Source organism: Pseudomonas sp. ABa2 (genome assembly GCF_056676075.1).
In genome coordinates this window covers 1942962-1998422 of the sequence record NZ_CM155239.1, presented here as the reverse complement: position 1 = coordinate 1998422, position 55461 = coordinate 1942962, and the positions used below count along the sequence as shown (strand labels likewise).

The following is a 55461-nucleotide window of genomic DNA, read 5'->3' as shown; positions in this document are numbered from 1 at the left end:
TCGGCTGCCACTCGCAGATGATCCGTCCGTTCCGCGCCGAGACCGAGCGCTACGGCCACTACTCCGTCGCTGGCGAAAGCGTTTGGGATCACCCCTTCCTGTGGGGCTCCAAGCGTACCGGCCCGGACCTGGCCCGCGTCGGCGGCCGCTACTCAGACGAGTGGCACCGCGCCCACCTGTACAACCCGCGCAACGTCGTGCCCGAGTCGAAGATGCCCGCCTACCCCTGGCTGGTGGAGAACAAGCTCGACGGCCGCGACACCGCGAAGAAGATGGAAGTCATGCGTGGCTTCGGCATCCCCTACAGCGACGAGGACATCGCCGGCGCCAAGGATGCGGTGAAAGGCAAGACCGAAATGGACGCGCTGGTCGCGTACCTGCAGGTTCTCGGCACTTCCATCAAGAACAAACGGTAAAACGCTATGGACATCGGGATGATTCGCGGCATCGGCACGGCGGTGGTGTTCATCGCCTTCATCGGCGTGGTGCTCTGGGCCTACAGCAGCAAGCGCAAGTCCAGCTTCGACGAGGCTGCCAACCTGCCCTTCGCCGACGAGCCCGAGTCCAAGCGCGACCAAGACTCTTCCAGGAGCAATAACCAATGACCACGTTCTGGAGTTGGTACGTAACCATTCTGTCTCTGGGCACCATCTTCGCCCTGACCTGGCTGATCTTCGGCACCCGCAAGGGCCAGCGCCAGGAGACCACCGAGGAAACCGTAGGCCATGCCTTCGACGGCATCGAGGAGTATGACAACCCGCTGCCCAAGTGGTGGTTCATGCTGTTCGTCGCCACCATCGTCTTCGCCCTGGGCTACCTGGCCCTGTATCCGGGCCTGGGCAACTGGAAAGGCGTGCTGCCGGGCTACGACTACGTCGACAGCGACAAGCAGACCCCCTTCGCCGCTGGCGTACAGATCGCCGACGGCTCCATGCGTCACACTGGCTGGACCGGCGTGCACCAGTGGGAAAAGGAAATGGCGCGTGCCGACGAGCAATACGGCCCGCTGTTCGCCAAATACGCCGCCATGCCGATCGAGGAAGTGGCCAAGGACGAACAAGCCCTGAAAATGGGCGGTCGCCTGTTCGCCTCCAACTGCTCGGTCTGCCACGGCTCCGACGCCAAGGGCAGCTACGGCTTCCCCAACCTGACTGACAGCGAATGGCGCTGGGGCGGCGAGCCGGAAACCATCAAGACCACCATCCTCGCTGGCCGCCAGGGCGCCATGCCGGCCCAGGGCCCGGCCATCGGCGAAGACGGCGTGCGCAACGTCGCCGCCTACGTGTTGACCGAACTGGCTGGTCGTGAACTGCCGGAAGGCGTGGAAGCCGATATCGCAGCGGGCCAGAAGGTCTTCGCCGGTACCTGCTTCGCCTGCCACGGCGCCGACGGCAAGGGCACCCCGGCCATGGGCGCGCCCAACCTGACCAACCCGGCAGCCTTCATCTACGGTAGCAGCTACGCGCAACTGCAGCAGAGCATCCGCTACGGTCGTCACGGCAACATGCCGGCCCAGGAAGAATTCCTCGGCAACGACAAGGTGCACCTGCTGGCCGCTTACGTGTACAGCCTGTCGCACAAGGCCGAAGAGCAGTAATCGCAGAACGACTCTGTTGACAAGGGTCAATGAACGCCCGGGACGCGACCGCTGGTCGCACCCGGGCGTTGTCTTTCGGGCGTACCATGTAGCTACCGTGAATTGACCCTGACCGGCACGTATCGGCCCGGGCTGCCAACCAACCGCTTTGGTATGCATTGATGAGCGAACAGATCCCCGTCCAGGACGTCACCCCTCCTTCTGCCAAGAATGCCAGCGTCGACCTCTACGCCAGTCGCGAGAAGATCTACACCCGCGCATTCACCGGTCTGTTTCGCAACCTTCGACTCGCTGGTGGCGCCCTCCTCTTCCTGCTGTTCTTCGGTACCGTGTGGCTGAACTGGGATGGTCGCCAGGCCGTCTGGTGGAACCTGCCGGAACGCAAATTCCACATCTTCGGCGCCAGCTACTGGCCGCAGGATTTCATGCTGCTGTCCTGGCTGCTGATCATCTGCGCCTTCGGCTTGTTCTTCATCACCGTGTTCGCCGGCCGCGTCTGGTGCGGCTACACCTGCCCGCAGAGCGTGTGGACCTGGGTGTTCATGTGGGCGGAGAAGGTCACCGAGGGCGACCGCAACCAGCGCATGAAGCTGGACAAACAACCCATGAGCGGCGCCAAGCTGGCGCGCAAGGCCGCCAAGCACGGCATCTGGCTCGGCGTCTCGCTGGTCACCGCGCTGACCTTCGTCGGCTACTTCGCGCCGATCCGCGAACTGATCCCCGAACTGCTGACCTTCCAGGCCAACGGCTGGGCGGTGTTCTGGGTCGGCTTCTTTACCCTGGCCACCTACGGCAACGCCGGCTGGCTGCGCGAGCAGGTGTGCATCTACATGTGCCCCTACGCACGCTTCCAGAGCGTGATGTTCGACCAGGACACCCTGATCGTTTCCTACGACCCGCGCCGCGGCGAGAGCCGCGGCCCGCGCAAGAAGGACGCCGACTACAAGGCCCAGGGCCTGGGCGACTGCATCGACTGCAAGATGTGCGTGCAGGTCTGCCCCACCGGCATCGACATCCGCGACGGCCTGCAGATCGAGTGCATCGGCTGCGCCGCCTGCATCGACGCCTGCGACAGCATCATGGAGAAGATGAACTACCCCAAGGGGCTGATCAGCTACACAACCGAACACAATCTTTCCGGGCACAAGACCCACCTGCTGCGCCCGCGCCTGATAGGCTACGCCGTCGCGCTGCTGGCGATGATCGGCCTGTTCGCCTGGGCCGTGGCCACCCGCCCGCTGGTGGAGCTGGACGTGATCAAGGACCGCGTGCTGTTCCGCGAGAACGAGCGCGGCCACATCGAGAACGTCTACACCCTGAAGATCATGAACAAGGCGCAGCGCGACATGACCTACCTGGTCGAGGCCGAAGGCCTCGACGGCCTGGTCTACGAGGGCAAGCGCGAGGTGCGGGCGCTGGCCGGCGAGGTGTATGCCTTCCCGGTAGAGCTGTCCATCGCCCCGGAGAAACTGCCCTCCAGCGCCAACGAAATCGTCTTCCGCGTGCGCGCGCTGGACGACCCCAGTATCGAGAACGACGCCGACAGCCGCTTTATCGGCCCGAGCGTCCGCTGACAACGGAAAGAGCATGTCCGAGCAAACCCCTTCGCCCGTCAAACCCTGGTACAAGCAGTTCTGGCCCTGGTTCATCCTGTTCTTGCTGGGCTATTCGGTGGTGCAGGGTCTGACCCTGCTCACCATCGCCACCAAGAATCCGCCGGGGCTGATCTCCGACGACTACTACGACGTCGGCAAGGGCATCAACCAGTCGCTGGAGCGCGAGAAGCTGGCCGAGCGCCTGCAGCTGCACGGCGAGCTGGTGCTCGACGACAGCACCGGCACCGCGACCCTGAGCCTGCAAGGCAACAGCCGGCCGCAGCAGATCGTCCTCAACCTGATCTCGCCGACCCAGCCGGAGCGCGATCGCCGCGTCATCCTGCAACCCGGCGCCGATGGCCAGTACCGTGGACAGATGGTCGACCAGGTCAGTGGCCGCCGCTTCGTCGAACTGCTCGGCCAGGAAGGCAGCCAGAGCTGGCGCCTGTTCGAGGAAGAGAACATCGCCGATGGCCAGACCATCATGATCGGTGACAACCCTTCCTACTGACCCTGCCGATGCCCGCCCCTACTCCCTGCTACCACTGCGGCCTGCCGGTTCCCGCCGGCAGCCGTTATCGTGCCGAGGTGCTCGGCCAAAGCCGTGAAATGTGCTGCCCCGGCTGCCAGGCGGTGGCCGAGGCCATAGTCGCCGGCGGCCTGGAGCACTACTACAAGCACCGCAGCGAGAACGCCGCCAACCCGCAGGCGCTGCCCCAGGCCCTGCCGGACGAGCTGGCGCTGTACGACCGCAGCGAGGTGCAGCAGCCCTTCGTTCAGCAGGATGGCGAGCTGAGCGAGACCCAGCTGCTGATCGAAGGCATCAGCTGCGCCGCCTGCGGCTGGCTGATCGAGAAACACCTGCGCGGCGTGCCCGGGGTCGCCGAGGCGCACCTGAACCTGTCCAACCACCGCCTGCAGGTGCGCTGGAGCGACAGCCAGCTGCCGCTCAGCCAGCTGCTCGCCGAGCTGCGCCGCATCGGCTATGCCGGCCACCCCTGGCAGGCCGACCAGGCCGCCGCGCGCCTGGCCGCGGAGAACCGCCGCAGCATGCGCGAGCTGGGCGTGGCCGGGCTGCTGTGGATGCAGGTGATGATGGCGACCATGGCCACCTGGCCGGAATTCAACATCGACCTGTCGCCAGAGCTGGACAAGATCCTGCGCTGGACCAGCCTGTTCCTCACCACCCCCATCGTCTTCTATTGCTGCGGCCAGTTCTTCCGCGGCGCCCTGCGCGACCTGCGCACCCGCCACCTGACCATGGACGTCTCGGTGTCGCTGGCCATCGGCGGCGCCTACGTCGCCGGCATCTGGTCCACCGTCACCGGCCAGGGCGAGCTGTACTTCGATGCGGTGGGCATGTTCGCCCTGTTCCTGCTGGCCGGCCGTTATCTGGAGCGGCGCGCCCGCGAACGCACGGCGGCGGCCACCGCGCAACTGGTCAAGCTGCTGCCGGCCTCCTGCCTGCGTCTGGACCAAGGCGGCCAGAGCCAGCGCGTGCTGCTCAGCGAACTGCAGACCGGTGAACGCGTGCTGGTCCAGCCCGGCGCGCTGATTCCCGCCGACGGCCGCGTGCTGGCCGGCCAGTCCAGCGTCGACGAGTCGCTGCTCACCGGCGAATACCTGCCACAGCCGCGCAACGTCGGCGACAGCGTCACCGCCGGCACGCTCAACGTCGAAGGGCCGCTGACCGTCGAGGTGCAAGCCCTGGGCGACGCCACCCGTCTGTCGGCAATCGTCCGCCTGCTGGAGCGGGCGCAGAGCGAGAAGCCGCGCCTGGCGGAGATCGCCGACCGGGTGGCGCAGTGGTTCCTGCTGTTTATCCTGATCGCCGCGGCGCTGGTCGGCCTGGCCTGGTGGCAGATCGATGCCGAGCGCGCCTTCTGGGTGGTGCTCTCGCTGCTGGTGGCCACCTGCCCCTGCGCGCTGGCACTGGCCACCCCCACCGCCTTGACCACCGCCACCGGCAGCCTGCACAAACTGGGCATGCTGCTGACCCGCGGCCATGTGCTCGAAGGGCTCAATCAGATCGACACCCTGGTGCTGGACAAGACCGGCACCCTGACCGAGGGCCGTCTGACGCTCAGGGCCATCCAGCCGCTGCGCGAGCTGGACCAGGACACCTGCCTGGCGCTGGCCGCGGCCCTGGAGAACCGCTCCGAGCACCCCATCGCCCGCGCCTTCGGCCAGGCGCCGCGCGCCGCCGAGTCGGTCGACAGCCATCCCGGCCAGGGCCTGCAGGGCCGCGTCGACGGCCGTCTGCTGCGCATCGGCGAGGCTAGCTTCGTCTGCGCCCTGAGCGGCCAGGCCGTGCCGTCGATTGCCGGCGAGCACGGCCAATGGCTGCTGCTGGGCGATGAACGAGGGCCGCTGGCCTGGTTCGTGCTCGACGACCGCCTGCGCGAGGATGCGCCCGAGCTGATCGCCGCCGCTCGCGCCCGTGGCTGGCAGATCCATCTGCTGTCCGGCGACAGCTCGCCGATGGTTGGCGAAGTCGCCCGCCAGCTGGGCATCGAGGATGCCCGCGGCGGCCTGACCCCGGATGCCAAGCTGGCGGTGCTCAAGCAGCTGCACGGCGCCGGCCGCCGCGTGCTGATGCTCGGCGACGGGGTCAACGACGTGCCGGTGCTGGCCGCCGCCGACATCAGCGTGGCCATGGGCTCGGCCTCCGACCTGGCCAAGACCAGCGCCGACGCGGTGCTGCTGTCCAACCACCTGGGCAGCCTGGTGCAGGGCCTGACCCTGGCCAAGCGCACGCGGCGCATCATCGTCGAGAACCTGACCTGGGCCACCCTGTACAATGGCCTGGTGCTGCCCTTCGCCGCCCTCGGCTGGATCACCCCGATCTGGGCCGCGGTGGGCATGTCGCTCAGCTCGCTGCTGGTGGTGCTCAATGCGCTGCGCCTGAGCCGCACCCCGAACACCTAGGCGCGAGCGCTGCTCGCGAAGAAGCGGTTCGCGAGCAGAGCCCGCCCCTACTCAGATGCCACCATGGAGACCGCATGTCCGCCCTCTATATCCTGATCCCCGTGGCCATCGCCCTGGTCGGTTTCGCCATCTGGCTGTTCTTCTGGGCGGTGGACAGCGGCCAGTACGACGACCTCGACGGCCCGGCGCACAGCATTCTGTTCGACGACGAAGACCCGCTGCACAAGGCGGGGGTCGAACAGGCCGAAGAGCAGAGCAAGCAGGACAAACCCGATGCTTGAGCTGGCGCCGCTGCTGGTGTCGGCGCTGATTCTCGGCCTGCTCGGCGGCGGTCACTGCCTGGGCATGTGCGGCGGCCTGATGGGCGCGCTGACCCTGGCAATCCCGGCCGAGCAGCGCGGCCGCCGCCTGCGCCTGCTGCTGACCTACAACCTCGGTCGCATCCTCAGTTATGCCGCCGCCGGCCTGCTCCTCGGTCTGGCCGGCTGGGCCATTGCCGGCAGCGCCGGCGAAGTGGTGATGCGCACCCTGGCGGCCCTGCTGCTGATCGCCATGGGCCTGTACCTGGCCGGCTGGTGGAGCGGCCTGACCCGTATCGAGGCGCTCGGCCGCGGCCTGTGGCGCCACATTCAACCGCTGACCCGGCGCTTTATGCCGGTCACCAGCCTGCCGCGCGCCCTGGTGCTGGGCGGGCTGTGGGGCTGGCTGCCCTGCGGGCTGGTCTACAGCACCCTGCTGTGGGCCTCCAGCCAGGGCAACGCGGTCGACAGTGCCGTGCTGATGCTGGCTTTCGGCCTGGGCACCTGGCCGGTGCTGCTGGCCACTGGCCTCGCCGCCGAACGCGTCACCGCCCTGCTGCGCCAGCGCGGCATTCGCATGGCCGGCGGCCTGCTGGTCATCCTGTTCGGCCTCTGGACCCTGCCCGGCCCGCACCAGCACTGGCTGATGGGGCACTGAGACGCCATATCCAACGCCGCCGCCCGCTGCCCCCCGTTGGGCTTCGCTGCGCTCAGCGCCAACCTACAGCTGCGCCGGCACATGTAACGCGCGCGCCAGGCAAACGCACGGCGACCTGACTCAGATCAACAGCCGCCGCCGCCGCACTCCCTAGACTGGCCCCACTGCCTTTCCAGGATTTTTTCCATGCTCGACGCCATCCAGTGGGACGCCGACCTGATCCGCCGCTACGATCTGGCCGGCCCGCGCTACACCTCCTATCCGACCGCCGTGCAGTTCCACGACGACATCGGCCCCTTCGACCTGCTGCACGCCCTGCGCGACAGCCGCAAGGGCAAGCGCCCGCTGTCGCTGTACCTGCACATCCCGTTCTGCGCGCACATCTGCTACTACTGCGCCTGCAACAAGGTGATCACCAAGGACCGCGGCCGCGCCCTGCCCTATCTGGAGAAGCTCGAACGCGAGATCGAGATCATCAGCCGCTACCTGGACCGGGGCCAGGTGATCGAGCAGCTGCACTTCGGCGGCGGTACGCCTACCTTCCTCAGCCACGACGAACTGCGCCGGCTGATGCAGCACCTGCGCCAGCACTTCCACCTGCTGGACGACGACTCCGGCGACTACAGCATCGAGATCGACCCGCGCGAGGCCGACTGGTCGACCATGGGTCTGCTGCGCGAGCTGGGCTTCAACCGCGTCAGCCTCGGCGTGCAGGACCTCGACCCCGAGGTGCAGCGCGCGGTCAACCGCCTGCAGACCCTGGAGGAGACCCGCGCCATAGTCGAGGCGGCGCGCACCCTGCAGTTCCGTTCGCTGAACATCGACCTGATCTACGGCCTGCCCAAGCAGACCCCCGAGCGCTTCGCCCGTACCGTCGCCGAGGTGATCGCCCTGCAGCCGGATCGCCTGTCGCTGTTCAACTACGCCCATCTACCCGAGCGCTTCATGCCGCAGCGGCGCATCAGCGCCGACGACCTGCCCAGCCCGGCGCAGAAACTGGAGATGCTGCAGGCCAGCATCGAGCAGCTGACCCGCGCCGGCTACCGCTACATCGGCATGGACCACTTCGCCCTGCCCGACGACGAGCTGGCCGTGGCCCAGGAGGAAGGCACCCTGCAGCGCAACTTCCAGGGCTACACCACCCACGGTCATTGCGACCTGATCGGTCTGGGGGTGTCGGCCATCAGCCAGATCGGCGACCTCTACAGCCAGAACGACAGCGACATCGCCAGCTACCAGCAAAGCCTCGGCAACGGCCAACTGGCCACCCGCCGCGGCCTGCACTGCAACGCCGACGACCGCGTGCGCCGCGCGGTGATCCAGCAGCTGATCTGTCATTTCCAGCTGGATTTCGCCGCCATCGAGCAGGCCCACGGCCTGGTCTTTCGCGACTACTTCGCCGCGCTCTGGCCCGAGCTGCAGCAACTGGCCCGCGACGGCCTGATCAGACTCGACGCCGAACGCCTCGAAGTGTTGCCCGCCGGCCGCCTGCTGGTACGTTCGCTGTGCATGCTGTTCGACCGCTACCTCAACGACCAGGTGCGCCAGCGCTTCTCGCGGGTGATCTGACGGCCGCCGCGCCGGTAGCAGCCGGCTTGCCGGCGATCAGGGCTAGGCCATCGCCAGGCTGGCGGCGGTCATCATCTGCTCGTCGCTGAGGCCGTTGTCGCGCATCAGCTTGATCAGGTTGGCATTGGCCGCCGTCAAGGCGCTGTTGAGCGACGCCAGCTCGGTCTGCAGCCCTTCAAGCTGCTGGCGCTTGGTTTCCGCATCGAGGCTCTGATCGCTCATGATCGCCTCGATCTGCGCCTGCTTCTCGGCGATCTGCGCCTTCAGCTCGCGGATCATCTTCAGCAGCTGCTTAATGCTGTCGGGTAGCCCGCTGTCGTCGATGTCCTGGTTCTTGCCGGCCTTGGCCGACAGGCTCCTGCCCAGCTCGGAGAGACTGATGCGCAGGCCCTCGCGCACCTCCTCGGGACTGCGCTCGCCTGCGCTATTTTGTCGCTGCACGCCGCGGACCAGATTGGCCAGCGGAGCGCCGGATTCGATGCGCATCGCGCTGCTCCCTGCGTTGAACTAAGGTTCCACTGTCTGGGTCGGCCGCCTGGCGACGAACTTGAGCGGATGGTCAGACCTTGCTACGACTGGCCGGCATCCGCCCCCTGCTGTACCCTTACGAACATTGCGTGTTTACCCGGGAAGCCCAACGATGTCCGAGAGCATCAAGCTGCGTGCGCAGCATCAAGCCCATTGCAAGGATTGCAGCCTGGCCAGCCTGTGCCTGCCGATCTCGCTGAACCTGGAAGACATGGACGCGCTGGACGAGATCGTCAAGCGCGGCCGCCCGTTGAAGAAGGGCGAATTCCTGTTCCGCCAGGGCGACGCCTTCGGCTCGGTGTTCGCCGTGCGCTCCGGCGCACTGAAGACCTTCAGCCTGAGCGACGCCGGCGAGGAGCAGATCACCGGTTTCCACCTGCCCAGCGAGCTGGTCGGCCTATCCGGCGTCGACGGCGAGCGCTACCCGGTCTCGGCCCAGGCGCTGGAGACCACCTCGGTGTGCGAGATCCCCTTCGAGCGCCTCGACGACCTGGCCCTGCAGCTGCCGCAGCTGCGCCGCCAGCTGATGCGCGTCATGAGCCGGGAGATCCGCGACGATCAGCAGATGATGCTGTTGCTGTCGAAGAAGACCGCCGACGAACGCATCGCCACCTTCCTGGTCAACCTCTCCGCGCGTTTCCGTGCCCGCGGCTTCTCCGCCAACCAGTTCCGCCTGGCCATGTCGCGCAACGAAATTGGTAACTATTTGGGCCTTGCGGTGGAGACGGTGTCTCGCGTATTTACCCGCTTCCAACAGAACAAGCTGCTCGAAGCCGAAGGCAAGGAAGTGCACATTCTCGACCCCATCGAGCTGTGCGCCCTGGCCGGCGGCAACCTCGACGTCTGAGCTCGCCCGCGAGTCGTGGGCGCAGCGCCTTTCAGGAACCCGCGATGATTTTCGACGAATTCAGCATCAAGACCCTGATCCGCCCGGTGCCGGACTTTCCCAAGCCGGGGGTGATCTTCCGCGACATCACCCCGCTGTTCCAGTCGCCGCGCGCCCTGCGCATGGTCGCCGACAGTTTCATCCAGCGTTACGTGGAGGCCGAGTTCAGCCATATCGGCGCCATGGACGCGCGCGGCTTCCTGATCGGCTCGATCATCGCCTACGAACTGAACAAGCCGCTGGTGCTGTTCCGCAAGCAGGGCAAGCTGCCGGCCGACGTGCTCAGCGAGGGCTACCAGACCGAATACGGCGAAGCCTTCCTCGAGGTGCATGCCGACAGCCTCTGCGAGGGCGACTCGGTGCTGATCTTCGATGACCTGATCGCCACCGGCGGCACCCTGCTGGCCGCCGCCAAGCTGGTGCGACGCATGGGCGCCAGCATCCATGAAGCCGCGGCGATCATCGATCTGCCGGAACTGGGCGGCTCGCAGAAGCTGCAGGACATCGGCATCCCCACCTTCTGCCTGACCGCCTTCGCCCTCGACGATCGTTGAGCAGCTGCCGCGTAGCCCGGATGCCATCCGGGACAGGCGTGCGCCCCATCCCGGACGGCATCGGGGCCACCGATATCCACTGAAGTAATCATGAACGAACTCGAACTGAAGCAATCCCCCGCCGACTGGCGCCAGCGCCTGGGCCAGCTGATGGACGGCCTGGCCGTGCAGCGCCTGGTCACCCTGCTGATCGTGATCAACGCCGCCATTCTCGGCCTGCAGACCTCGCCGGCGATCATGGCCGACTGGGGCCGGCCGCTGCTGACCCTGGACGCCATCATCCTCGCCTGCTTCGTCATCGAGCTGGCGCTGCGCTTCGCCGCCCGCGGCCCCGGCCTGCTGCGCGACCCCTGGGCGGTGTTCGACTGCCTGGTGGTGGGCATCGCCCTGGTACCGGCCAGCGGCCCCTTCGCCGTGCTGCGCGCCCTGCGCGTGTTGCGTGTGCTGCGCCTGATCTCGATCAACCCGAGCATGCGCAAGGTGGTGCAGGCGCTGCTCGCCTCGCTGCCGGGCATGGGCAGCATCGTCATGCTGATGGGACTGATCTTCTACGTCGCCGCGGTAATGGCCACCCAGCTGTTCGGCCAGAGCTTCCCCGAGTGGTTCGGTAACATCGGCGCCAGCCTCTACACCCTGTTCCAGGTGATGACCCTGGAGAGCTGGTCGATGGGCATCGTGCGTCCGGTGATGGAGGCCTATCCGCTGGCCTGGCTGTTCTTCGTGCCCTACATCCTCGTCGCCACTTTCATGATGCTCAACCTGTTCATCGCGGTGATCGTCAACGCCATGCAGAGCACCCACGAGCCCAGCGCCGAGGAACAGGCCGCGGAGGCCCGCGAGCAGGCCATTCTCGACGAGCTCAGGGCGCTACGCGGCGAAATCGCCGAGCTGCGCCGCCAGAGCCGCTAACCCGCGCTCGCCTCGACCAGGGCGGGTTGCCCCGCCCTGGCCCCTTCAGTCCCTCGCGCCTGTCCGACACGACCCGCCTTAAGTTGGCGGCGTCCGGCGCGCCTGCGCCCGATAGTTACATCGTTCAATGACACGATTGCTCGTGTCGCCCAGAGCCGCACAACAACCGGGAGCACCGGCTCCCCAGAAGAGGACTCGAACGATGAGCGCCAGCGCCACCCTTCCCCAGCCGAAATCCAGCTTCCCGGTTCGCCGCATGGACTTCAGCTTCTCCGAGACGCCCAAGTACTGGTTCTACGACGATCCCTTCATGAGCCAGTTCATGAACAACCTGTCGTCGCTGTTCCCCTACGGCGAGAAGTTCTTCGTCGACAGCGTGCGGGCGGTGCGCGACCAGGTCAGCGAACCGCAGTTGAAGAAGGACATCAGCGCCTTCATCGGCCAGGAGGCCATGCACTCCAAGGAGCACGCGGCCTACAACGACTACGCCAATGAGCACGATATCGACCTGGAGCGCCTGGAGCTGCGCATCAAGGTGCTGCTGGAGTGGGTCACCAAGGTCAGCACCAAGAAGCAGCGTCTGGCCGCCACCTGCGCCCTGGAGCACTTCACCGCGACCATGGCCGAGCAGCTGCTCAAGCGCGAAGACCTCACCACCCAGATGAACGACCCCAAGCTGTACCAGCTGTGGATGTGGCACGCCATCGAGGAGAACGAGCACAAGGCGGTCTGCTACGACGTGTACCAGAAGGTCTACGGCGGCTATTTCACCCGCACCCTGGTGATGATGCTGACCACCGTGATCTTCCTCGGCGTGATCGGCTGGTTCCAGGTGCACCTGCTGCGCAAGGACGGCCAGCTGTTCAATTGGCGCAGCTGGGGTTTCGGCCTGAAGACGCTGTTCGGCCCGCGCAACGGCTTCTTCACCAAGCTGATCGGCCCCTACCTGGACTACTACCGCCCCGGCTTCCACCCCAAGGATCACGACACCGCGCAACTGGAAAGCCGCTGGCGCCAGCGCCTCGGCTTCGCCAACTGATGTCCCTTCGGGCGGCCCTGGCCGCCCTTTTTCATTCGCCTGTGCGCCCCGGAACACGCACTGTGGGAGCGGCTTGAGCCGCCAAATTCGCGGATAAAATCCGCTCCGAGCAAAGCGCCTCGGACGACCCTCAGCCCAGGCGCAGCTGCCCCAGGCTCTGCAGCACGCTGGCGCCGGTGAACAGCATGACGATCTGCTCCTCGGCCAGCGCGCGGATCACCGCACGCCGCTGCGGCTGGCCGATATAGTCCAGCGACTGCTCGAACAGGCTGCGGCTGATCAGCCCGGACACCTGGCGCACCGCTGCCGCGCTGACGATACCCGGCAGCAGCTTGAACTCGAGGATGTCCTCGGCCATGTCGTCGGCGAAATCGTCCATCACCTGGCGCAGCGCCTCGCGCAATACGGGCGAGGCGCCGTGCAGTTCGCGCACGCCGATGATGAAGGCCTCGGGGTGCTCGGCGACGAAGTCGAAGAACAGCTGCACCGTCTCGTGACAGACGCGCCGACCGCGGCCGAGGTCGATGCCCAGCAGCTTGGGCAGCACCGGCCCCTCGTCCTTGACCGCGCGCTGCGCGGCCTCGCGGCGCAGGTCGCGCAATGGCTGGCGCAGCAGCTGGGTGATCTCGCCGATCACGCTCAGGCCGAGATCGTCGACGTCGCGAAAATGCCGGTAGAAGGTATTGGGGTTGAGCCCGGCCTCGCGCGCCAGCTCGCGCAGGCCCAGGCTGCTGAGGCTGCGGCTGGTTGAGGTGAGACGTAACGCCGCCTCCATCAGCAGGCGCTTGCCGGGGGCTTCGCTGGCCCTGTCGCGTAGCTGCGTTTCGTCGCTGTGCATCCTCACCCCTACCGAAAGTTGGCTTGTTGGTCCGCTGGCGCGCCGCGAGTATACATCTGTCTACTCAGGTATACAGCTGTAGACCTCAACAAGAACGACAAGCAGGAGTTCGCCCATGAATGCGCCCGTGTCACCCCCTACCGCTGCCCGCCAGTGCAAGATCGCCATCCTCGGCAGCGGCTTCTCCGGCCTCGGCATGGCGATACGCCTCAAGCAACAGGGCGAGCAGGATTTCCTCCTGTTCGAGAAAGAAGCCGGCGTCGGCGGCACCTGGCGGGTCAACAACTACCCGGGCTGCGGCTGCGACGTGCAATCGCACCTGTATTCCTTCTCCTTCGAGCCCAATCCGAACTGGACGCGGATGTTCGCCAAGCAGCCGGAGATCAAGCAATACCTGGAAGGCTGCTGGAAGAAGTACCGTCTGCAGGACAAGACCCTGCTCGGCACCGAGGTGGTGCAGATCCGCTGGGACGAGCAGGCCGAGCTGTGGCACCTGCAGGACCGCGCCGGCAACCGTTACAGCGCGCAGTTCGTGGTCTCCGGCATGGGCGCGCTGTCGACGCCGTCGATTCCCAAGCTCAAGGGCCTGGAGCACTTCACCGGCGAGGTCTTTCACTCGCAGCAGTGGAACCACGACTACGACCTCACCGGCAAACGCGTGGCGGTGATCGGCACCGGCGCCTCGGCCATCCAGTTCGTGCCGCAGATCCAGAAGCAGGTGGCCAAGCTCGACCTCTATCAGCGCACCGCGCCCTGGATCATGCCCAAGCCCGACCGCGCCATCCGCGACGGCGAGCGCGCCCGCTTCCGGCGTTTCCCGCTGGCGCAGAAGCTCTGGCGCGGCGCCCTGTACGGCATCCTCGAAAGCCGGGTGATCGCCTTCGCCTTCGCCCCGCGCCTGCTGCGCCTGGCCCAGGGCATCGCCAAGCTGTACATCAACAGGCAGATCAAGGATCCGGTGCTGCGCGCCAAGGTCACCCCGGACTACACCATGGGCTGCAAGCGCGTGCTGATCTCCAACGACTACTACCCGGCGCTGGTGCAGCCGAACGTCGCGGTGATCACCGACGGCATCGCCGAAATCCTGCCGCACGGCGTGCGCACCGCCGATGGCCAGGAGCGCGAGGTCGACGCCATCATCTTCGGCACCGGCTTCACCCCCAGCGACCCGCTGCCGCGCGGCACGGTGTTCGGCCGCGGCGGCGTCGACCTGCTCGACACCTGGCCGATGGGCCCGGAAGCCTACAAGGGCACCATGACCGCCGGCTTCCCCAACCTGTTCTTCCTCATGGGACCGAACACCGGGCTGGGCCACAACTCCATGGTCTATATGATCGAGTCGCAGATCGCCTACGTGCTCGGCGCCCTCAAGCAGGTCGAGGACGGCCGCCTGCAGAGCCTGGAACCCAAGCGCGAGGCGCAGGATGCCTTCAACCGGAAGATCCAGGGCACCCTCGGCGGCACGGTGTGGAACGCCGGCGGCTGCATGAGCTGGTACCTGCACCCGGTCAGCGGGCGCAACTGCACGGTTTGGCCCGGTTTCACCTGGCGCTTTCGCATGCTGACGCGCCACTTCGACTCGGCGGCCTACCACTTCAGCCGCAAGGACGCCGTACACCCGGCGCAGAGCAACGCCCTCATCCTCGACGTGCAGGAGGCCACCGCATGAAATCCTTCGAAAACAAAGTAGCCGCCATCACCGGCGCCGGCTCCGGCATCGGCCGCGCCCTCGCCTACCACCTGGCCCGCCAGGGCTGCCACCTGGCGCTGTCCGACGTCAATCTCGAGGGCCTCACGGAAACCGCCGAACAGGCGCGCAAGCTTGGCGTCACCGTCAGCCAGCAGCGGGTCGACGTTGCCGACCGCGCCGCCATGCAGGCCTGGGCCGAGCAGGTGGTGGCCGAGTTCGGCCGGGTCAATGCCATCTTCAACAACGCCGGCGTGGCGCAGGGCGGCACCGTGGAAGGCAACGATTACGCCGACTACGAGTGGATCATGAACATCAACTTCTGGGGCGTGGTCAACGGCACCAAGGCCTTCCTGCCCCACCTCAAGGCGGCCGGCCAGGGCCACGTGGTCAACGTCTCCAGCGTCTTCGGCCTGTTCTCCCAGCCCGGCATGAGCGCCTACAACGCCAGCAAGTTCGCCGTACGCGGCTTCACCGAATCACTGCGCCAGGAGCTGGACATGGACGCTTGCGGCGTGTCCGCCAGCTGCGTGCACCCTGGCGGCATTCGCACCAATATCGCCAAGACCGCGCGGATGAACGACAGCCTGGCCAAGGTCACAGGGCAAGCCGCCGAGCAGGCGCGCCAGCAGTTCAACGATCAGTTGCTGCGCACCACGCCGGAACAGGCGGCCAAGGTCATAGTGGGCGGCGTGCTGGCCAACAAGCGGCGCATCCTGATCGGCGCCGACGCTCATGTGCTGGACTGGATGCAGCGCAGCATGCCGGCGCTGTACCAGCGCCTGGTGACCGTCTCGATGCGCCTGGCCGCGCGCTTCGCGCCCAAGCCCAAGGGGGCAGCCAAGGTGCGCGAGGCGACCGAGTAGAAAGCGCCACCACGGGGCCGGCCCATGCCGGTCCCGTGCGTTTTGTCGGGTAACGCCCGGCGCTGCGCCATCTGGGCTATGGTGGGGAAACCGACGCAACACTCATCCACGCGGTGCCGATTCCGGCCCCCGGCTGGAACCCTCGGGCCAGCGTCGACGCCCGGGGCGGCGCCTCGCCATGAGGATAAGCCCATGAGCACCATGACCTGCACCCACCGCGACCACATCATTCGCGCCACGGTGATGGAACACCCAGGCCTGCCCACGCCCTGGGCCGGCGGCTGCCAGATCACCGACCCCGACGGCCACACCAGCAAGCGCCAGACCCTGCCGGTGGACTATGCCTTCATGGACGACCTGAATAAGGCGCAGCGCGCCTCCATCGCCCACGGCAAATGGCTGGTGGACCAGAAGCTGGACCACGGCCGCAGCTGGCATTGACTCTGGGTGCACCGCAGCCCGTAGCCCGGATGAAATCCGCGGCAGAGCGCAAGGCTTTCCCCGGTGGCATCCGGGCTATGCATCCCGCCGCAGCGGATCGAGCAGCGGCTTGAGGCCGTTGTGGTCGATCTCCTGCATCAGCGCCAGCAGCTGGCCCAGTTCGCCCTTGGGAAAACCGGCGCGGGCGAACCAGTTGAGGTAGTGCCCGGGCAGGTCGGCGATCAGCCGATCCTTGTACTTGCCGTAGGGCATGCGGCGGGTCACCAGGAGTTTCAGCGCTTCGGGGTTCATCGGGGTCTCGCACAATGATCGGCGGTAACGCCGGCCATTGTGCCAGAGCCTCAGCGCGCGAGCGCCTCGCGCACGAAATCCAGGCGATCCTGGCCGAAGAACATCTCGCCGCCGACGAAGCAGGTCGGCGCGCCGAACACGCCGCGCTTGACCGCCTCCTCGGTGGTCGCCTTGAGCGCGTCCTTCACCTCTTGTTCGGCGATCTGCGCCTGCAGCGCCTCGGCGTCGAAGCCGGCCGCGGTCAGTACTTCGGCCACCTTCGCCGGATCGCCGAGATTCAGGCCATCCACCCAGATCGCCTGAAACAGCGCCTGCAGGCCCGCCGCCAAGCGCTCGGGCTGATACAGCTGGATGGCGACGACCAGGCGCATCAGGCTCAGGGTATTGAGCGGGAAATGCGGGTTGAAGCGCATCGCCACGCCGTAGCGCTCGGCGAAGCGCGCCAGGTCGCGCAGCATGTAGCGGCCCTTGGCCGGGATCAGCGCCGGCGAGGCGTTGCCGGTGGCCTGGAACACGCCGCCCAGCAGCATCGGCCGGTAGACCAGCGCGGCGCCGCTGTCGCGGCAGATGGCGGGCAGTTGGGTATGGGCCAGGTAGGAGGCCGGGCTGCCCAGGTCGAAGAAGAATTCCACGCTCTTGCTCATGGCGGTCACTCGCTTGTGGTTATGGGGCAATTACCAGCGCTCGATCCAGGGCCGCAGGTCCAGCTCGAAGGTCCAGGCGTCGCGCGGCTGGCTGTGCAGGTACCAGTAGCTGTCGGCGATATGCTCGGGATCGAGGATGCCGTCCTGGTCCTTCTTGGCATAGAGCTCGGGGAAGCTGTCGCGGATAAAGGCGGTGTCGATCGCGCCGTCCACCACCACATGGGCGACATGCACGTTCAGCGGCCCCAGCTCGCGCGCCATGCTCTGCGCCAGGGCGCGGATGCCGTGCTTGGCGCCGGCGAAGGCGGCGAACCCGGCGGCGCCGCGCAGACCGGCGGTGGCGCCGGTGAACAGGATGGTGCCGCGGCCGCGGGCGACCATGCGCTTGGCCACCGCCTGGCTGGTGAGGAACCCGGCGAAGCAGGCCATTTCCCAGATCTTGAAGTACTTGCGCGCGGTCTCCTCAAGGATGCTGCAGGGCACGTTGGCGCCGATGTTGAAGACCATCGCCTCGATCGGGCCGATCTCCCGTTCGATGTGCTCGACCAGTTCGGCCACCTGCTCTTCCTGGCGCGCATCGGAGGCGAAACCATGGGCCTCGCCGCCCTCGGCGCGAATCTGCTCGAGCAGCGGCTGCAACTTGTCCAGGCTGCGCCGGGTGACGCAGGCGATATAGCCTTCGCGGGCGAAACGCCGGGCGATGGCGCCGCCGGTGGCATCGCCGGCGCCGATAACCAGTGCGACTTTCTTGTTGTGTACGTCACTCATGGCCTACCTCGCCAACTAAACGATCGTTAGGTGAACGGACGTTATGCTAGGCTTCGCGCCAGGTCAAGCGACATTCCTCCGGAGCTCCCATGCGCTACTCCGCCGAACACAAGGCCGAAACCCGCGAGAAACTGCTCGCCAGCAGCGGCGCCATCGCCAAGCAGGGCGGCTTCGCCACCACCGGCGTGGACGCCCTGATGAAGGCCATCGGCCTCAGCGGCGCGGCCTTCTACAGCCATTTCGACTCCAAGGACGCGCTGTTCGCCGCGCTGCTCGAACGCGAGCTGAGCAACAGCCTGGCCCGCCTCGGCGCCGGCGATGGCGGGCGCGACAAACTCAAGCGCTGCCTGGCCGCCTACCTCAGCCTGGCCCACGTCGAGCAGCCGCAGCAGGGCTGCGCCCTGCCCGCCCTCGGCGCCGAGATCGCCCGCGCCGACCTGGCCGTACGCCAACGCGTCGAGGACTGGATAGTGCAACTGCAGCAGGCCTGGGCCGAGATCTTGGACGACCCGCAACTGGCCTGGGCCATCCTCGCCCAATGCCTCGGCGCCGTGCTGCTGGCGCGCATGCTGGCCGGCGGCGAAGCCCGCCAGCAGGTGCTGGACGCCAGCCTGAATCTGCTGCAAGGCACACTGGAGCCTGTCGGCTGAGGGCGGATACCGCTAGGCTAGAGGCTATTTCCCCGCGGCAGGATCCCCCCATGTCCCATACCCCTTCCCCCCTGGTCGGCGACAGCCCGTTGCACGCCATCGAAGTGCGCCTGCTTGGCTGCCTGATCGAAAAGCAGCTGACCACCCCGGAAAGCTATCCGCTGACCCTCAATGCCCTGCAACTGGCCTGCAACCAGAAGACCAGCCGCGAGCCGCTGATGAACCTGGAAACCGGCGAAGTCGGCCGTTACCTGCGCAGCCTGGAGGGCCGCGAGCTGGTGCGCCTGGTCATGGGCAGCCGCGCCGATCGCTGGGAGCAGCGCTGCGACAAGCAGCTGGAGCTGGTCAAGCCGCAGACCGTGCTGCTCGGCCTGCTGCTGCTGCGCGGCCCGCAGACCCTGAGCGAACTGCTGACGCGCAGCAACCGCATGCACGACTTCGACGACGTCGCCGAAGTCCAGCACCAGCTGGAGCGCCTGATCGGCCGCGGCCTGGTGGTGCTGCTGCCGCGCCAGAGCGGCCAGCGCGAGGATCGCTATATGCACCTGCTGGGCGAGCCGGCCGACCTGGAAAGCCTGCTGGCCAGCCGCCCCAGTTCGCGTAGCGAGACCTCGGCACCTAACGACGAACGCCTGGTCGAACTGGAAGCGCGCATCGCCGCCCTCGAAGAACGTCTGGCGCGCCTCGAAGGCGCGCAATAATCCCTATGGAAAAGGAGCCCACAGCGTTGACTCTCAAGACCCGTTTCAGCCTGATTCTCGCCACCGCCCTGCTCGCCGCCGGCTGCAGCACTGCCGACAAACCGCCGGCCAAGCCCGCCGACCCCAGCCAGGGCTGCACCTCCTCGGCGGTGGAACACCTGCAGGGCCAGGTGGCCACCCCCGAACTGCTCGAACAGGCCCGCCAGCAGGCCGGCGCCAGCACCGCTCGCGTGCTCACCCCCGGCAGCGTGGTGACCCTGGAATACAACGGCCAGCGCCTCAATCTCAACGTCGACGACCAGCGCGTCATCACCCGCGTATCCTGCGGCTAGCCTGGTCGAGGTGCGGGTGACGCCCGCACCTTCCTCTGGCGCAAAGATCATTGGCGCGCTAGCTTTAAGCACACTTCCCCCTCACAGGCCACCGCCATGACCACCCAAGTGCAGCCCTGCGCCGAGCTGCTGCTGGACAACCAGCTGTGCTTCGCCCTCTATTCCACCTCGCTGCTGATGACCAAGACCTACAAGCCGCTGCTGCAGGCACTGGGACTGACCTATCCGCAGTACCTGGCCATGCTGGTGCTGTGGGAGAACGACGGCATCACCGTCGGCGAGATCAGCGCACGCATGCTCACCGACCCCGGCTCGCTCACCCCCCTGCTCAAGCGCCTGGAAAGCGAGGGCCTGCTGCAGCGGGTACGCAGCAGCCAGGACGAACGCGTGGTGCAGCTCTACCTCACCGACCGGGGCCGCGCCCTGCACGAGCAGGCCAAGGCGCTGCCGGCCTGCATCCTCAAGGCCTCCGGCCTGAGCCTGGAGAAGCTCGCCTCGCTCAAAGCGGATCTGGTGGAACTGCGCAGTCACCTGCAGCAATCGCTCTAAACCAGGCGCTCATGCCGCCCATCGCACCCGGTAGCGATTGAGCGGCCGCCACCTCAAGGTCCATCCGAGGTCCGCACGCCACCCCGCCCGAGCACTTCCATCGGCTCTATCCTCCGTCACGCCTGCTTATGCTCTGAAGTTCCAGGGTTATAGCGAAATACTCAAAAAATTATCTTGCGCGCAAAATATATGCGGACTACAGTTCGCTCCATGGAAATGACTTGCGCACAAAACATTAGCGCGAAACATTCCACGGAGACTTCACAGTCGTCTCCACCCGCTACCCACCGAAGCCCTGGAGAAACCGATGAAAACCCTGATCGCACTGACCGCCACGCTGATTCTTTCCGCCCCGGTTCTGGCCGACAATGGTCAAGCCAGCCAGAACGGCAAGGGCCTGTACCCCGAATGGCTGATCAGCCACGAAGGCTAATCGACGAATACCTACGCACCCCAATCGCATCTCAAGAGGAATACCGCCATGACCATCGAAAACGTTCTCTACCGTGCTACCGCTGAAGCCTTCGGCGGCCGTGAAGGCCGCGCCGTCTCCTCCGACGGCGTACTGGACATCGCCCTGACCACGCCGAAGGAACTCGGCGGCGCCGGCGGCAACGGCACCAACCCGGAACAACTGTTCGCCGCCGGCTATTCGGCCTGCTTCCTCGGCGCCCTGAAGTTCGTCGCCGCCCGCGACAAGCTGAGCATCCCGGCCGACTCCTTTATCGAAGGCACCGTGGGCATCGGCCCGATCCCCACCGGCTTCGGCATCGAGGTGGAGCTGCGCATCAGCCTGCCGGGCCTGGACCGCGAAGCGGCGCAGACCCTGGTGGACCGCGCGCACATCGTCTGCCCCTACTCCAATGCCACCCGCGGCAACATCGACGTCACCTTGACCATCGTCTGACACACTGGGGCGAACGCTGACGGCCTGGCCGTCAGCGGGCCCAAGAGGAAACACCGCAGCCACCCCGTATCGCTGCGGCTTACCGCTGAATATCGCCATGCCGATTGCCATCGGCGTACCCCCCAGCCCCTGGTGCGATGTGGTCACCGCGAAGATGACCGCTCGCAGCGGCACCGGCCCACGAGCAGCTGTCCAGCGCCTGCTGCAACCAGAACCGCCCTTGTGGATCCGTCCGCCATCCCGGTGGACACCAAGGTGATCCAGGTGAACGCTCGACGACCCACCGAGGCGGCCCAAGCGGCATTGCCCATCCCAAAGCGCGTCCTGAAGAACGCCGCCATCCTCACTCCGTCAGACTGAAAGGCAAGCCAGCGGACGGCCGGGCAGATATTCATCGGCCCGGGCAAGGCGGCCGGCCGCCCGGGATCCCTACTCTTCACTACGAGTCAATCGCGCACAGCGATAAACGCGAGAAGTAGTGATGAACCTATATCAGCCTGACCCCGTTACCCAGCACAGCGGCCATATCGGCGCTCGTCAGACCCGTGTCGAGGATGCTGCATTGCTGCGTGGCCTGGGCTGCTATGCCGACGATGCGGCCACCGCGCCCGGTACCCTGCACGCGGCCATCGTCCGTTCACCCCATCCCCACGCGCGCATCACCGCCGTGGACTTCTCCAAAGCGCTGCTGATGAAAGGCGTGCACGGCGTACTCATCGGTGAGGACGTCAAGCGGTGGGCCCTGCCATTCCCGGTCGGCGTGCGTCAGCCGATGGAGCACTGGTGCATCGCCGTGGACAAGGTGCGCTACGTCGGCGAGCCGGTGGCGGTCGTGATCGCCGAGAGCCGTTACCTGGCCGAAGACGCCCTGGAAGGCGTACGTGTCGACTATGAGCCGCTGCCGCCGATCATCGACCCGGAAGCTGCCACCACCGAACAGGCGCCGGTGCTGCATGAGGCAGTCGGCAGCAACGTGGTCAACGAGCGGCATTTCCGCTACGGCGAACCGGAACAGGCCTTCGCGCAGGCGCCGCACCGGGTAGCGCTGAAGGTGCGCTTTCCGCGCAGCTCCTGCACCCCCATCGAATGCTACGTGGTGCTTGCCCAGTACGAACGCGCCACCGGCATCTACGATGTGCTGGCCAACTTCCAGGGCCCCTATGCGCTGCACACGGTGATGGCCCGCGCGCTCAACGTGCCGAGCAACCGCCTGCGTCTGCGCACGCCGAAAGACTCCGGCGGCAGCTTCGGGATCAAACAGGGCGTGTTCCCCTACGTGGTGATGATGGGGCTGGCGGCACGCAAGGTCGGAGCCCCGGTGAAATGGGTCGAAGACCGCCTCGAGCATCTGCAGGGCGCGTCCTCCGCGACCAATCGGGTCACCGAGATCGAGGCGGCGGTGCAGGCCGACGGTCGCATCACCGCCCTGCGTTATGACCAGATCGACGACTGCGGCGCCTACCTGCGCGCACCGGAACCGGCCACCTTCTATCGCATGCACGGCAACCTCACGGGTGCCTATGCGATTCGCAACCTGCTGGTGCGCAACCGCGTGGTGCTGACCAACAAGACCCCCACCGGCCTCAACCGGGGCTTCGGCGGCCCGCAGGTGTACTTCGCCCTGGAGCGTCTGCTGCAGCATATCGCCGTGCAGCTGGATCTCGATCCGCTGGAGGTGATCCGCCGCAACCTGGTACCGGCCGACGCCTTCCCCTACCGGGCCGCGGCCGGCGCCCTGCTGGATTCCGGCAATTACCAGGCCGGCATCGATTTGGCGGTCAGGGACGGCGGTCTCGACGAACTGTTGCGCCGCCGCGAGCAGGCGCGCGGCGAAGGTCGGCTGTACGGCATCGGCTATGCCGCGGTGATCGAGCCGTCGATCTCCAACATGGGCTACATCACCGCCGCGATGACGCCCGAGGAACGGCGCAAGGCCGGGCCGAAGAACGGTGCGGTGAGCACGGCGACCATCAACGTCGGCCCGCTCGGTGACGTCAGCGTGCACGTCTCCTCGACGCCCCAGGGCCAGGGGCACCAGACCGCGGTGGCGCAGATAGTCGCCGATGTGCTCGGTGTGGCGCTGGAATCGATAGTGGTCAACGTCGAACTGGACACTCAGAAGGATGCCTGGTCGATCGCCTCGGGCAACTATTCCAGCCGCTTCGCCGGCGCGGTGGCCGGGGTGGTCTACCAGGCCGCGCTGAAGGTGCGCGATCGCCTCGCCGCGATCGCCGCCGCGCAACTGCAAGCCAAGGCGGCAGACATCCGCTTCGGAGGCGGCAAGATCTTCGTCGCCGACGGCGGTCCTTCCGCCCCCTTTCACCGCATCGCCGGCGCCACCCACTGGACGCCCGGCCTGCTCCCGCAAGGCGAACCGGGCGGCCTGCGCGAGACCGCATTCTGGAGCCCGCCGCAGCTCATGGCGCCGGACGACGACGATCTCATCAACAGCTCGCTGTGCTACGGCTTCGTCTTCGACATCTGTGGCCTGGAGATCGACCGCGTCACCGGCGCGATTCATATCGACCGCTACGTGACCTGCCACGATGCCGGCCGCCTGCTCAATCCCGCGCTGGTCGACGGGCAGATCCGCGGCGGCTTTACCCAGGGGCTTGGCGCGGCGCTGATGGAGGAGTTCGCCTATGGCGAGGACGGCAGCTTCCTCTCCGGAACCTTCGCCGACTACCTGGTGCCCACTGCCCCGGAAGTGCTCGAGCCGGTGATCCTGCATCTGGAAACACCCTCGCCGTTCACCCCCCTGGGGGCCAAGGGCGTCGGCGAGGGCAACAACATGAGCACGCCGGTATGCATCGCCAACGCCGTGGCCGATGCCCTCGGCCGCGCCGACATCCGCCTGCCGCTGACTCCCTCGAAGGTGCGCACGCTGATCGGCATCGACGAGCCGCCGCGGCCGGCCGGCATGCAGCAGGACGACGGTTTCGCCGCAGAGCCGGCCGCTGGTTCGGCCCTGCGCGCCAACGATGCGGTGGTGATCCCGGCGCCGCCACAGCAGGTGTTCGACACCCTGCTCGACCCGGCCACCCTGGCGGCGATCATCCCCGGCTGCCATGCCCTCGAACTGCAGGGCGAGAATCGCTACCGCGCGGACGTCACCGTCGGCGTCGGCATGATCCGCGCGCGCTTCGAGGCCAAGGTCGCCCTGAGCGAGCTGGACCCACCGCATTCGTTGCGCCTGTCCGGATCCGGCACCAGCTCCATGGGCTCGGCCGAGGGCCACGCCAGGGTGCGTTTCGTCGCCTTGGAGAACGGTCACACGCGCCTGGAATACCAATACCAGGTCGCCGTCAGCGGCAAGGTCGCCGCAGTCGGCAGCCGCATGATGCAAGGGGCCTCGAAAGTGATCATCGGACAGATTTTCACCCGCCTGTCGCAGCGGGTCAGTGGCCAGGCGATCGCCGCGGGCTGGTGGCCCCGCCTGCGTGCGCTGTTGGCCCGGCTGCTCGGCAAGGGAGGTGCGCAATGAAACCGGCTGCCTTCGATTACGTCCGCGCCGAAAGCCGCCGCCAGGTGCTCGAGCTGCTCGCCGAGTATGGCGCGGATGCGCGCATCATTGCCGGCGGGCAGTCGCTGATGGCGGTGCTGAACATGCGCCTGGCCCAGCCCAAGCTGCTGATCGACATCAACCAGGTCGCCGACCTGGACTACATCGAGCTGCGCAAGGACTGCCTGGCGGTTGGCGCGGCGGTGCGCCAGGCGCAACTGCTGGCGCGGCCGACGCTGGTCGACGAGGTGCCGCTGCTGGCCCTGGCGATGCCCTGGATCGGCCATTTCCAGACCCGCAACCGCGGCACCGTGTGCGGTTCGGTGGCCCACGCCGACCCCAGCGCCGAGCTGCCGCTGTGCCTGGTGACCTTGGGCGGCGAGATCGTCCTGGAGTCGAAGAAAGGCAGGCGCGTGGTCAAGGCCGCCGAGTTCTTCCAGGGCATTCTCACCACCGACAAACGCGCCGACGAACTGCTCGTCGAGGTGCGCTTCCCGCTCAAACGCGAGGGCATCGACTACCGCTTCCGGGAAATCGCCATGCGCCACGGCGACTTCGCCATCGTCTCGCTGGCCGCCTGTGTCGGCACCGACGAGGTGCGTCTGGGCGTCGGCGGGGTCGCCGATCGCCCGGTAATGCGCAGCCTGCCGCGCGGCCCGGCGCTGGCCGACGCGCTCAACGAAACCGCCTGGTCGCTCGACGCCCAGGACGATGTGCACGCCAGCGCGGCCTACCGCCGGCAACTGATTCGCGAGCTGGGTCACCGGCTCATCGAAGGAGTCTGAATATGCGCGCAACCGCCGAACAACGTTTTCCCGTCCGTCTCGAGCTCAATGGCCGCTCGCGCGAAGGCCTGGCCGAGCCGCGTACCCAGCTGTGCGATTTCCTGCGCCACGACCTCGGTGCCACCGGCGTTCATGTCGGCTGCGAGCACGGCGTCTGCGGCGCCTGCACGGTGCTGGTGGACGGCGTCGCCGTGCGCTCCTGCCTGATGCTCGCCGTGCAGGCCCACGAACGGCGCATCGAGACAGTCGAAGCGCTGGCCGACGACGACACGCTGAGCGACCTGCAACAGGCGTTCCGCCGTCATCACGCCCTGCAGTGCGGTTTCTGCACTGCGGGCATCCTCATGTCCTGCGTGGATTTCCTCGAGCGGCAGCCCGACCCGAGCGAGGCCGAAGTGCGCGACATGCTTTCCGGGCACCTGTGCCGCTGCACTGGTTACACCGGCATCGTCCAGGCGGTGCTGGAAGTGGCTGCCCAACGCCAAACGAACGAAGAGGTAAAACAATAATGTTCGATCTCGGACGCAGCTTCCTCGCTGCCGTGGAACGCCGCCCGCTGGCCACTGCGGTCAGCGACGGCACAGTGAAAAAAACCTACGAACAGTGGTTAGCCGATATCCAGTGTGCCGCCCACGGCCTCGCGTCACTCGGACTGGGCAGAGGTGATCGCCTGCTGGTGGCCATGCAGAACCGCTGGCAGATGGCGACCCTGCACTGGGCCTGCCAGTTCGCCGGCATCGTCATGACCCCGCTGAACTGGCGCTCGACTGCCGAGGAGTTGGCCTACTGCATCGAGGATGCGCAGGTCCGCGCATTGGCCTACGACGACGCCACCGTGGCTGCGGTCGCTGCCTGCGCGGCGGCGAACGGTCTGCCGCGGATCGCCGCGGGTGAGCGCGCCGCGGACGCCGACCTGAGCTTCGCCGAACTCTGCGCAGAGGCGCCAACGACGACCATCCTGCGCGCCACGCCCGAGGATTTCTCCCTGCTGCTCTATACCTCCGGCACCACCAGCAAGCCCAAGGGCGTGCCGCGCCGGCATAGCGCGGAACGCGCCGCGGCGGTCGCCCATGTGGCGCAGAACCTCTATCGCCACGGTGAATGCACCCTCGGCGTGATGCCGCTGTACCACACCATGGGCGTGCGCTCGCTGCTGGCCATGGCGCTGATCGACGGGCATTTCGTCTGCGTGCCGAAGTTCGACGTCGAGGCCACCCTGGAGGCCATCGAGCGGGAACAGGTCAGCAACCTGTACCTGGTGCCGACCCTCTATCACATGCTCATCGAGCACCCGGCCTTCACCCGCGAACGGGTCGCCAGCGTGGAGAAAATCGGCTTCGCCGGCGCGCCCATGAGCGACGGGCTGATGCGCCGTGTCGAGCAGGCGTTCCAGCCGCAGTTGTTCGTCAACCACTACGGCAGCTCGGAGATCTATACCTTCACCATCGACCAGCAGGCCAGCCGCAAGCCTGGCTCCTCGGGGCGCAGCGCGCTGAACCAGCGGGTGCGGGTGGTGCCGATCGACGCCGAATCGGCACAGGTGCAAAGCAAGCCCATGGAAGAAGGCCAGATCGTCGCCGACCTGGCCAGCGACGAGGCGTTCGAAGGCTACCTGAACCGCCCCGAAGCCACGGCCAAGGCGCTGCGCGACGGCTGGTACTTCACCGGCGACACCGGCTATTTCGATGAGGACGGCGACCTGTTTGTCACCGGGCGGGTGGACGACCTGATCATCACCGGCGGCGAGAACGTCAGCCCGGTGGAGATCGAGAACGTGCTCTCACTGCACCCCGCCGTCGAGGAAGTGGTGGTGGTCGGTCTGCCGGACGAGCAGTGGGGCAAGATCATCGCCGCCTTCATCAAGCGGCGTGCCGAGGTCAGCGAAAGCGAACTGGATGCCCACTGCATCAGTTCCGGCCTGGCCAAGTTCAAGCGGCCGCGGCGTTACCAGTTCATCGACGAAATTCCCAAATCCCCCGTTGGCAAGGTGCTGCGCCGCGTCTTGCTGGCCCAGCACCAGGAACAGGCCCAAAAAGGCTGACTGCTCACTATCCCGAGGACATCCATCATGCAACTGCAAGCCATCCAGCAATTTCTCGAAACCCCGTTCGACGGCTTCCAGGTCGAGGTCGATGCGGCCCGTGAGCGCGCCGACATCATCCTCAACCGCCCGCCGCTGAACGTCATTTCCATGGCCCAGCGCGACCAGTTGCGCCAGGTCTTCGAAGCGCTTGACGCACATCCGCAGGTGCGCGTCATCGTGCTGCGCGCGGTGGGCGAGCACTTCTCCAGCGGCGGCGACATCAAGGGCTTCCTCGAGGCCTCGCCGGAGCACGTCTCCAAGCTGGCCTGGAACGTCGCCGCGCCGGTGCGCTGCGAGAAGCCGGTGATCGCCGCCAACCGTGGCTATACCTTCGGCGTCGGTTTCGAGCTGTCGCTGGCCTGCGATTTCCGCATCGCCTCGGAGACCACTCGCTATGCATTGCCCGAGCAGAATCTCGGGCAGATCCCCGGCTCCGGCGGTTCGGCGCGCCTGCAGAAGATCATCGGCGTGGCCCGCACCAAGCACATGGTCATGCGCGCCAAGCGCATCAGCGGCGAACAGGCCTATGACTGGGGCATCGCCACCGAGTGCGTCGCGGACGCCGAGCTGGACAGCACGGTAGACGCGCTGGTCGAAGAACTGCGGCGCTTCTCGCCGCTGGCCCAGCGCACGGCCAAGCGCTTGATCAACGACAACGAAGACGCGCCGCTGAGCGTGGCCATCGAGATGGAAGGCCATTGCTACAGCCGCCTGCGCAGCTCGCATGACTTCAAGGAAGGCGTCGAGGCGTTCCACAGCAAGCGCCCGGCGGTATTCCGCGGCGAGTGATCTTCCCGCCGGGGCTTGCCTGCGGCAGGCCCCGGCAGACAACGGCCATACCGCAGTACAACAACAATCGCGGAGAACGGGTCATGCCTGGCAATAAAGCGAACACGGTTTTTGCATCACCCTCCGACGTCTCAGCAGGTTATTCACTGCGAGAGGCATTCACCCTCAAGTCGGTCAGCGCCGGGGTCGTAGCCGCGCTGTTCGGCTGTTCCGGGCCGGCGCTGATCGTCATCAGCGCCGCCGAAGCCGGCCATTTGAGCAATGGCCAGACGGTTGCCTGGCTATTCGCCATCTACGTGCTCGGCGGACTGATCAGCATCGGCATGGCGCTGCGCTACCGCCAGCCGATCTGCGGCGCTTACTCGATTCCTGGCGCGGCGATCATGATCGCGGCACTCGGCGGTCTGGATTTTCGCCAGGCGGTCGGCGCCTTCATCATGAGCGGTGCGCTGGTCCTGCTGCTCGGCTTGAGCGGGCTGATCGGCAAGTTGATGCGCTGGCTGCCGATGCCCATCGTCATGGCGATGATCGCCGGGGCGATGATCCGCTTCGGCGTCGGCGCGGTAGAGGCGGTCGGCAGCGTACCGCTGATGGCCGGTCTGGCGGCGCTGACCTTCTTCCTGGTCATGCGCTTCGTCAAGGCGGTGCCGCCGGTGCTGGCTGCCGGGGTGGTGGGCTTCGCCGCGGCCTTGGCCCTGGGCCTGCTGAAACCGGCGGATGTGGATATCGCCTTCGTCATGCCGACGTTCACCACGCCCATGTTCACCCTGGCGACCTTCTTCGCCATATCGGTGCCGCTGGCGGCGCTGGTGATCGGTGCCGAGAATGCCCAGGCCACCGGCGTGCTGATGGTCGAGGGCTACAAGCCGCCGGTCAATGAGATGACCGTGGTGAGCGGCGTGGGCGGCATGCTGGCCGGGCTGTTGGGCGGGCACAACGCCAATATCGCCGGGCCGATGACGGCGATCTGCAGTTCCGAGCAGGCCGGCGACGATCCGCGTCAACGCTACGGGGCGACCCTGGTCAATGGCGTGCTGTTCGCCCTGTTCGGCGTATTCGCCGGTGTCGCCGTGCCCTTCATCCTCGCCTTGCCGCGTGAGTTGATCCTGGTGGTCGCCGGCCTGGCGATGATCGGCGTGTTGCTCAGCTCGTTGCAGCAGGCCTTCCACAAAGAAACCGGCTGCCAGATCGGTGCATTCGTCGCCCTGGTGGTGGCCATGAGCAAGTTCAGCCTGTTCGGTATCAGCGCGCCGTTCTGGGCGCTGGTGATCGGCGTGGCGGTGTCCTGGGTGCTCGGCGAGTTGCGCCGTGAGCGGACCGCCTAGAGTGGCCTGGCCCTCGCCCAGTAACGACACAGCGCGCACGTCTTAAACGCTGTACCCCTCAAGAGTTCCCACTGCCACACATGGACCTGCACGAGGCCCGTGGGAGCTCTTTTGCCTAAAAATCGAATAAGAAAGAGAGCGTATAACTATGACCTTTACCTTAACTCGCCTATGCAAAGCCACCCGTTGCCTGGTCTACACCGGTTTGCTGCTGGGGTTGCCGTTCCAGGCTTTGGCGGCCGACAGCGATTTTTTCAAGGACGCCACGGCAACCCTGCAAGCACGCAATTACTACTTCAGTCGCGACTTCTCCGACATAGTCGGGCCGAACCAGCAGTCCAAGGCCGAGGAGTGGGCGCAGGGCTTTATCCTCAACTTCAAGTCCGGCTACACCCCGGGCACCGTCGGTTTCGGCGTGGATGCCATCGGCCTGCTCGGCCTCAAGCTCGACAGCAGCCCGGATCGGGTGAACACCGGCCTGTTGCCGACCCGCGAGAGCGGCAAGGCGGCCGATGATTACAGCCGCCTGGGCGCCGCCTTGAAGGTCAAGCTGTCGGCGACCGAGCTGAAGGTCGGCGAGCTGCAGCCCAACCTGCCGGTGCTGGCCTTCAGCGACATACGCCTGCTGCCGCCGAGCTACCAGGGTGTCAGCGTCGTCTCCAACGAGCTGGCCGGGCTGACCCTGCAGGCCGGCCACCTCAACTCCACCAGCCTGCGCAACGAGGCCGGCGACGACCAGATGCTGGCCACCCTCGGCCACCTGCCGCAGCGCGCCGCCCGCAGCGACGCCTTCAACTATGCCGGCGCTGACTACGCCTTCAACGCCAGCCGCACCACCGCCAGCGCCTGGTACGGCGAGTTGGAGGATATCTACAACCAGCGCTTCATCGGCCTCAAGCACAGCGAGCCGCTGGGCGCCTGGACCCTGGGTGCCAACCTCGGTTTCTACGACGCCAGTGAGGACGGCGACCGCTTGCTCGGCGACATCGACAACCAGGCGCTGTTCTCCCTGCTGTCGGCCAAGCACGGCGGCCATACCTTCTATCTCGGCTATCAGGCGATGTTCGGCGACAGCGCCTTTCCTCGGGTATTCGCCAACATCGCGCCGCTGGGCAACGAGGTGCCGACCTTCGAGTTCGCCTCGGCCGACGAGCGCTCCTGGCAGCTGCGCTACGACTACGACTTCGCCGCCATGGGCGTGCCGGGCCTGGTGGCCGGGGTGCGCTACATCCGCGGCGACAACGTCGATGCCCAGGCCACCAACCGCGGCGGTGCGCGCTACGAGGGCAAGGACTGGGAGCGTGACCTGGACATCGGCTACGTGGTGCAGAGCGGCGCGCTCAAGGGCCTCGGCGTGCGCGTGCGCAACGTCACCGCGCGCTCCAACTACCGCAGCGACATCGACGAGAACCGGCTGATCCTCAGCTACAGCCTGACTTTGTTTTGAGCCCTTCCCGGTATCCCGGGTGATGGCTTGGCCCGCTCTCGCGGGCCTTTTTTATTCGCCCATCAGCCCTTATTTAGACGAAAAGGCAAATCGGCAGACGTAAAGACCAATATTCCATCGGGTTGGCAAGGCGTGCGCCATTGCGTGCCGTAACCTGACCATCCGGCGGACGGCTGATAAAACGCTGCAACGACAAAACGCAGGCGTCACCGGGGATTTCCCGCCCCCGTGCATGTCTGGACAGGGGCGAAACGGGCAACTTCGCGTCTGCTGCCTCCCCTGTTAAGGCACGGGTGATAGCGGCTCTACGAGGTACTGGAAGCATGCGCCATCTCGATCTACAGGTTGTCAGCCAGGCGCTCGACTGGGCCCTTGCCGGTCGTGCGCTGTGGTTCTGTACGGTTCTCTCGACCTATGGCTCGGCGCCGCGTGCGCCGGGGGCGATGCTGGTGGCCAGCGGTGCCGGCGAGCATGTCGGTTCACTCTCCGGCGGCTGTGTCGAGGAGGAATTCCTCGCCAGCCTGGCGCGTGGCGAGCTGCGCGAGCCGGCGCAGATTGTCCGCTACGGCGACAGCGCCGAGGAGAGTCGGCGCCTGCGCTTGCCCTGCGGTGGGGTGCTGGTGGTGCTGGTGGAACACCGCGCGCCCAGCGGCGAGTGGATCGAGCACCTGCAAGCCCTGCAGGCGGCGTTGCTCGGTCAGCATCGCCTGGTGCGTCATGTCGACCTTGGCAGTGGTGCGCTGCGCCTGGATCCGGACGCCGTTCAGGGTAGCGAACGGGTGCACATCGTCGATGAAACGGTGCGCATTCATGTCGGCCCGGTGCTGCGCCTGATTCTCGCCGGGCTCTCCCCGGTGGCCGAAGCCTGCGCCGCTTTTGCCCGCGCCATCGGCTGCGAGGTGATCGCCTGCGACCCCCGTGAGGAGGTCGAGCACATCGTGCTCGACGGCGTGCAGATGCAGCGCGTGCTGCCCTCGCTGTTTATCGCTGCTGGCGGCTGCCACGCCGCCACCGCAGTGGTGGCGTTGACCCACGATCCGCGTATCGACGACCTGGCCCTGATGGAGGCGGTGCGCACCCCGGCGTTCTACATTGGCGCCATGGGCTCGCAGGCCACCTCGGCCAAGCGCGCCGAACGGCTCAAGCGCGTTGGCGGCCTGTCCGACGAGCAGATCGCGCGCCTGCACATGCCCATTGGTCTGGATCTGGGCAGCAAGGCGCCGGCGGAAATAGCCCTGGCGGTCATGGCCGATGTCCTGCGCGTATACCATGGCAAGGCGCGTCATGCCTTGTGAGCAGGTCGCGGCCCTGGTGCTGGCGGTATTGCGCGGCGATATGCCCCGGATCGGCTCTACGACTCATGGATACTTGTGCGCCAAGGCGAATCGATCAAATATTGCGCAGCCGCGCTATCGAGGCTACTCAGGACATCCGGTGTGGTTTGGCCAAGATTTCTGGCCAGCGCTGCCGGGACTCGATGGCGATAGCGGTGCCCCTGAACTCCTCCGTGAGCACGCGGCGCCCGCCGTGGAGGGTCCAGGTATCCACCTGGATATCGATACGCCTGCCGACCTTCGGCTAACCGCCCCGAGGGAAATCTTCCAAGACGGCGCAGAGAGAACCAAGCGCTGCGGACAACGCTCATCCAGCGGATGAGGGAGAACAGCTTATGTCGGACGCTCAACGCGTATTTCATGGCAATTTCGGCCGCGTTGCCTTGTTGAACATGAACAAACCCTTGGTCATGCATACCCATTCGGAATGCCATGTGCTGGTGAAAGTGGCGGGAGACGACACCTTCTTCAACGTCCGCGGCCGTCAGGTGCCGCTGACCGACCGCAATGCGGTCCTGGTCAACGCCTGGGAACCGCATTATTTCGATTATCAGGCAGGTGCCGGCAATACCTTGATTCTGGCTCTGTACATCGAGCCGGCCTGGCTGGCCACCGCGCAACAGTCGCTCGCCTTGAGCAGTCGGCCAGACTTTTTTGCGCAATCCTCCATGGAACTGAGCACGCAAAACCGCAATCTGGCGGATCGCTTGATTGCTGAAATGCACAGCCCTGGCCTGGTTCCACAGGAGCGTATCGAGTTTTACCTGTTCGACTTCCTCATCCAGCTGATCGAAGACTCCTCGCAGTGGCGGCACCTCTGTCGGATGGGCGTTCGTACCGTCAATGACTACCGCGACGCGCGGGTGCGCAAAGGTACCGACTATTTGCTCAATCACCTGGATGACCCGGCGCCAATCGACAATGCGGCCAAAAGCTGTGGTCTGTCGCGCGCGCACTTCTATTCCCTGTTTCGCAAGGACACCGGCATGACCCCCAACCTGCTGCTCAATGCGGCGAGGATGCGGCGTGCCTTTTCCTGGCTCGACAGCGAACGCAGTGGCACCCTGGGCTTGCTTTCCGAATCCTTGGGGTTCTCCGAGCAGGGGCATTTCACGCGCTTCTTCAAGCACCATATCGGCGCCTCGCCGAGCCAGTACCAGCGGGTGGTGGACAGTTACCCGCATTCCTGAGCCATGGATCCTTGGCGGTTGCCGGAGCCCAGTGCACAGGGTTCTTGCATTGAAGCGAGTGGCTGCTGCCGGTCGTGGCCGGCCAGCGTTGACCCGGGGTTACGGCGGTGCGCACCGCGCTGGATCGGGTCGCCCGAGCGCCGAAGAGCAGCCTCGAGCCAGCGGCTGAAAAAACTAACCCCGCCACCGTTACCGGTGGCGGGGTTTGGTTTTGCTCATCGTTCTTCGCGGCTGCTCACACAGAGCTACGAACCTGTTCCCAGGTCAGGTCCAGGCACTTGCGTGCTTTTTCCACCAGCTCGTCGATCTCCGCACGGCTGATCACCAGCGGCGGTGCGATGATCATGGTGTCGCCCACGGCGCGCATGATCAGACCATTAGTAAAGCAGTGTCCGCGGCAGACCATGCCCACGCCCACCTCGCCGGAGAAGCGCGTGCGCGTCGCCTTGTCCCGCACCAGCTCGATGGCGCCGAGCATGCCGACGCCGCGCACCTCGCCCACCAGCGGATGCTCGGCCAGCTCGCGCAGGCGCTGCTGCAAATAAGGCGCCGTTTCCGTCCTGACCCGCTCGACTATGCCTTCTTCCTTGAGCAGGCGCAGGTTGGCCAGGCCCACCGCCGCCGCCACCGGGTGACCGGAGTAGGTGAAGCCGTGGTTGAAGTCGCCGTGCGCCTCGATCGCCGCGAACACCTGGTCGCTGACGATCAGCCCGCCCATGGGCACGTAGCCCGAGGTCAGGCCCTTGGCGATGGTCATCAGATCGGGCTTGAGGCCGTAGTAGTCGCTGCCGAACCACTGACCGGTACGGCCGAAGCCGCAGATCACCTCGTCGGCGACGAACAAAATGTCGTACTTGGCCAGGATTTCCTTGATCCGCGGCCAGTAGCTCTCGGGCGGGATGATCACGCCGCCGGCGCCCTGGATCGGCTCGGCGATAAAGGCCGCGACATTCTCCACGCCCAGCTCGAGAATCTTCGCCTCCAGCTGGTCGGCGGCCCACAGGCCGAACTCGTCCGGGCTCTTGTCGCCACCCTCGCCGAACCAGTAAGGCTGCGGGATATGGGCGATGCCGGGGATCGGCAGGTCGCCCTGCTCGTGCATGCCCTTCATCCCGCCGAGGCTGGCGCCGGCCACGGTGGAGCCGTGGTAGCCGTTCTCGCGGGCGATGATGATCTTCTTGGCCGGCTTGCCCTGGCACGCCCAGTAGTGGCGCACCAGGCGCAGCATGGTGTCGTTGCCTTCCGAGCCGGAACCGGTGAAGAACACGTGGTTCATGCCTTCGGGGGCCAGTTCGGCGATGGCCTGGGCCAGCTCCAGCACCGGCGGGTGGGCGGTCTGGAAGAAGGTGTTGTAGAACGGCAGCTGGCGCATCTGCGTCGCCGCGGCCTCGACCAGCTCCTCGCGACCGTAGCCGACGGCCACGCACCAGAGCCCGGCCATGCCGTCGAGGATCTTGTGACCCTCGCTGTCCCACAGGTACACGCCCTTGGCCTCGGTGATGATGCGCGGGCCCTTCTCGGCCAGCTGTTTGTAGTCGCTGAACGGCGCCAGGTGATGGGCGCGGCTCATGGCCTGCCACTGGGCGGTTTTCGGGTTGTGCATGGCGCCTCCTTACAGATACCAGCGATATTCGCGCGGGTTGATGTCGTGCATAAAGGCCAGGTGATCCTGGCGTTTGTTCTCGCAATAGACCATGACGAACTCGCTGCCGAGGCCGGCGGCGACCCGCTCGCTGGCCTGCATGCGGCGCACCGCTTCGAGCATGTCCTTGGGAAAGTCCACGCCGCTGGCGCGGTCGTCGTTGAGCGGGGCGATGGGCTCGGCCTGCGCGTCCAGGCCCTGCTCGATGCTGGTCAGGAGCGCCGCCAGCACCAGATAGGGGTTGGCATCGGCGCCGGGCAGACGGAACTCCAGGCGCAGGTTGCGCGCATCCGACTCGGGGATGCGCACGCAGGCGTCGCGATCCTCGAAGCCCCAGCTGGCGCGGCTGGCCGAATTGACCATGGCGCCGAAGCGGCGGTAGCTGTTGTGGTTCGGCGCGTAGATCGGCATCAGCTGCGGCAGCAGCTGCAAGCAGCCGGCCACGGCATGGCGCAACGGGCGCTGCGCGTCGCGCGCCAGCAGGTTGTCGCCGGCCTCGTCGTACAGGCTGACGTGCACGTGCATGCCGCTGCCCGGATGCTGCAGGTAGGGCTTGGCCATGAAACTGGCGCGATGGCCGTATTTCAGCGCCACGCCGCGGGTCAGCCGGCAGAACAGCGCCGACCAGTCGGCGGCCTGCAGCGGGTCGGCGTTGTGGCCGAAGTTGATCTCGAACTGCCCCGGGCCCAGCTCGGCGGTGATCACCGTGGCGTCGATGCCCTGCAGGCGCGCGGTCTCGGTGATGTCGCCGAGCACGCCTGCGAAACGCGAGAGTCGCTCGATATGCATGTTCGGCTGATCGTCGGCATCGCCGCTCAGGTCGTCGCGGGGGAACTGCGGCAGGCCATCCTTGAGCGCCTTGTCGAACAGGTAGAACTCCAGCTCGAAGGCCACCACCGGGCGAATGCCGCGTGCGGCCAGACGCTGCACCACCCGCGCCAGCACCTCGCGCGGTTCGAACTCGATGGGCGCTTCGGTGCCGTCGGAGCTGATCAGCATCTGCCCCAGCGGCTGGCGCTCCCAGTTCACCGGCTTGAGCGTGCCGGGGATCAACCGCCGCGGCGCGTCCGGGTCGCCGTCGTGGAAGCAGTAGTCGCCAATCTCGTAGAGCCCGCCCTGGGCGCCGAGCAGCACGCAGTTCTGCGGCAGCTTGAGGGCGCTGCCGGCGGCGACCTTCTCCAGCATCTCGATGGGGTAGCGCTTGCCGTAGAAATGCCCGGGGATGTCCAGGCAGATCAGGTCGACGAAGCGCACCTCGGGGTGGGCCTGGCGGAACTGGCGAACTTCATCGAGCAGTGCATCGGTAGTCATTGTTGTTGTGTCCACGTCGCAGAATCAGGTGTAAATCCACAGCACCCGCGTCGGGGTGTCGCCCAGGTTGGCGTAGCGCAGGCGCGCATAGCTCGGCACCTGGAAGGCGTCGCCGGCATGCAGGGTGGCGCCACTTTCGTCCTCGCCCAGCCACAGCGTCAGCTGGCCTTCGAGCACGTAACCGCCCTGCTCCGAGCGGTCGCTCATCTGCCGCTCGCCGCTGCTGGCGCCGGGTTCGAGCAGGCTTTCGAGCAGGGTGAAGGCGCCCTGCAGGGTCGGCGAGGCCATGATGTCGGTGATGCCGCCGGCGAAATACAGGGTGCGCCGCTCGTCCGGGCGGGTCACCCAGTCCAGCGCCTTGGGCCTGGGCAGGTTGTAGAAATAGGTGGTGGGCACGTCGAGCGCCTCGCTGATGGCGGTCAGGTCCGCCACGGTCGGCCGCGACAGGCCGCGCTCGACCTGGGAGAGGAAGCCCACCGAACGGCCGATACGTTCGGCCAGCTCGTTCAGGGTGACCTTCTTGTGCTTGCGCAGGTCGTGGATGAGGATGGCCAGGGCGGCCATTTCTTCGTGCTTGTCCATCGCCGCCTCGTAATCAGAAATAGTCACGCAGTCGATACCAGGCCTTGCCGATGGCCTCCAGCGGCGCGGCCAGGCGCTCGCCGAAGGGAAACGCCGGATTGCGCAGCTGCTGGTACAGCGCCAGCTCGTCGGGCTGGCCGAGGATGGCGTCGCTCACCGCCCGCGCCGCCGCCAGGGTCGGCAACACGCCGTGGCCGGAGTAGCCCTGCAGCCAGTAGCGGCCGTTCTCGCCGCCGATATCCGGGGTGCGCGCGCGGGTCACGTCGATATGCCCGCCCCAGGCGAAGTCGATGGCCACGCCGGCCAGCTGCGGGAACACCCGTTCGAGGAACGGCCGGGTGGCCGCCGCCATGTCCTGCGGCAGGCCGCCCAGGTAGGTGCAGCCGCCGCCGAACAGCAGGCGGTGGTCGGGAGTGCGGCGGAAATAATCGAGCACGAACTGGTTGTCGGTGACGCAGGCGTTGCGCGGCAGCAGCGCCGCGGCGCGTTCGGCGCCGAGCGGCGCGGTGGCGATCTGGTAGGTGCCCACCGGCAAGATGCGCCGGGCCAGGCGCGGCTCCAGGCTGTCGATATAACTGTTGCAGGCCAGCACCAGTTGCTCGGCCTGCACACTGCCCTGCGCGGTGCGCACGAGGTAGCCCCCGGCATGCGCCTGCTGGCTCAGCGCACGGCTCTGCTCATGGAGCCGCCCACCGGCGCGGACGAAGGCTTCGGCCAGGCCCAGGGCCAGTTTGAGCGGATTGAGGTGACCGGCCTCGGGATCGAAGAGCCCGGCCTGGTAGCGCTCGCTGGCGACCCACTCCGGCATCTGCTCGCGGGAGACGAACTGCAGCGTGCGATGGCCCCACTTGCGCGCGGCCTCCTCCTGCCATTCGTGCAGCAGCGCCACCCGCCGCGGCAGCACCGCGGTCCACAGGTGGCCGCGGCGGTAGTCGCAGTCGAAGCCGTGGCGCTGCGGCAGCTCGCGCAGCTCGCCGGCGGCCCAGGCCATGCCGTCCCACAGACGGCGGGCGCGTTCGAGACCGAGGGCTCGTTCCAGTGGCGGCATATCGCAGGACCAGCCGAGAATCGCCTGGCCGCCGTTACGCCCGGACGCGGCCCAGGCCACCCGGCTGGCCTCCAGCAGGATCACCCGCTTACCTGCTTCGGCCAGGCGCAGCGCCGTGTGCAGGCCGCTGAAACCGCCGCCGATCACCAGCACCTCGCAGCGCTGCTCGCCCTGCAGCGGCGCATGCTCGCTCAGGCGATCGGCGCAACTGTGGGCGTAATAGCTGTCGACGTGCTGGCTGGCGTGGCGGAACATGGGCGCCTCATGAAATTATCAATTTGTAATTTCATGAAAATCTACGCCGATAAATTCACAAAGGCAAGCCGTGCCTCTGCCGCCCTCGCCCAACACGCCGCGGACACGGCCGACGCCTCAGGCCACCTGTTGCAGTGGCTCCAGCGCGCATTCGAGGCTGGCGATCAGGTCTTCGCCGATGGCCTCGGCCAGCACGCCGCGCAAGATTTCGCCGGCGAGAAAGGCGTCCCGCGCCGCGACCGAACGCCAGCGCCCCTCCACCTGCCAGCCCAGGGCATCGCCGGCCAGCGGGAAAATCCGCAGCTCCAGGCAGCCCGATCCATCGATGCCGACGCCATCGAGCCGGGCCAGGCATTGGCCCAGTTGCGCCGAACGGCGCTGGCGGGCGCGCAAGGTCATACGGTGAACGATGCACATGACAACCTCCTGGAATGCATTCAGTACAGGCCCGCGGCGTTGCGCTGCAGCACGTGGGGCGCGGCGTCGGGCTCGCCGAACGGCGCGCAGTCGCCGGCCCGCGAATCGAGCCAGGCGGTGGCGAGTAGCAGCAGGGTCAGGGGCGCGAGCAGCCATTTGCTGGACATGGCCTGTCCTCCTTGTGGCGAATGGGGCCCAATCACCGATCAGCGGGCGATAGCGCGACTGCCGCTGAATTGGCGCAGTGGCTTGCCTCTGTCGGCGCTGATGGCAGGGCAATCGGCGATGCCTGCAGAGATTAGGTCGGCCGGCGTGCGAGCGTTAGTCGATTACTGGCCAATTCTTGCCTAAAACTGCCAAGACAATTTGACCGAAGATAAATCGACAGGGGTTAACGCCATGGATGAAACACCTTGTTTCATCGGCGATTTGCCCATTCCTGGCGAATATTTGCCTAATCCTGCCACCCCTCATGACTTGCCTGAAAAACCTGGCTAGGCTTCACGCTTCCTCAGGAGATTTGCCATGCAGTCACCCACGCACAGCACCAGCGCGCTCGAGACCCCGCTGGCCGAACTCAGCCATGAACTGGCGCGCCTGGTCGAACGCTTCGTGCCCGAAGACGGGGTGCATGTCACCGCCATTCCCGGCCTGAAACTGGCGCGGGCCACCACGCCCAGCCTGCCGATGCAGACGGTGTACGACCCCTGCCTGTGCATCATCGCGCAGGGCAGCAAGGAGATCCGTCTGGGAGACGAGCTCTATGTCTACGATCCGCTGAACTACCTGGTGGCCTCGGTGGTGCTGCCGGTGACCGGTCGGGTGATCGAGGCCAGCCCGCAGCGGCCCTACCTGAGCCTGGCGTTGGAAATCGATCCGGCGCTGATCAGCAGCCTGCTCACCGAGATGCCGCCTATCGCGCCCCCCGATGCCGCCTCGCAACGCGCACTGTTTCTCGATCGCCTCGACCCGCGCCTGCTGGACGCGGTGATCCGCCTGCTGCGCCTGCTGGAAACCCCGCGCGACATCGCCATGCTGGCGCCGCTGGCGCTGCGCGAGATCTTCTACCGCATGCTGCTCAGCCCGCAGGGCCATCGCCTGCACGAGGTGGTCATCGCCGACAGCCAGAGCCAGCGCATCTCGCGCGCCATCGAATGGTTGCGCAAGAACTTCGATCAGCCGCTGCGCATCGAGGAGCTGGCGCGCGAGGTCAACCTCAGCCCATCGACCCTGCATCACCGCTTCAAGGCGGTCACCGCCTTCAGCCCGCTGCAGTACCAGAAGCAGCTGCGCCTGCAGGAGGCGCGCCGACTGATGCTGTGCGACAACCTGGAGGCGGCGGCGGCCAGCTACCGCGTCGGCTACGAGAGCCCGTCGCAGTTCAGCCGCGAATACAGCCGCCTGTTCGGCTCGCCGCCGCAGCGCGACATCGCCCGCCTGCGCCAGGCGGCGCAGAGCCAGGCGGTGTCCTGATAACCGCGCAGGACCATGCCCCCGTGGGAGGCGCTTCAGCGGCGAGCTTTTCCGCCCTTTCTTAAAGGATGATCGCGGCTAAAGCCCCTCCCACGGCAGGTTCTACAGCCCCATCTGCTTGGCGATGATCTCGTTCATGATCTCGCGCGTGCCACCGCCGATGGAGAGGATGCGGTTGTCGCGGTACAGCCGCTCCACCAGGCTCTCACGCATGTAGCCCATGCCCCCGAGGATCTGCACCGCATCGTAGGTGAGGCGGTCGGCAATATCGGTGGCGAAGTTCTTGGCCATGGAGATTTCCTTGATCACGCTGCGGCCCGCGGCCATCTGCGCCGCCTGGCGGTAGGTGAACTCGCGCGACACCTCCAGCTGGGTGGCCATCTCGGCCAGGCGGTGCTTGAGCACCTGGAACTTGCCCAGCGGCTTGCCGAACGCCTGGCGCTCGCGCGCCCAGCGCAGCGATTCCTCCAGCGCCAGCTGCGCGGTCATGTTGGCCATGATCGCCAGACTCAGACGCTCGCTCTGAAAGTTGGCCATGATGCAGGCGAACCCGGCGTTCTCCGCGCCGATCAGGTTCTCCGCCGGCACCCGGCAGTCGTCGAAGAACAGCTCGGCGGTGTCCGAGGCCCACCAGCCCATCTTCTTCAGCTTGCGCCCGACGGAAAAACCCGGCGTGCCCTGCTCGATCAGCAGCAGGCTGACGCCGCCGAAACCCTCGCCGCCGGTACGCACCGCCACCGTGTAGTAGTCGGCGCGCACGCCGCTGGTGATGAAGGTCTTGCTTCCGCTCACCCGGTAGCAATCGCCGTCGCGCACCGCGCGGGTCTTGAGGTTGGCCACGTCGGAGCCGCCGGACGGCTCGGTCACCGCCAGCGCCATGATCTTCTCGCCGGCCAGCACCTGCGGCACCACCCGCTCGCGCAACGCCGGCCTGGCCCACTTGAGCACCGGCGGCAGGCCGATATCCAGCGAGCCGAGCCCGGCCACCAGACCGCCGGAGCCGCAGCGCATCAGCTCCTCGCTGGCCGCCACCTTGGCGAACACATCGCCCTCGTGGCTGCCGCCATACTGCTCCGGGTAGCCGATACCGAGAATGCCCGCCGCGCCGGCCTTGAGGTACAGCTCACGGGGAAACTCCTCGGCCTCCTCCCAGTCATCGATATGCGGCAGGATCTCGCGTTCGACGAAGCGCCGCACCGAATCGCGGATCAGTTGGTGGGAATCATCGAAGTACGACTGCGGGGCGGCCATGCGGGGTTCTCCCGTTATTGCTTCGGCCACCCTAACCTAGCGCTTGCTTGGTTTTCAAGCGAGCGTTTTATTTCTGCTCGCGCAAGGCCCTTCTGACCCGCGCCTGCATCTCGTAGGCCGGCCCCTCCACGGACTGGAAATCGCGGGTGTAACGCTGGGCGAAGCCATCGCTGCCCCAATCGCGATACTGCTGCACATGCCACAGCTCATGGGCCCAGAGCGCCACGTCGTGCTCGGCGGCCTGGTCGCTGCGAAACACCACCACATCGACCAGGGTCACCGCCTGCACGTCCGGGTTCTGCAACATCAGGGTGGCGGCGTCCATCTCCTCGGTGATGCCCACGCGAAAGCGCACCTCGTCCAGCAACGCGGCGTCGTAGAAAGGTGCGAGCTGCGCGCGGATCATCAGCGGTAGCGGCTCGGTGCCGGCCCGCAGCGCCGCCTGACGCGATTGCAGCAGCCAGGCCTCGAGTCGTGTCGCCGCCAGGTTCAGGCCGTCCTCACGCAGCCGAACCGGATCGGGCACGCACAGGCAGGAGCCACCCAGGCAGACCTGCACCTGCCCGCTCGGACATTGGGCCTGTGCGGCAAGCGGTGCCCCGAGCACCAGCAGCAGGGCGGCGCGGCGCAGGGCGGTGGCGATCGTGGGCATGGCAGAGACGCCAGAGACTACGGCTGATCAGAGGCTGATCGGCCGGCGTCCGGCCAGCGCGTGAGCCAGGGTGCCACCATCGACCAGTTCCAGCTCGCCGCCCAGCGGCATGCCGTGGGCGATGCGCGAGGCGACCAGACCCTTGCCGGCCAGCAACTGGGCGATGTAGTGCGCCGTGGCCTCGCCTTCCACCGTCGGGTTGGTGGCCAGGATCACTTCGCTGAAGCTGCCGGCGGCGATTCGCTCGAGCAGTTCGGGGATGCCGATGGCCTCCGGGCCCAAACCGTCGAGCGGCGACAGATGGCCCTTGAGCACGAAGTAGCGGCCGCGATAGCCGGTGTGCTCCACCGCATGCACGTCCATCGGCCCTTCCACCACGCACAGCAGGCTGTCGTCGCGGCGCTCGTCGAGGCACAGCTGGCACAGCTCGTCCTCGCTCAGGCTGCGGCAGCGCTTGCAGTGGCCGACCCCTTCCATCGCCGCATTCAGCGCCTGAGCCAGGCGCAGGCCGCCGCTGCGGTCGCGTTCGAGCAGCTGCAGGGCCATGCGCTGGGCGGTCTTCTGTCCCACCCCGGGGAGGATGCGCAGGGAGTCGATCAGTTGACGGATCAGGGGGCTGAAGCTCATGGGGTTCCTACAGGTTCGTAGCCCGGATGCAATCCGGGAAAGATGTCACTGGGCATTCCCGGATTGCATCCGGGCTACACACTTGGCGCATTTGATCCAACCGCCGCCACGGGGGCGATCAGACGGTATGCAGTACAAGGCGCGAAAGGCCCCGAGCACCGGAGTTTACGTCTGTAAATGAGGATGCTCGGGGCCTTTCGCAACGCAGTAATGCGTGCCGGCTGGGCGCCACATGCTCAGAAAGGCATTTTGAAGCCGGGGGGCAGCTGCATGCCTGCGGTCATGCCGGCCATCTTCTCCTGGCTGTTCTGCTCGACCTTGCGCACCGCGTCGTTGACCGCGGCGGCGATCAGGTCTTCGAGCACTTCCTTGTCTTCCTGCATCAGGCTGTCGTCCAGGGTGATGCGCTTGACGTCGTGGCGACCGGTCATCACCACGCTGACCAGGCCGGCGCCGGACTGGCCGGTGACTTCGGCGTTGGCCAGTTCTTCCTGCATCTTCTGCATCTTTTCCTGCATCTGCTGGGCCTGCTTCATCAGGCCGGCCATGCCACCTTTCATCATCTCGGTATCCTCGGTGTTCGGGGGTTAACTGGGGGTATCGATGGGCTCGATGCTGCCGTCGCGCACCTTGGCGGCGAACTGCTGGATCATCTGTTGCACCAGCGGGTCGGCCTGGATCGACGCCTCGGCGCTGCGCTGACGCTCGGCGCGGCGACGCGCGGCGGCCTGCGCCGGGGTTTCCTGCTCGGGCTTGCGCAGCTCGATGCGCAATTTGATGCTGCGCCCCTGCTGCTGGTTCAGCGCGTCATTGAGGCGGCGCTGCTGGGTCGGGTTGAACAGCGCGCTGTGCGCCGGATCCAGGTGCAGCAGCCAATCGTCACCGTTGGCCTCGATCAGCGTGCAGTTGGCGGCGATGCTGCCGGTCATGCCGCCCAGGCCGAGCTGCGGGAACAGTGCCAGCCACTCGGCAGCCAGGCCGGTAGCCGGCTTGGCTGCGGGCAGGGGTTCGGCGGCGGCCGGCGCCGCGACCTCGGTCTGGCCGAAATCGTAATCCAGCGTCTCGGCGTCCATCTCCACATAGTCGTAATCGCCGAGCGGCGGCTCGTCCTCGTCGCCCTCCGCTGCGCCTGCCGCGGGCGGCTCGGCCGGGGCAGGCGGAGTTGCCGCTGGCGCTGCCTCGACCAGCGCTTCGGCGGCCACGACGGCCGCCACTGGCTCGACCAGGGGCGCAGAGGGCATAGGTTCGCTGGCCGGTGCAGCAAGCGCCGGCGCTTCCCAGGGCAGGTCGCTTGCCGCGGCAGCTGGCTCGGGCTCGGGCTCGGGCTCGGCGGGCAGCGTGGCGCCGATTGCTGGGCTAGGCGGCTGAATCGGCTCGGGCTCGGCAACAGGCAGCGGCGCTGCTACCGGCGGGGCCGCGATCACCGGTACCGGCGCGATGGGCGCCGGCGCGCTGACAACGGCTGCGGCAGGCGCGGCGGCAATGACGGCAGCCGGCGCCGCCATAGCGGGGCCGGCCACTGGGCTTGGTTGGGAATCAGCAGTGGCCTGGCTGATCCCCAAGGGCTTTAGCGTCACCCTCGGTGCGTCGTCGGCATCGGCCGGACGGAAGGCCAGCATGCGCAACAGCACCATCTCGAAGCCGCCGCGTGGATCCGGCGCCAACGGCAGGTCGCGACGGCCGATCAGGCCCATCTGGTAATAGAACTGCACGTCTTCGGCGGGCAGCGCCTGGGCCAGCTGCAACACCCGCTCGCGGTCGCCCTGGCCGTTGTCCACTGCCTCCGGCAGGGCCTGGGCGATGGCCACGCGGTGCAACACGTTGAGCATCTCGGCCAGCACGCCGTTCCAGTCGGGGCCCTGTTCGGCCAGGTGACGCACCGCCTCGATCACGCCCCGCGCATCGCCCTCGATCAGCGCATGCAGCACGCCGTAGACCTGGCCGTGATCCAGGGTACCGAGCATGGCGCGCACGTCGGCGGCCAGCACCTTGCCCTCGCCGAAGGCGATGGCCTGGTCGGTCAGGCTCATGGCGTCGCGCATCGAGCCGTCGGCGGCGCGGCCGAGCAGCCACAGCGCGTCGTCCTCGAACGGCACGTTCTCGGCAGTCAGTACGTGAGTCAGATGCTCGACCACCCGCTCCGGCGGCATGTTCTTCAGCGAGAACTGCAGGCAGCGCGACAGCACGGTGACCGGCAGCTTCTGCGGGTCGGTGGTGGCGAGGAGGAATTTGACGTGGGGCGGCGGCTCCTCCAGGGTCTTCAACAGGGCGTTGAACGAGCTGGTGGAGAGCATGTGCACTTCGTCGATCAGGTAGACCTTGAAGCGCCCGCGGCTCGGCGAATACTGCACGTTGTCGAGCAGTTCGCGGGTGTCCTCGACCTTGGTCCGGCTGGCGGCGTCCACTTCGATCAGGTCGACGAAGCGCCCCTCGTCGATCTCCCGGCACACCGAGCAGGTGCCGCAGGGCGTCGAGCTGATGCCGGTCTCGCAGTTCAGGCACTTGGCGATGATCCGCGCGATGGTGGTCTTGCCCACCCCGCGGGTGCCGGTGAACAGGTAGGCGTGGTGCAGGCGCTGGCTGTCCAGGGCGTTGATCAGGGCCTTGAGCACATGGGTCTGGCCGACCATTTCGCGGAACGAGCGCGGACGCCATTTACGTGCAAGAACCTGATAACTCATGGAAAACCGTCGTATGAGGAAAGCAAAGTGGGCTAATCCTAGCGGAGCGACCGGCAAATTGCATCCGCCGCCCGCGCCCGCCCTCTGGCGCGCGGTACGGAGGAAAAATGTCGCTGGCTAATTCTTGACCAAGCCGTTACCATACGCCGCGTTCGTACCACGCTGTAAGTCATTCGGGCCTCGCGCCCTCTCGCTGGTTTCCCGGTTCAACGCGTAGCACGCCGCTGCTGCCGCCCTCCCCGATCCCACCTGCTGACTGATCAGGCCGACTCGCCACCTGGCGCAGTGCTTTGCCTGCCTCCGACGTACCGACCCGTTGAAGAACCGTAACATCGGAACTTTATCGTGCTAATCAAGCTCCGAGCAGGTTCATGCCAATGGCCGTAGCAGGCCGACCTCATGGAGCAATATTCCGCGCACTGACGCGCAGCTGTTTTTAGGAAGTACCCAGAAAAATGAATACTCAACATCAGATTCAGGATGCCATTGGCACCCTAACCCGCGCCTTCGCGCCCTTCGACTGCCGCATCCAGGCCACTCGCAAGGGCAGCTTCAGCTTCACCCTGGTCAACCAGGCCGGCATCGCCCAGTACAGCCAGCGGCTGTACCCCGGTCAGTACAGCGGTGAATCGCTGCAGCGCGTGATCGAGCGCACCAAACAGTCGCTGACCGCCTGAACTTACCCAGGTTCCGCGGGTCACAAAGTGTCACCCTCAGGATGGAGTAAGGTCATGGAACTCACCAACCAGCAACTCGTCGAGCGTCTGTTCAGCCCGCTGCGCGCCAGTTTCAGCCCGCCGCGCCCGGATGGCAGCATCGTCCTCGCCCTGCTCGACGAGAGCGACAGCACGGTCTACAGCCGCGTGCTCGGCAAACCCCAGCTCGAAGACCGCGACGCCTTCGCCCAGGGCCTGGAGGAAATCCGCCTGGAACTGGCGGTGCGCGCCGGCAATATCCCCGCCGACCTGCGCAAGACTCTCAAGGAACAGGACAGCGTGCTCAGCTATCGCCTGGCCTGAGCCTCGCAGACCGCAAAGCCCGCGCCCGTCGCGGGCTTTTTATGGCCTGCCATCCATGGCGGCCACCCTACGGGCCGTCGCTACGCGACGTTAAAAATTTCTCCCGGAAACTTTTTCTTGGGCGCAGGAAAACGCCGCCACTGGCAGATGCTGATAAAGAGAAGGAATTGCGGAGAATCGGCGGACGCCGGAGAAACTGGAGGTGGACCCCACCAGCCACACCCCGGCACTCGATGTCACCGCTGCGGCTGCTCCCTTCCGGGCCTTGGCCAGGGTGGCATGCAAGCATGCTCGCAGTTTGCTGGAAGCCGCACTGCGTCTGGGCTGATCGGGGTTTGATAGGGGTACACTCAGGTTCATTTCGGGCGAACGAGCACGCCTGAAGCACGGCCAAAAATCTGGGGTGTGGCTAGCACTGTACAACTTAGCTGTACCACACAGGTGTACAACATGGCCTTCATCACCCGTCGCGGAGCCGTCTATTACCTGAATCTCCGGCTTCCGAAACATCTCTACCCGAGGTGTCACACATTGCGCTTGAGCCTGGGCATTCGGGACCGCAGAACTGCCCTCTTTCTCGCCAGCACACTCGCAGAACGAGTCCATCAGCACATAGTCGCCCAGCCGCTCACAGAGCCCCGTAGACTGCGCTTCCTGTGTGCGGAATGGCGAGACAGCGCCCCTATACCGGCAGCCATCCAAACACCCGCCAGAGCCCGTAGAAGCAGCACGGAAAGCACCTGCTCTGAAGGCACTACTTTGGGTAGCCTGTCGAAGCTGTACATAGATGAGGGGAAGCGGAGCGGTGCCTGGCGAACAGTCAACACACTGGACGTGGAGCGAGCCCTGCGGGACTTCTTTGATCTGATGGGCGACATGCCCGTCTCAGCTTTTGATGTGGAGCAGGCCCGCACCCTGAAGGAGCGTTTGGCTCGCTGCCCGCAGTACTTTGCCCAGCGTCCGGAGTTCAAAGGAAAGACTCTGCGGCAGGTGATCGACTCGCCCACGAACTACAAGACCATCACTGCTGTCACGATCAACAATCGCCTTCGCAAGCTGACGTCCTTCTTCCACTGGTGCAAGAAAAACGGCTACATCGAACAAAATCCCCTAACAGGGATGAAAGTCATGACTGGCTCAGCAAAGGACGCCCGCCTGTCATTTGACCCTTGCGACCTAAAGGCCTTGCTCAACCTAGAATCACTGAGCAACGAGGCCCGCAAGCACCCGTGGCGGTACTGGCTCCCCCTCCTCGCCCGCTTCACTGGCGCTCGACTGGAAGAGCTGTGTCAGTTGCACGTCGATGACATCACCACCACCCAAGGCATCCCGTGCATCCGAATCGACGACAGCCGTAAAGGCCAGAAGCTCAAGAACCAGAGCAGCCGCCGAATTCTGCCAATACACCATCAGCTACTGAGTCTTGGATTGCTGGAGCACGTAGAAACCGTTAGAGCTGCCGGTCACTACCGCCTCTTCCCCGATCTGGAAGCGACCCGCGACAAGCTTGGTCATGCCCCATCGAAGTGGTTCAGCCGCTACAAGACGAAGCTGGGCATCGATGACCCCAGAAAGACCTTCCATAGCTTCCGGCACACCTTCATCGACGACCTACGAGAGGCTGGCGTACAGGACTCGCTGATTAAGCGGATGGCTGGGCATGAAGACAACACTGTGACTTTCGGTGTCTACGGCAGTCGCTTACAACTCACTGCCATGTCACAGGCTATGCGGGGCCTACCTTCAGATCACGCAATTCAGAAAATGCAAGACATTATTGACAAACGGTAGGCATTTAGATATAGTGGGCGCCTGTTCCGACGAACAGAAGATCAGCACGAAAAGCCTCCACGCGACCACCGTGAAATTCCATCCGGTGCCTTGCAAGGGGGCTTTTTATTGCCTGCGATTTACCAACCGAACCACGGCATCACCGAGAGGACTTGCCTATGACCTGAACTTGAAGAAGGAGAACCATATGGAAAACCGCGTTATCCCCTCATGCAATACACCCAGCAACACCCCCCACATTACTGGGCCCAGCCTTGCGGCCATCCACGCTGCAATCATTGAGAAGCGAGCCGATGTAGTTGGTGGCTTCATCGTTGACATCAAAACTGGCGAGATCATCGGTGAGTACATTCAGAGCCCGACTCCCCTCACGCCATTTCATCCAAGCTTTCACAGGGCGCCTGACGAAGTCTTGAGCGTCGATGAATGGGCGGACTACCTGAAACAGCACGTTGACCGTCGCAAGCTCCCTACCCACACCACGCATGCGCTGTACGCTGCACAGGACATGGCGCTGGGTATGCGCTTCCGAAAGGGTGGAAACTCTCAAATCAGCAAGCCGATGCTGGCTCTGCTGCTCCAACTCCACGAGCTTGTACTGTATCGCAATGTGATTGTTATGCCGCAGGCAGACCTGTCGGAGCGTCTTGGGGTGGCCGAATCGAACCTACTTACTAAACTGGCCAAGCTTGTGGACGCAGGGTTACTCAAGGTATTCACCTCGCGCAGTGGTGCGATGCGAAAGGGCGAGGTCAAGCTCCTACTCAATCCGTGGTTAGTGTTCCGTGGCTCAGACCCACTTCGGGATGCTGCAGTTGATACTTGGTATCGCCATACAATGCGACAGGACAGCCAAGCAAGGGGGCATGATTGCACCGCACGGAATGCAGCATAAGCTTTCGTAGGTTTATCAAAAAATCTAGGGAAAAATCGGACTGTAGCCCCCTAAATTCAAGGGGGTTGCAAAATTCCTCATTATAAGAGAGTGAAGCTCGACGTGCAATGCACGGGGAAGAGAACTCTCGCACGGGTAGAGCGAAAGCTCTGAACGTAACTGCTCTTCGGGGGTAAGCTCCGCTTACAGTGTTACTCTCAGAATATAATATTATGGCATACAAAAAAAACACAGTACACCCAATCAAAAAGATTACCACTAACGTAATGAGATACTCTGTACCAGAGGTCAACCTCTGACGGGAGTTACACCTGATGCGTAGCATCGGAAGGTTTTACACAAAAGAATTTAGGGGAGATGATTATCATCATTTCTTTCTCCCCTTACTATGATAACTAGATAAATTCAAGCAAGTGTCAGTCTCAAGCTTGCGCTTGCAATATTGCACTACTGAATGCTCCCGCATTGATTTATTTCAACACATCAGCGACAGCTGATAGCTTTACACTCAACAGTGTTGTTAGGGGAATAATAAATTAATAATTTATTCCCTTTCTCCATCCATAGTAACTGGATCAACTCAAAGCTGACGCTTGTAGAGTGGGCAAGCTCCGAACTTCGTTCGACCTATCAGAATAGTTCTAATTCGTAGTGCGTGATGGGTATAAAAATACTTTGCTCCCTACTCTTAGCTTTTGATCTTCGATCTTTAGTGTGATGGCTCAAATGCGTAGCATTGGGAGTGGTATCCGCACCAATGGTCAACCATTGGTATATATACACTTACAGATTGAAGAATATTGTTTGTGTTCATGTATCTGCTCTTGATCCTACCGTGTAATCAACACACAGCGTGAGCTGTGAGAATTCCTCTCCCTCCAAGGGTGCGTGTAAATAATCATTATTAATTAGCCATAATCCATTGTTAAATGTATGGCTTTCATACAGCTTCTAATATGTAACACGTCTGTAGCCCGCATTATACCTGGGTCATTTACACAGATGCTAAGCAGAACGGTTCTTCACAGCCATAAATGAATTTTCTTGAAAATACGCACACACAAATACCTCTGATTCACACACGAGCGCCATATTCAACACACTCCAGACGAACGATGTATGTAACATTGAGAATCCCCAGGCTAAGAAAATCAGCTCTACGTCAATAGCGATTTGGAGATGCTGCCTAAGCCCTGCCGTAGTCAATTGAGTACACCCTCAAGCTCACAGCTCAGTGAATACACGCACCTTGATAGAGCCGTATTCATTAGGATTGCATTCGTGTAATGCATACAGTAGAGTTCGAGTCTCTAGAGGCTAATGAATACGAAGGGGTGTGAGATGGCACAGGTTGGATACGTTCGCGTTAGCTCGGTTGACCAGAACACAGAACGTCAGCTTGACGGCATCACCCTGGACAAGACATTCACTGACAAGGCATCTGGCAAGGACACACATCGTCCTCAGCTCCAAGCCCTGCTTGAGTACGTGCGAGAAGGTGACACCATCCATGTGCACAGTATCGACCGCCTAGCCCGCTCCCTAGCCGACCTCCTCAAGCTGGTGGAAGACCTGAATACCAAAGGTGTACACGTCCGCTTCCACAAAGAAAATCTTGAGTTCACTGGGGAGAACAGCCCCATGCAGAAACTCATGCTGAGTATGATGGGGAGCTTTGCCGAGTTTGAACGTTCGATGATTCGTGAACGTCAGCGGGAAGGAATTACCAAGGCGAAGGAGAATGGCGTGTACAAGGGGCGTGCCAAGTCAGTTGACGACGATGCAATCCGCACCCTTGTAGTTAGTGGTGTGTCATTCCGTAAAGCTGCTGAACAGCTTGGAGTGAGCTTGTCTAGTGTGCAACGAGCAATGAAAGCATAATAGCCTCTACAGACCCCTAGGAGCTCCGTCAAGGGGCTTCTCTCGTTTCTGGCTACATAGGGTAGTGCATCTTTCAAGCGTTGCACCAGCAGCCGCCTAGACACCATAGCGGCATAACTTATTTTGAAAAAGCCCAGCTCCAGACTACCCCCTGTCTTGCACGGTTAAGCACTTCTCGCTTTAAGTCAGCGCTCCAGGGGAAGCCCCTAGATTATTTTCCAACCAGCTCCATAGACCCCCCACCCTATGCAAGATCATTTTTCGGCGGGAAATGGATTTACACAGGGAGAGTTGTCTCCTCGCACACGTATGCAGTCTCTGATACCCTCGCCCACCGCACACTCGACCACTTGACCATCGCGTTTTTTGGAAGGAAACAAAAAATCGGGCTTAAAACCTCCATTTAAGGAAGAACTATGAAATTGGATCGAAACTCAGGCGGCAGGATCACCCGATAATGGTTTAACAAACCTCTCATTGAAATAGTTCCCCTCCTCTTTGCCCGTCGGCACAAAATCTGCAATCTTTACAGTCGAAACTTGCTGAGAAATTAGCCTTGCTACCTCCTCTACATAGTCAAGATCAGCACTTACACCCGACAACCTAAATACTTCCATACCTAATGGGGTAACTGAGTAAGCTGGGATACTAATCATCTTCGAAGCGTCGGAGTCTTCAATAATAATAATTTTAGCCCCCGCAAACATATAGTTGACATATCGATCAGAAGCCCTGGACGAATACTGCATTTGCAGACCCAAGGATTCTACCCCAGCAATCAACCCGAGATTCTGCAACAGCAAGAAGTCTTTAAAAACAACCCCCTTAGACTTATAGAAATCCTCAAGATTCTTTGCAATTGCGTTTGTAATAACGAACCTAGCAACTCTCTCGATGACCTCTGCCTCCCCCCTGGACAGGCACTTTAAAAACTCCAGAGTTCTCATTGAGTAGGTTCCAGGCTTCTTCACCTCGCCAGCAAGAACCTTTCCCCATAAAGCCTGCAACTCTTCCGACGAAACTCTCCCTGCATACTCTCTCCAAGCAAAAATCCAGTCTCCATCTATATCTTCATCAACCGAATCCTCAGCACCAGATGAAAGCTCTGTCTCTGCGTACATAATCGCTTTTGCTACGTTTATCTCTCTTTTAACTGACTCAGACTTTGCGGCTGAAACAGCCAAATCAACGACACTTATATCTCCCACATCTGGCTCAATTTTTTCAAAGGCATCGCCAACTCTGCCTCTATTATCCGCAAGCAGCTTAACGCTACCATCCGAACAGTACACAGCCTCCCCGGAAGCTATTTTCTTCACATCTAGCTCTGTTTGAGCAATTAGGAGCATTTCAGCTCGTCTCGTTTGAAGTCGTTGCTTATCAAGACGCTGCTCATGCCATGGCCGCAGTATTCCACCAATACCTTTATCGACCAACGACTCCCACATTTTTATGATTAAATCTTCGCCCAGCATTTTCATGGATCCCACCGGTGCTCAAATCAAGGTCAGAGTCGGAGTTTCTTCATCGCTATCCGTGCATAGCCTCGCCGTCGCAATCACTTTTCCGGACTGGAAACTCAAACCAAATCAAAAGGCCACTATACCGCGACAAACAAGAAAGCCAATCTCCCCAGAACGGCGAAATTGACTAGAGATGGACGGCATGGCACCTGTCACCGACGCTGTGGCACGGCTAAGCATTGAAGTGAGCTTGGAGAGGAGAAATTCTGTCGACTAGAATGCCCAGCATGGTGCACCACTCAGGTGTACCTAAACGCTGTTCCACTCTTCGATTTTTGGCGAGAAAAGTCTTTTAGAATTAAAGACTTAGAAACTGGAGGTGGACCCTACCAGCCACACCCCGGCACTCGATGTCACCGCTGCGGCTGCTCCCTTCCGGGCCTGACCGGGTTCACGGCTGATCAATGCGAGGGGACCGGCAGGGCCACCATAACGCTGCCCGCCTGGCGACGGGCCGCGCCATTGTAGCGACTAAACGCAAAGTTACAACCGCTTCAATCACTTAGATTCGTCGGTTGCCTATTCAGACACGGAAACGGCCCACCAGCTGGGCCAGCCCATGGGACAGCTCGGACAGGTGTCGGCTGGCGCGGGTGCTCTGCTCCGAGGTCTGCGCCGCCTCGTTGGACAGGTCGCGGATATCGCTGATATTGCGCGCGATCTCCTCGGTGACGCTGCTCTGCTCCTCGCAGGCGGTGGCGATCTGCGCGGCCATGTCGTTGATGCGCTGCACCGAATCGCCGGTGACGCTCAGCGCCTGGTCGACCCCGGCGGCCTGTTCGACGCTCTGCCGCGCCCGCGCGCTGCCCGAATGGGTGGCCTTGACCGCGTTCTGCACGCCGACCTGCAGGCGCTCGATCATCTGCTGGATGTCCTTGGTCGATTCCTGGGTGCGCGCCGCCAGGGCGCGCACCTCGTCGGCGACCACGGCGAAGCCGCGACCCTGCTCGCCAGCCCGCGCCGCCTCGATGGCGGCGTTGAGCGCCAGGAGGTTGGTCTGCTCGGCGATGCCCTTGATCACCGCCAGCACCGCGCCGATGTTGGCGGTTTCCTGTTCCAGGGTCTGGATGGTGTCGGAGGCGCTCTCCACCTCCTGGGCCAGCTGGCGAATCGAATGGATGGTGGCGCCGACCACCTCGGCGCCCTCGCGCGACTGCACCTCGGCATGGCGTGCGGCATCGGCGGCGTTCTGCGCGTTGCGCGCCACCTCGTGCACCGCCGCGCTCATCTCGGTGGCGGCGGTGCTGACCTGATCCACCGCGGCATGCTCGCTGCTGATCAGCCGATCGTTGGCCGCGGCCATGCCGGCCAGGCTCTGCGCCGAGTCGGCCACCTCGCCGGTGACCCGGCCGACTTCCTTGATCAGCGGCTGCAGCTTGTCGAGAAAGCGGTTGAAGGCATGGCTGAGCTTGCCCAGCTCGTCCTTCGACAGCACGTCGAGGCGCACCCGCAGGTCGCCGTCGCCATCGGCGATCTGCTCGATGCGGTACAGCAGGTTGTGCAGCGGCCGGGTCACCAGCAGCGGAAAGCCCAGCACCAGCACCAGGCACACGCCCAGGCCGATGGCGATGATCAGCCCCTGCTGCCAGGCCAGTGCCTCGCCGCGGGCGATGGCGGCGGTGCCTACCGCGTTGGCGGCGCCATCTTCCAGCTCGCCGAGCTTGTCGATGGCGGTGCGCGCCGCCTCGAACTGCGCCTCGCTGTCGCCGAAGCTGAGCCGGCTGGCGCCGTCCGGATCGCTGGCGGCCAGTTCCAGCACCCGCTGCGAGGTGGCCTTCCAGCGCTCGAAACCGCGGTCGAACTCGGCCACCAGCGCCAGCGCTTCGCTGCCCGGCTGCATGTCGGCGAACCTGTGCACGCGGTCGTAGGCCTGCTGCAGGTTCTCGGCATGGGCCGCCTTGAGCCCGGCGACATGCGCGCTGGCGCCTTCGCCCAGCAGGCTGCGCTCGGCGACGAAGGCCTGATAGAGGTCGCGGTCGGCGTTGAGCAGCAGGCTGATGGCGGGCAGATGGCGGTTGGTCAGGGTGGTGCTGGACTCGGCCACCTGGGCGATACCGCGCATGCCGAGCACGCCCATGGTGACCAGCAAGGCGGCCAGCAGCAGGATGGGCAAGGCGATTTTCCAGCGAAAGCCGAGGTCGGCGAAGGCGCGCAACATGATGGCACTCCGGTACTAGCCAGGTACCAGTAGCTTAGACGAGGCGCACCGGCGCACCGCCCGGCCGACCAAATGCCGCGACAAGCCGCGGCTTTCGGCTAGCCTTGGCTGGCACCCCGCGCAACTCGTCGCATCCCGCAGTCCGGCCCTGATGAGCAGTCCCGAGGCACGCGCGCACCCGTTCAGGAGCGCCCATGGCCAACCCGCACAGCCCCTTCCACCCGATCATCTACGTGCGCGGCTACGCCATGACGCCCGGCGAGATCGACCAGACCAGCGCCGACCCCTTCTGCGGTTTCAACCTCGGCTCCACCGTGTACCGCGCGGTGGCGGAGAAGACGCGTCAGCCGCGCAAGTTCGTCTTCGAGTCGCCGGTGATCCGCCTGGCCTCTGAGTTCGGCTACCAGGACGTGTACGAGGACGGCTACGACATCCTCGACCCGGAATGGGCGGCCAACCCGGACAACCGCATGGGCAGCCGCTCGATCATCGTCTACCGCTACTACGACGAGGCCTCGCGCCTGCTCGGCATCGGCAGCACGCCGAGCCTGGAGGTGTTCGCCG

57 protein-coding genes and 1 other RNA gene (2 of these 58 running past the window's edge) are annotated in these 55461 nt (G+C 64.8%); 39 read left to right on the top strand and 19 right to left on the bottom strand.

Annotation, left to right across the window (positions count from 1 at the left end):
• The 9 genes from ccoO to hemN form a co-directional block, all read left to right on the top strand.
• Positions 1-416, top strand: partial view of a cytochrome-c oxidase, cbb3-type subunit II gene (gene ccoO, locus AC1G9C_RS09860; RefSeq protein WP_021442858.1) — the 3' portion only. 193 nt of this gene lie to the left of the window's left edge; only the last 416 of its 609 coding nucleotides appear in the window; its start codon lies off the left edge, out of view; its stop codon occupies positions 414-416.
• Positions 417-422: 6 nt separating this feature from the next.
• Entirely contained in the window at positions 423-605 is a 183-nt protein-coding gene (locus AC1G9C_RS09855; protein ID WP_021442859.1) for a CcoQ/FixQ family Cbb3-type cytochrome c oxidase assembly chaperone, read from the top strand.
• The gene (ccoP, locus tag AC1G9C_RS09850; RefSeq protein ID WP_021442860.1) at positions 602-1597 is read left to right on the top strand and encodes a cytochrome-c oxidase, cbb3-type subunit III; all 996 of its coding nucleotides are present in this window, start codon (positions 602-604) and stop codon (positions 1595-1597) included. Before AC1G9C_RS09855 ends, ccoP begins: the two co-directional genes overlap by 4 nt.
• A 161-nt stretch (positions 1598-1758) precedes the next feature.
• Positions 1759-3171 carry a cytochrome c oxidase accessory protein CcoG gene (gene ccoG / locus AC1G9C_RS09845; RefSeq protein ID WP_480410057.1) on the top strand — a complete coding sequence of 471 codons (1413 nt, stop codon included), beginning with the start codon at positions 1759-1761 and terminating at the stop codon, positions 3169-3171.
• Between the two features lie 13 nt (positions 3172-3184).
• Positions 3185-3703: a FixH family protein gene (locus tag AC1G9C_RS09840; RefSeq protein WP_021442862.1), complete on the top strand. Its 519-nt coding sequence runs from the start codon at positions 3185-3187 to the stop codon at positions 3701-3703.
• An 8-nt stretch (positions 3704-3711) separates the two neighbouring features.
• Positions 3712-6120, top strand: a complete 2409-nt coding sequence (locus AC1G9C_RS09835) for a heavy metal translocating P-type ATPase (protein WP_480410056.1) — start codon at positions 3712-3714, stop codon at positions 6118-6120.
• Positions 6121-6194: 74 nt separating this feature from the next.
• Complete coding sequence (gene ccoS / locus AC1G9C_RS09830; RefSeq protein ID WP_096826649.1) at positions 6195-6401, top strand: cbb3-type cytochrome oxidase assembly protein CcoS; 207 nt, start codon at positions 6195-6197, stop codon at positions 6399-6401.
• Complete coding sequence (locus AC1G9C_RS09825; RefSeq protein ID WP_480410055.1) at positions 6394-7077, top strand: sulfite exporter TauE/SafE family protein; 684 nt, start codon at positions 6394-6396, stop codon at positions 7075-7077. Before ccoS ends, AC1G9C_RS09825 begins: the two co-directional genes overlap by 8 nt.
• A 186-nt stretch (positions 7078-7263) precedes the next feature.
• Positions 7264-8646, top strand: coding sequence for an oxygen-independent coproporphyrinogen III oxidase (gene hemN, locus AC1G9C_RS09820; RefSeq protein WP_480410054.1), 1383 nt, complete (start codon positions 7264-7266; stop codon positions 8644-8646).
• 42 nt (positions 8647-8688) lie between these two features.
• Here hemN and AC1G9C_RS09815 read toward each other — a convergent pair whose 3' ends face one another.
• Positions 8689-9132, bottom strand: a complete 444-nt coding sequence (locus AC1G9C_RS09815) for a hypothetical protein (RefSeq protein ID WP_397497304.1) — start codon at positions 9130-9132, stop codon at positions 8689-8691.
• Between the two features lie 154 nt (positions 9133-9286).
• On the opposite strand from AC1G9C_RS09815, the gene fnr reads away from it, so the two are divergent.
• The 4 genes from fnr to AC1G9C_RS09795 all read left to right on the top strand — a co-directional run bounded on the left by fnr (position 9287) and on the right by AC1G9C_RS09795 (position 12562).
• Positions 9287-10021 (top strand): fumarate/nitrate reduction transcriptional regulator Fnr, encoded by a 735-nt coding sequence (gene fnr, locus AC1G9C_RS09810; RefSeq protein WP_021442868.1) that lies wholly within the window; start codon positions 9287-9289, stop codon positions 10019-10021.
• Positions 10022-10065: 44 nt separating this feature from the next.
• Positions 10066-10614 (top strand): adenine phosphoribosyltransferase, encoded by a 549-nt coding sequence (locus AC1G9C_RS09805; protein ID WP_021442869.1) that lies wholly within the window; start codon positions 10066-10068, stop codon positions 10612-10614.
• Between the two features lie 90 nt (positions 10615-10704).
• Positions 10705-11523 carry an ion transporter gene (locus AC1G9C_RS09800; RefSeq protein ID WP_480410053.1) on the top strand — a complete coding sequence of 273 codons (819 nt, stop codon included), beginning with the start codon at positions 10705-10707 and terminating at the stop codon, positions 11521-11523.
• A 202-nt stretch (positions 11524-11725) separates the two neighbouring features.
• A complete protein-coding gene (locus AC1G9C_RS09795; protein WP_480410052.1) occupies positions 11726-12562 on the top strand; it encodes a metal-dependent hydrolase in 837 nt (278 codons plus the stop codon).
• A gap of 130 nt (positions 12563-12692) precedes the next feature.
• On the opposite strand, the gene AC1G9C_RS09790 is transcribed toward AC1G9C_RS09795, so the two are convergent.
• Positions 12693-13400: a TetR family transcriptional regulator gene (locus AC1G9C_RS09790; protein WP_480410051.1), complete on the bottom strand. Its 708-nt coding sequence runs from the start codon at positions 13398-13400 to the stop codon at positions 12693-12695.
• Positions 13401-13515: 115 nt separating this feature from the next.
• Between AC1G9C_RS09790 and AC1G9C_RS09785 the strand changes: the two genes are divergently transcribed.
• The 3 genes from AC1G9C_RS09785 to AC1G9C_RS09775 all read left to right on the top strand — a co-directional run bounded on the left by AC1G9C_RS09785 (position 13516) and on the right by AC1G9C_RS09775 (position 16394).
• Entirely contained in the window at positions 13516-15069 is a 1554-nt protein-coding gene (locus AC1G9C_RS09785) for a flavin-containing monooxygenase (RefSeq protein ID WP_480410050.1), read from the top strand.
• Positions 15066-15953 (top strand): SDR family NAD(P)-dependent oxidoreductase, encoded by an 888-nt coding sequence (locus tag AC1G9C_RS09780; RefSeq protein ID WP_480410049.1) that lies wholly within the window; start codon positions 15066-15068, stop codon positions 15951-15953. Before AC1G9C_RS09785 ends, AC1G9C_RS09780 begins: the two co-directional genes overlap by 4 nt.
• 192 nt (positions 15954-16145) lie before the next feature.
• A complete protein-coding gene (locus AC1G9C_RS09775) occupies positions 16146-16394 on the top strand; it encodes a hypothetical protein (protein WP_021442875.1) in 249 nt (82 codons plus the stop codon).
• Between the two features lie 75 nt (positions 16395-16469).
• Here the strand turns inward: AC1G9C_RS09775 and AC1G9C_RS09770 are convergent, their stop codons facing one another.
• The 3 genes from AC1G9C_RS09770 to AC1G9C_RS09760 are packed head-to-tail and all read right to left on the bottom strand — an operon-like array spanning position 16470 to position 18097.
• On the bottom strand, positions 16470-16685 hold the full coding sequence (locus tag AC1G9C_RS09770) for a DUF3820 family protein (RefSeq protein ID WP_021442876.1): 216 nt from the start codon (positions 16683-16685) through the stop codon (positions 16470-16472).
• 50 nt (positions 16686-16735) lie between these two features.
• The gene (locus AC1G9C_RS09765; protein WP_021442877.1) at positions 16736-17329 is read right to left on the bottom strand and encodes a 2-hydroxychromene-2-carboxylate isomerase; all 594 of its coding nucleotides are present in this window, start codon (positions 17327-17329) and stop codon (positions 16736-16738) included.
• A 30-nt stretch (positions 17330-17359) separates the two neighbouring features.
• On the bottom strand, positions 17360-18097 hold the full coding sequence (locus AC1G9C_RS09760) for an SDR family oxidoreductase (RefSeq protein ID WP_480410048.1): 738 nt from the start codon (positions 18095-18097) through the stop codon (positions 17360-17362).
• A gap of 89 nt (positions 18098-18186) precedes the next feature.
• On the opposite strand from AC1G9C_RS09760, the gene AC1G9C_RS09755 reads away from it, so the two are divergent.
• The 16 genes from AC1G9C_RS09755 to AC1G9C_RS09680 all read left to right on the top strand — a co-directional run bounded on the left by AC1G9C_RS09755 (position 18187) and on the right by AC1G9C_RS09680 (position 33691).
• Positions 18187-18747: a TetR/AcrR family transcriptional regulator gene (locus tag AC1G9C_RS09755; protein WP_021445626.1), complete on the top strand. Its 561-nt coding sequence runs from the start codon at positions 18187-18189 to the stop codon at positions 18745-18747.
• 50 nt (positions 18748-18797) lie between these two features.
• Positions 18798-19448, top strand: a complete 651-nt coding sequence (locus AC1G9C_RS09750; RefSeq protein ID WP_021445627.1) for a YceH family protein — start codon at positions 18798-18800, stop codon at positions 19446-19448.
• A gap of 26 nt (positions 19449-19474) precedes the next feature.
• Complete coding sequence (locus AC1G9C_RS09745) at positions 19475-19780, top strand: I78 family peptidase inhibitor (RefSeq protein WP_021445628.1); 306 nt, start codon at positions 19475-19477, stop codon at positions 19778-19780.
• Between the two features lie 96 nt (positions 19781-19876).
• Positions 19877-20329 carry a MarR family winged helix-turn-helix transcriptional regulator gene (locus tag AC1G9C_RS09740; protein ID WP_021445629.1) on the top strand — a complete coding sequence of 151 codons (453 nt, stop codon included), beginning with the start codon at positions 19877-19879 and terminating at the stop codon, positions 20327-20329.
• A 307-nt stretch (positions 20330-20636) separates the two neighbouring features.
• Positions 20637-20762, top strand: coding sequence for a hypothetical protein (locus AC1G9C_RS09735; protein ID WP_257787000.1), 126 nt, complete (start codon positions 20637-20639; stop codon positions 20760-20762).
• Positions 20763-20810: 48 nt separating this feature from the next.
• A complete protein-coding gene (locus AC1G9C_RS09730) occupies positions 20811-21236 on the top strand; it encodes an organic hydroperoxide resistance protein (protein ID WP_021445631.1) in 426 nt (141 codons plus the stop codon).
• A 481-nt stretch (positions 21237-21717) separates the two neighbouring features.
• Positions 21718-24720, top strand: coding sequence for a xanthine dehydrogenase family protein molybdopterin-binding subunit (locus tag AC1G9C_RS09725; RefSeq protein WP_480410047.1), 3003 nt, complete (start codon positions 21718-21720; stop codon positions 24718-24720).
• Complete coding sequence (locus AC1G9C_RS09720) at positions 24717-25523, top strand: FAD binding domain-containing protein (RefSeq protein WP_480410046.1); 807 nt, start codon at positions 24717-24719, stop codon at positions 25521-25523. Before AC1G9C_RS09725 ends, AC1G9C_RS09720 begins: the two co-directional genes overlap by 4 nt.
• A 2-nt stretch (positions 25524-25525) precedes the next feature.
• Positions 25526-26032, top strand: a complete 507-nt coding sequence (locus tag AC1G9C_RS09715; RefSeq protein WP_021445634.1) for a (2Fe-2S)-binding protein — start codon at positions 25526-25528, stop codon at positions 26030-26032.
• Positions 26032-27564 carry an AMP-binding protein gene (locus AC1G9C_RS09710; RefSeq protein WP_021445635.1) on the top strand — a complete coding sequence of 511 codons (1533 nt, stop codon included), beginning with the start codon at positions 26032-26034 and terminating at the stop codon, positions 27562-27564. Before AC1G9C_RS09715 ends, AC1G9C_RS09710 begins: the two co-directional genes overlap by 1 nt.
• A gap of 27 nt (positions 27565-27591) precedes the next feature.
• Positions 27592-28395: an enoyl-CoA hydratase/isomerase family protein gene (locus AC1G9C_RS09705; protein ID WP_480410045.1), complete on the top strand. Its 804-nt coding sequence runs from the start codon at positions 27592-27594 to the stop codon at positions 28393-28395.
• Between the two features lie 83 nt (positions 28396-28478).
• Positions 28479-29720, top strand: coding sequence for a benzoate/H(+) symporter BenE family transporter (locus AC1G9C_RS09700; protein ID WP_480410044.1), 1242 nt, complete (start codon positions 28479-28481; stop codon positions 29718-29720).
• Between the two features lie 148 nt (positions 29721-29868).
• A complete protein-coding gene (locus tag AC1G9C_RS09695; protein WP_480410043.1) occupies positions 29869-31167 on the top strand; it encodes an OprD family porin in 1299 nt (432 codons plus the stop codon).
• Between the two features lie 323 nt (positions 31168-31490).
• Positions 31491-32462: an XdhC family protein gene (locus AC1G9C_RS09690; RefSeq protein ID WP_480410042.1), complete on the top strand. Its 972-nt coding sequence runs from the start codon at positions 31491-31493 to the stop codon at positions 32460-32462.
• Positions 32419-32823 carry an NTP transferase domain-containing protein gene (locus tag AC1G9C_RS09685; protein WP_480410041.1) on the top strand — a complete coding sequence of 135 codons (405 nt, stop codon included), beginning with the start codon at positions 32419-32421 and terminating at the stop codon, positions 32821-32823. The genes AC1G9C_RS09690 and AC1G9C_RS09685 overlap by 44 nt, the downstream gene beginning before the upstream one ends.
• A 13-nt stretch (positions 32824-32836) precedes the next feature.
• A complete protein-coding gene (locus AC1G9C_RS09680) occupies positions 32837-33691 on the top strand; it encodes a helix-turn-helix transcriptional regulator (RefSeq protein ID WP_021445641.1) in 855 nt (284 codons plus the stop codon).
• 235 nt (positions 33692-33926) lie between these two features.
• On the opposite strand, the gene AC1G9C_RS09675 is transcribed toward AC1G9C_RS09680, so the two are convergent.
• The 6 genes from AC1G9C_RS09675 to AC1G9C_RS09650 form a co-directional block, all read right to left on the bottom strand.
• Positions 33927-35294, bottom strand: coding sequence for an aspartate aminotransferase family protein (locus AC1G9C_RS09675; protein ID WP_480410040.1), 1368 nt, complete (start codon positions 35292-35294; stop codon positions 33927-33929).
• Positions 35295-35303: 9 nt separating this feature from the next.
• Positions 35304-36644: a glutamine synthetase family protein gene (locus AC1G9C_RS09670; RefSeq protein ID WP_480410039.1), complete on the bottom strand. Its 1341-nt coding sequence runs from the start codon at positions 36642-36644 to the stop codon at positions 35304-35306.
• 24 nt (positions 36645-36668) lie between these two features.
• Entirely contained in the window at positions 36669-37226 is a 558-nt protein-coding gene (locus tag AC1G9C_RS09665) for a helix-turn-helix domain-containing protein (RefSeq protein ID WP_021442704.1), read from the bottom strand.
• Positions 37227-37239: 13 nt separating this feature from the next.
• Positions 37240-38529 carry an NAD(P)/FAD-dependent oxidoreductase gene (locus AC1G9C_RS09660; RefSeq protein WP_122108357.1) on the bottom strand — a complete coding sequence of 430 codons (1290 nt, stop codon included), beginning with the start codon at positions 38527-38529 and terminating at the stop codon, positions 37240-37242.
• Between the two features lie 117 nt (positions 38530-38646).
• Complete coding sequence (locus AC1G9C_RS09655) at positions 38647-38946, bottom strand: antibiotic biosynthesis monooxygenase (RefSeq protein WP_480410038.1); 300 nt, start codon at positions 38944-38946, stop codon at positions 38647-38649.
• A 20-nt stretch (positions 38947-38966) separates the two neighbouring features.
• Positions 38967-39113, bottom strand: coding sequence for a hypothetical protein (locus AC1G9C_RS09650; protein WP_178082549.1), 147 nt, complete (start codon positions 39111-39113; stop codon positions 38967-38969).
• A gap of 358 nt (positions 39114-39471) precedes the next feature.
• On the opposite strand from AC1G9C_RS09650, the gene AC1G9C_RS09645 reads away from it, so the two are divergent.
• Entirely contained in the window at positions 39472-40419 is a 948-nt protein-coding gene (locus AC1G9C_RS09645; RefSeq protein WP_397497325.1) for an AraC family transcriptional regulator, read from the top strand.
• Positions 40420-40521: 102 nt separating this feature from the next.
• On the opposite strand, the gene AC1G9C_RS09640 is transcribed toward AC1G9C_RS09645, so the two are convergent.
• From AC1G9C_RS09640 to dnaX, 5 genes are all read right to left on the bottom strand, one after another.
• Positions 40522-41670: an acyl-CoA dehydrogenase family protein gene (locus tag AC1G9C_RS09640; protein WP_122108359.1), complete on the bottom strand. Its 1149-nt coding sequence runs from the start codon at positions 41668-41670 to the stop codon at positions 40522-40524.
• 67 nt (positions 41671-41737) lie between these two features.
• Entirely contained in the window at positions 41738-42322 is a 585-nt protein-coding gene (locus AC1G9C_RS09635) for an eCIS core domain-containing protein (protein ID WP_480410037.1), read from the bottom strand.
• A gap of 27 nt (positions 42323-42349) precedes the next feature.
• Positions 42350-42949 carry a recombination mediator RecR gene (gene recR / locus AC1G9C_RS09630; protein WP_021442697.1) on the bottom strand — a complete coding sequence of 200 codons (600 nt, stop codon included), beginning with the start codon at positions 42947-42949 and terminating at the stop codon, positions 42350-42352.
• Between the two features lie 236 nt (positions 42950-43185).
• Positions 43186-43512: a YbaB/EbfC family nucleoid-associated protein gene (locus AC1G9C_RS09625; protein WP_003240957.1), complete on the bottom strand. Its 327-nt coding sequence runs from the start codon at positions 43510-43512 to the stop codon at positions 43186-43188.
• Between the two features lie 24 nt (positions 43513-43536).
• Positions 43537-45630 carry a DNA polymerase III subunit gamma/tau gene (gene dnaX / locus AC1G9C_RS09620; protein WP_480410036.1) on the bottom strand — a complete coding sequence of 698 codons (2094 nt, stop codon included), beginning with the start codon at positions 45628-45630 and terminating at the stop codon, positions 43537-43539.
• Between the two features lie 455 nt (positions 45631-46085).
• Here dnaX and AC1G9C_RS09615 point away from each other — a divergent pair, with 455 nt between their 5' ends.
• From AC1G9C_RS09615 to AC1G9C_RS09595, 5 genes are all read left to right on the top strand, one after another.
• A complete protein-coding gene (locus AC1G9C_RS09615; protein ID WP_021443250.1) occupies positions 46086-46307 on the top strand; it encodes a hypothetical protein in 222 nt (73 codons plus the stop codon).
• A gap of 54 nt (positions 46308-46361) precedes the next feature.
• Positions 46362-46649 (top strand): DUF3509 domain-containing protein, encoded by a 288-nt coding sequence (locus tag AC1G9C_RS09610; RefSeq protein ID WP_021443251.1) that lies wholly within the window; start codon positions 46362-46364, stop codon positions 46647-46649.
• Positions 46650-47099: 450 nt separating this feature from the next.
• The gene (locus AC1G9C_RS09605) at positions 47100-48440 is read left to right on the top strand and encodes a tyrosine-type recombinase/integrase (protein WP_397497329.1); all 1341 of its coding nucleotides are present in this window, start codon (positions 47100-47102) and stop codon (positions 48438-48440) included.
• Positions 48441-48627: 187 nt separating this feature from the next.
• Positions 48628-49335 (top strand): hypothetical protein, encoded by a 708-nt coding sequence (locus AC1G9C_RS09600; protein WP_397497330.1) that lies wholly within the window; start codon positions 48628-48630, stop codon positions 49333-49335.
• A gap of 1341 nt (positions 49336-50676) precedes the next feature.
• Positions 50677-51216, top strand: a complete 540-nt coding sequence (locus AC1G9C_RS09595) for a recombinase family protein (protein ID WP_480410035.1) — start codon at positions 50677-50679, stop codon at positions 51214-51216.
• Between the two features lie 434 nt (positions 51217-51650).
• On the opposite strand, the gene AC1G9C_RS09590 is transcribed toward AC1G9C_RS09595, so the two are convergent.
• The 3 genes from AC1G9C_RS09590 to AC1G9C_RS09580 form a co-directional block, all read right to left on the bottom strand.
• Positions 51651-52697 (bottom strand): DUF2806 domain-containing protein, encoded by a 1047-nt coding sequence (locus AC1G9C_RS09590; protein ID WP_397497332.1) that lies wholly within the window; start codon positions 52695-52697, stop codon positions 51651-51653.
• Between the two features lie 366 nt (positions 52698-53063).
• Positions 53064-53160, bottom strand: an RNA gene (gene ffs, locus AC1G9C_RS09585) — signal recognition particle sRNA small type.
• A 102-nt stretch (positions 53161-53262) separates the two neighbouring features.
• The gene (locus AC1G9C_RS09580; RefSeq protein WP_480410034.1) at positions 53263-54897 is read right to left on the bottom strand and encodes a methyl-accepting chemotaxis protein; all 1635 of its coding nucleotides are present in this window, start codon (positions 54895-54897) and stop codon (positions 53263-53265) included.
• Positions 54898-55091: 194 nt separating this feature from the next.
• On the opposite strand from AC1G9C_RS09580, the gene AC1G9C_RS09575 reads away from it, so the two are divergent.
• Positions 55092-55461, top strand: partial view of a hypothetical protein gene (locus tag AC1G9C_RS09575; protein WP_480410033.1) — the start only. 1238 nt of this gene lie beyond the right edge of the window; 370 of the gene's 1608 nt are visible here — the first part of the coding sequence; its start codon is at positions 55092-55094; its stop codon lies beyond the right edge, outside the window.

Coding starts and splice junctions, on each gene's coding strand:
- AC1G9C_RS09755 (WP_021445626.1), top strand. CDS start 18,187: ATGCGCTACTCCGCCGAACACAAGGCCGAAACCCGCGAGAAACTGCTC.
- AC1G9C_RS09825 (WP_480410055.1), top strand. CDS start 6,394: ATGCTTGAGCTGGCGCCGCTGCTGGTGTCGGCGCTGATTCTCGGCCTG.
- AC1G9C_RS09715 (WP_021445634.1), top strand. CDS start 25,526: ATGCGCGCAACCGCCGAACAACGTTTTCCCGTCCGTCTCGAGCTCAAT.
- AC1G9C_RS09790 (WP_480410051.1), bottom strand. CDS start 13,400: ATGCACAGCGACGAAACGCAGCTACGCGACAGGGCCAGCGAAGCCCCC.
- AC1G9C_RS09610 (WP_021443251.1), top strand. CDS start 46,362: ATGGAACTCACCAACCAGCAACTCGTCGAGCGTCTGTTCAGCCCGCTG.
- AC1G9C_RS09645 (WP_397497325.1), top strand. CDS start 39,472: ATGCAGTCACCCACGCACAGCACCAGCGCGCTCGAGACCCCGCTGGCC.
- AC1G9C_RS09580 (WP_480410034.1), bottom strand. CDS start 54,897: ATGTTGCGCGCCTTCGCCGACCTCGGCTTTCGCTGGAAAATCGCCTTG.
- AC1G9C_RS09805 (WP_021442869.1), top strand. CDS start 10,066: ATGATTTTCGACGAATTCAGCATCAAGACCCTGATCCGCCCGGTGCCG.
- AC1G9C_RS09710 (WP_021445635.1), top strand. CDS start 26,032: ATGTTCGATCTCGGACGCAGCTTCCTCGCTGCCGTGGAACGCCGCCCG.
- AC1G9C_RS09665 (WP_021442704.1), bottom strand. CDS start 37,226: ATGGACAAGCACGAAGAAATGGCCGCCCTGGCCATCCTCATCCACGAC.
- AC1G9C_RS09635 (WP_480410037.1), bottom strand. CDS start 42,322: ATGCCCACGATCGCCACCGCCCTGCGCCGCGCCGCCCTGCTGCTGGTG.
- recR (WP_021442697.1), bottom strand. CDS start 42,949: ATGAGCTTCAGCCCCCTGATCCGTCAACTGATCGACTCCCTGCGCATC.
- AC1G9C_RS09650 (WP_178082549.1), bottom strand. CDS start 39,113: ATGTCCAGCAAATGGCTGCTCGCGCCCCTGACCCTGCTGCTACTCGCC.
- AC1G9C_RS09655 (WP_480410038.1), bottom strand. CDS start 38,946: ATGTGCATCGTTCACCGTATGACCTTGCGCGCCCGCCAGCGCCGTTCG.
- AC1G9C_RS09855 (WP_021442859.1), top strand. CDS start 423: ATGGACATCGGGATGATTCGCGGCATCGGCACGGCGGTGGTGTTCATC.
- AC1G9C_RS09815 (WP_397497304.1), bottom strand. CDS start 9,132: ATGCGCATCGAATCCGGCGCTCCGCTGGCCAATCTGGTCCGCGGCGTG.
- ccoP (WP_021442860.1), top strand. CDS start 602: ATGACCACGTTCTGGAGTTGGTACGTAACCATTCTGTCTCTGGGCACC.
- AC1G9C_RS09760 (WP_480410048.1), bottom strand. CDS start 18,097: ATGAGTGACGTACACAACAAGAAAGTCGCACTGGTTATCGGCGCCGGC.
- AC1G9C_RS09675 (WP_480410040.1), bottom strand. CDS start 35,294: ATGCACAACCCGAAAACCGCCCAGTGGCAGGCCATGAGCCGCGCCCAT.
- AC1G9C_RS09705 (WP_480410045.1), top strand. CDS start 27,592: ATGCAACTGCAAGCCATCCAGCAATTTCTCGAAACCCCGTTCGACGGC.
- AC1G9C_RS09785 (WP_480410050.1), top strand. CDS start 13,516: ATGAATGCGCCCGTGTCACCCCCTACCGCTGCCCGCCAGTGCAAGATC.
- AC1G9C_RS09775 (WP_021442875.1), top strand. CDS start 16,146: ATGAGCACCATGACCTGCACCCACCGCGACCACATCATTCGCGCCACG.
- hemN (WP_480410054.1), top strand. CDS start 7,264: ATGCTCGACGCCATCCAGTGGGACGCCGACCTGATCCGCCGCTACGAT.
- AC1G9C_RS09780 (WP_480410049.1), top strand. CDS start 15,066: ATGAAATCCTTCGAAAACAAAGTAGCCGCCATCACCGGCGCCGGCTCC.
- AC1G9C_RS09690 (WP_480410042.1), top strand. CDS start 31,491: ATGCGCCATCTCGATCTACAGGTTGTCAGCCAGGCGCTCGACTGGGCC.
- AC1G9C_RS09625 (WP_003240957.1), bottom strand. CDS start 43,512: ATGATGAAAGGTGGCATGGCCGGCCTGATGAAGCAGGCCCAGCAGATG.
- AC1G9C_RS09660 (WP_122108357.1), bottom strand. CDS start 38,529: ATGTTCCGCCACGCCAGCCAGCACGTCGACAGCTATTACGCCCACAGT.
- AC1G9C_RS09725 (WP_480410047.1), top strand. CDS start 21,718: ATGAACCTATATCAGCCTGACCCCGTTACCCAGCACAGCGGCCATATC.
- AC1G9C_RS09605 (WP_397497329.1), top strand. CDS start 47,100: ATGGCCTTCATCACCCGTCGCGGAGCCGTCTATTACCTGAATCTCCGG.
- AC1G9C_RS09750 (WP_021445627.1), top strand. CDS start 18,798: ATGTCCCATACCCCTTCCCCCCTGGTCGGCGACAGCCCGTTGCACGCC.
- AC1G9C_RS09700 (WP_480410044.1), top strand. CDS start 28,479: ATGCCTGGCAATAAAGCGAACACGGTTTTTGCATCACCCTCCGACGTC.
- AC1G9C_RS09685 (WP_480410041.1), top strand. CDS start 32,419: ATGTCCTGCGCGTATACCATGGCAAGGCGCGTCATGCCTTGTGAGCAG.
- ccoS (WP_096826649.1), top strand. CDS start 6,195: ATGTCCGCCCTCTATATCCTGATCCCCGTGGCCATCGCCCTGGTCGGT.
- AC1G9C_RS09590 (WP_397497332.1), bottom strand. CDS start 52,697: ATGAAAATGCTGGGCGAAGATTTAATCATAAAAATGTGGGAGTCGTTG.
- AC1G9C_RS09680 (WP_021445641.1), top strand. CDS start 32,837: ATGTCGGACGCTCAACGCGTATTTCATGGCAATTTCGGCCGCGTTGCC.
- fnr (WP_021442868.1), top strand. CDS start 9,287: ATGTCCGAGAGCATCAAGCTGCGTGCGCAGCATCAAGCCCATTGCAAG.
- AC1G9C_RS09640 (WP_122108359.1), bottom strand. CDS start 41,670: ATGGCCGCCCCGCAGTCGTACTTCGATGATTCCCACCAACTGATCCGC.
- AC1G9C_RS09670 (WP_480410039.1), bottom strand. CDS start 36,644: ATGACTACCGATGCACTGCTCGATGAAGTTCGCCAGTTCCGCCAGGCC.
- ccoG (WP_480410057.1), top strand. CDS start 1,759: ATGAGCGAACAGATCCCCGTCCAGGACGTCACCCCTCCTTCTGCCAAG.
- AC1G9C_RS09695 (WP_480410043.1), top strand. CDS start 29,869: ATGACCTTTACCTTAACTCGCCTATGCAAAGCCACCCGTTGCCTGGTC.
- AC1G9C_RS09770 (WP_021442876.1), bottom strand. CDS start 16,685: ATGAACCCCGAAGCGCTGAAACTCCTGGTGACCCGCCGCATGCCCTAC.
- AC1G9C_RS09740 (WP_021445629.1), top strand. CDS start 19,877: ATGACCACCCAAGTGCAGCCCTGCGCCGAGCTGCTGCTGGACAACCAG.
- AC1G9C_RS09765 (WP_021442877.1), bottom strand. CDS start 17,329: ATGAGCAAGAGCGTGGAATTCTTCTTCGACCTGGGCAGCCCGGCCTCC.
- AC1G9C_RS09795 (WP_480410052.1), top strand. CDS start 11,726: ATGAGCGCCAGCGCCACCCTTCCCCAGCCGAAATCCAGCTTCCCGGTT.
- dnaX (WP_480410036.1), bottom strand. CDS start 45,630: ATGAGTTATCAGGTTCTTGCACGTAAATGGCGTCCGCGCTCGTTCCGC.
- AC1G9C_RS09735 (WP_257787000.1), top strand. CDS start 20,637: ATGAAAACCCTGATCGCACTGACCGCCACGCTGATTCTTTCCGCCCCG.
- AC1G9C_RS09595 (WP_480410035.1), top strand. CDS start 50,677: ATGGCACAGGTTGGATACGTTCGCGTTAGCTCGGTTGACCAGAACACA.
- AC1G9C_RS09835 (WP_480410056.1), top strand. CDS start 3,712: ATGCCCGCCCCTACTCCCTGCTACCACTGCGGCCTGCCGGTTCCCGCC.
- AC1G9C_RS09840 (WP_021442862.1), top strand. CDS start 3,185: ATGTCCGAGCAAACCCCTTCGCCCGTCAAACCCTGGTACAAGCAGTTC.
- AC1G9C_RS09720 (WP_480410046.1), top strand. CDS start 24,717: ATGAAACCGGCTGCCTTCGATTACGTCCGCGCCGAAAGCCGCCGCCAG.
- AC1G9C_RS09600 (WP_397497330.1), top strand. CDS start 48,628: ATGGAAAACCGCGTTATCCCCTCATGCAATACACCCAGCAACACCCCC.
- AC1G9C_RS09730 (WP_021445631.1), top strand. CDS start 20,811: ATGACCATCGAAAACGTTCTCTACCGTGCTACCGCTGAAGCCTTCGGC.
- AC1G9C_RS09800 (WP_480410053.1), top strand. CDS start 10,705: ATGAACGAACTCGAACTGAAGCAATCCCCCGCCGACTGGCGCCAGCGC.
- AC1G9C_RS09615 (WP_021443250.1), top strand. CDS start 46,086: ATGAATACTCAACATCAGATTCAGGATGCCATTGGCACCCTAACCCGC.